This is a genomic window from Rhizobium sp. BK176 (genome assembly GCF_024808055.1).
In genome coordinates, this window is sequence record NZ_JANUBV010000017.1 from 57672 (window position 1) to 115342 (window position 57671).

53 protein-coding genes, 2 pseudogenes and 1 riboswitch (2 of these 56 cut by a window edge) are annotated in these 57671 nt (G+C 58.6%); of the genes and pseudogenes, 24 read left to right on the forward strand and 31 right to left on the reverse strand.

Going from position 1 to position 57671, the window contains the following annotated elements; translation table 11 throughout:
• On the forward strand, positions 1–596 hold the 3' portion of the coding sequence (locus tag FHT76_RS31925) for a sugar phosphate isomerase/epimerase (RefSeq protein WP_183757105.1). The gene continues 169 nt to the left of window position 1, outside the view; 596 of the gene's 765 nt are visible here — the last part of the coding sequence; its start codon lies beyond the left edge, outside the window; the stop codon is at positions 594–596.
• A 196-nt stretch (positions 597–792) separates the two neighbouring features.
• Here the strand turns inward: FHT76_RS31925 and tehA are convergent, their stop codons facing one another.
• Together tehA and FHT76_RS31935 are read right to left on the reverse strand one after the other, a co-directional pair.
• Positions 793–1821, reverse strand: coding sequence for a dicarboxylate transporter/tellurite-resistance protein TehA (gene tehA, locus FHT76_RS31930; protein ID WP_183757104.1), 1029 nt, complete (start codon positions 1819–1821; stop codon positions 793–795).
• Between the two features lie 35 nt (positions 1822–1856).
• Positions 1857–2198 (reverse strand): carboxymuconolactone decarboxylase family protein, encoded by a 342-nt coding sequence (locus FHT76_RS31935; RefSeq protein ID WP_183757103.1) that lies wholly within the window; start codon positions 2196–2198, stop codon positions 1857–1859.
• 191 nt (positions 2199–2389) lie between these two features.
• Here FHT76_RS31935 and FHT76_RS41490 point away from each other — a divergent pair, with 191 nt between their 5' ends.
• Positions 2390–2806: a cupin domain-containing protein gene (locus tag FHT76_RS41490; RefSeq protein WP_405049524.1), complete on the forward strand. Its 417-nt coding sequence runs from the start codon at positions 2390–2392 to the stop codon at positions 2804–2806.
• Here the strand turns inward: FHT76_RS41490 and FHT76_RS31940 are convergent.
• From FHT76_RS31940 to FHT76_RS31965, 6 genes are all read right to left on the reverse strand, one after another.
• On the reverse strand, positions 2777–3976 hold the full coding sequence (locus tag FHT76_RS31940) for an MFS transporter (RefSeq protein WP_183757101.1): 1200 nt from the start codon (positions 3974–3976) through the stop codon (positions 2777–2779). The two genes, FHT76_RS41490 and FHT76_RS31940, sit on opposite strands and share 30 nt — an antisense overlap.
• A gap of 95 nt (positions 3977–4071) precedes the next feature.
• Entirely contained in the window at positions 4072–5508 is a 1437-nt protein-coding gene (locus FHT76_RS31945) for a M81 family metallopeptidase (RefSeq protein ID WP_183757100.1), read from the reverse strand.
• A gap of 8 nt (positions 5509–5516) precedes the next feature.
• Positions 5517–7436: a beta-N-acetylhexosaminidase gene (locus FHT76_RS31950; protein WP_183757099.1), complete on the reverse strand. Its 1920-nt coding sequence runs from the start codon at positions 7434–7436 to the stop codon at positions 5517–5519.
• Between the two features lie 29 nt (positions 7437–7465).
• On the reverse strand, positions 7466–8242 hold the full coding sequence (locus FHT76_RS31955; RefSeq protein ID WP_183757098.1) for an SDR family oxidoreductase: 777 nt from the start codon (positions 8240–8242) through the stop codon (positions 7466–7468).
• Positions 8243–8263: 21 nt separating this feature from the next.
• A complete protein-coding gene (locus tag FHT76_RS31960) occupies positions 8264–9127 on the reverse strand; it encodes a MurR/RpiR family transcriptional regulator (protein WP_183757097.1) in 864 nt (287 codons plus the stop codon).
• A gap of 23 nt (positions 9128–9150) precedes the next feature.
• The gene (locus FHT76_RS31965; protein ID WP_183757096.1) at positions 9151–9540 is read right to left on the reverse strand and encodes a RidA family protein; all 390 of its coding nucleotides are present in this window, start codon (positions 9538–9540) and stop codon (positions 9151–9153) included.
• A gap of 112 nt (positions 9541–9652) precedes the next feature.
• Between FHT76_RS31965 and FHT76_RS31970 the strand changes: the two genes are divergently transcribed.
• The 4 genes from FHT76_RS31970 to FHT76_RS31985 all read left to right on the forward strand — a co-directional run bounded on the left by FHT76_RS31970 (position 9653) and on the right by FHT76_RS31985 (position 13127).
• A complete protein-coding gene (locus FHT76_RS31970) occupies positions 9653–10138 on the forward strand; it encodes a hypothetical protein (protein ID WP_183757095.1) in 486 nt (161 codons plus the stop codon).
• Positions 10139–10158: 20 nt separating this feature from the next.
• The gene (locus FHT76_RS31975; protein ID WP_183757094.1) at positions 10159–11619 is read left to right on the forward strand and encodes a M81 family metallopeptidase; all 1461 of its coding nucleotides are present in this window, start codon (positions 10159–10161) and stop codon (positions 11617–11619) included.
• A gap of 15 nt (positions 11620–11634) precedes the next feature.
• Positions 11635–12735: a D-TA family PLP-dependent enzyme gene (locus FHT76_RS31980; protein WP_183757093.1), complete on the forward strand. Its 1101-nt coding sequence runs from the start codon at positions 11635–11637 to the stop codon at positions 12733–12735.
• Positions 12736–12830: 95 nt separating this feature from the next.
• Entirely contained in the window at positions 12831–13127 is a 297-nt protein-coding gene (locus FHT76_RS31985; RefSeq protein WP_246712675.1) for a hypothetical protein, read from the forward strand.
• Positions 13128–13152: 25 nt separating this feature from the next.
• Here the strand turns inward: FHT76_RS31985 and FHT76_RS31990 are convergent, their stop codons facing one another.
• The 7 genes from FHT76_RS31990 to FHT76_RS32020 all read right to left on the reverse strand — a co-directional run bounded on the left by FHT76_RS31990 (position 13153) and on the right by FHT76_RS32020 (position 23071).
• A complete protein-coding gene (locus FHT76_RS31990) occupies positions 13153–14289 on the reverse strand; it encodes an ABC transporter ATP-binding protein (protein WP_183757092.1) in 1137 nt (378 codons plus the stop codon).
• Between the two features lie 82 nt (positions 14290–14371).
• Complete coding sequence (locus FHT76_RS31995) at positions 14372–15574, reverse strand: ABC transporter substrate-binding protein (protein WP_210281002.1); 1203 nt, start codon at positions 15572–15574, stop codon at positions 14372–14374.
• Positions 15575–15635: 61 nt separating this feature from the next.
• A complete protein-coding gene (locus FHT76_RS32000) occupies positions 15636–16496 on the reverse strand; it encodes a carbohydrate ABC transporter permease (protein ID WP_183757091.1) in 861 nt (286 codons plus the stop codon).
• Positions 16493–17377 carry a carbohydrate ABC transporter permease gene (locus FHT76_RS32005; protein WP_183757090.1) on the reverse strand — a complete coding sequence of 295 codons (885 nt, stop codon included), beginning with the start codon at positions 17375–17377 and terminating at the stop codon, positions 16493–16495. The genes FHT76_RS32000 and FHT76_RS32005 overlap by 4 nt, the downstream gene beginning before the upstream one ends.
• A gap of 12 nt (positions 17378–17389) precedes the next feature.
• Positions 17390–18547, reverse strand: a complete 1158-nt coding sequence (locus FHT76_RS32010; protein ID WP_183757089.1) for a Gfo/Idh/MocA family protein — start codon at positions 18545–18547, stop codon at positions 17390–17392.
• Positions 18548–18772: 225 nt separating this feature from the next.
• The gene (scpA, locus tag FHT76_RS32015; protein ID WP_183757088.1) at positions 18773–20911 is read right to left on the reverse strand and encodes a methylmalonyl-CoA mutase; all 2139 of its coding nucleotides are present in this window, start codon (positions 20909–20911) and stop codon (positions 18773–18775) included.
• Between the two features lie 249 nt (positions 20912–21160).
• Positions 21161–23071: a caspase family protein gene (locus FHT76_RS32020; protein WP_259130202.1), complete on the reverse strand. Its 1911-nt coding sequence runs from the start codon at positions 23069–23071 to the stop codon at positions 21161–21163.
• Between the two features lie 882 nt (positions 23072–23953).
• Here FHT76_RS32020 and FHT76_RS32025 point away from each other — a divergent pair.
• The 3 genes from FHT76_RS32025 (at position 23954) to FHT76_RS32035 (ending at position 28208) form a co-directional block, all read left to right on the forward strand.
• The gene (locus FHT76_RS32025; protein ID WP_259130200.1) at positions 23954–24079 is read left to right on the forward strand and encodes a hypothetical protein; all 126 of its coding nucleotides are present in this window, start codon (positions 23954–23956) and stop codon (positions 24077–24079) included.
• Between the two features lie 92 nt (positions 24080–24171).
• Entirely contained in the window at positions 24172–26961 is a 2790-nt protein-coding gene (locus FHT76_RS32030; RefSeq protein WP_183757086.1) for a hypothetical protein, read from the forward strand.
• 221 nt (positions 26962–27182) lie between these two features.
• The gene (locus tag FHT76_RS32035) at positions 27183–28208 is read left to right on the forward strand and encodes a hydroxyacid dehydrogenase (RefSeq protein ID WP_183757085.1); all 1026 of its coding nucleotides are present in this window, start codon (positions 27183–27185) and stop codon (positions 28206–28208) included.
• 157 nt (positions 28209–28365) lie between these two features.
• On the opposite strand, the gene FHT76_RS32040 is transcribed toward FHT76_RS32035, so the two are convergent.
• From FHT76_RS32040 to FHT76_RS32060, 5 genes are all read right to left on the reverse strand, one after another.
• Positions 28366–28503, reverse strand: coding sequence for a hypothetical protein (locus FHT76_RS32040; protein WP_183757084.1), 138 nt, complete (start codon positions 28501–28503; stop codon positions 28366–28368).
• 24 nt (positions 28504–28527) lie between these two features.
• The gene (locus FHT76_RS32045) at positions 28528–29529 is read right to left on the reverse strand and encodes an ABC transporter permease (RefSeq protein ID WP_183757083.1); all 1002 of its coding nucleotides are present in this window, start codon (positions 29527–29529) and stop codon (positions 28528–28530) included.
• Between the two features lie 12 nt (positions 29530–29541).
• Positions 29542–30483 carry an ABC transporter permease gene (locus tag FHT76_RS32050; protein WP_246720105.1) on the reverse strand — a complete coding sequence of 314 codons (942 nt, stop codon included), beginning with the start codon at positions 30481–30483 and terminating at the stop codon, positions 29542–29544.
• 61 nt (positions 30484–30544) lie between these two features.
• Entirely contained in the window at positions 30545–32038 is a 1494-nt protein-coding gene (locus FHT76_RS32055; protein WP_183757081.1) for a sugar ABC transporter ATP-binding protein, read from the reverse strand.
• A 98-nt stretch (positions 32039–32136) separates the two neighbouring features.
• Positions 32137–33120: an ABC transporter substrate-binding protein gene (locus FHT76_RS32060; protein ID WP_183757080.1), complete on the reverse strand. Its 984-nt coding sequence runs from the start codon at positions 33118–33120 to the stop codon at positions 32137–32139.
• Positions 33121–33286: 166 nt separating this feature from the next.
• Here FHT76_RS32060 and FHT76_RS32065 point away from each other — a divergent pair, with 166 nt between their 5' ends.
• Positions 33287–34390 carry a LacI family DNA-binding transcriptional regulator gene (locus FHT76_RS32065; protein WP_183757079.1) on the forward strand — a complete coding sequence of 368 codons (1104 nt, stop codon included), beginning with the start codon at positions 33287–33289 and terminating at the stop codon, positions 34388–34390.
• Between the two features lie 185 nt (positions 34391–34575).
• On the opposite strand, the gene FHT76_RS32070 is transcribed toward FHT76_RS32065, so the two are convergent.
• Positions 34576–34818, reverse strand: a complete 243-nt coding sequence (locus FHT76_RS32070) for a hypothetical protein (RefSeq protein WP_183757078.1) — start codon at positions 34816–34818, stop codon at positions 34576–34578.
• A 224-nt stretch (positions 34819–35042) separates the two neighbouring features.
• Between FHT76_RS32070 and FHT76_RS32075 the strand changes: the two genes are divergently transcribed.
• Both FHT76_RS32075 and FHT76_RS32080 read left to right on the forward strand, forming a co-directional pair.
• Positions 35043–35336 carry a hypothetical protein gene (locus FHT76_RS32075; RefSeq protein ID WP_183757077.1) on the forward strand — a complete coding sequence of 98 codons (294 nt, stop codon included), beginning with the start codon at positions 35043–35045 and terminating at the stop codon, positions 35334–35336.
• 221 nt (positions 35337–35557) lie between these two features.
• Positions 35558–36283 (forward strand): SDR family oxidoreductase, encoded by a 726-nt coding sequence (locus FHT76_RS32080; RefSeq protein ID WP_183757076.1) that lies wholly within the window; start codon positions 35558–35560, stop codon positions 36281–36283.
• Between the two features lie 17 nt (positions 36284–36300).
• Here the strand turns inward: FHT76_RS32080 and lhgO are convergent, their stop codons facing one another.
• From lhgO to FHT76_RS32110, 6 genes and pseudogenes are all read right to left on the reverse strand, one after another.
• Complete coding sequence (gene lhgO, locus FHT76_RS32085; RefSeq protein WP_183757075.1) at positions 36301–37530, reverse strand: L-2-hydroxyglutarate oxidase; 1230 nt, start codon at positions 37528–37530, stop codon at positions 36301–36303.
• Between the two features lie 327 nt (positions 37531–37857).
• Positions 37858–38262 (reverse strand): hypothetical protein, encoded by a 405-nt coding sequence (locus FHT76_RS32090; RefSeq protein ID WP_259186228.1) that lies wholly within the window; start codon positions 38260–38262, stop codon positions 37858–37860.
• 158 nt (positions 38263–38420) lie between these two features.
• Positions 38421–38546 (reverse strand): annotated as a pseudogene (locus FHT76_RS32095) (hypothetical protein); the annotation flags it as partial.
• A gap of 422 nt (positions 38547–38968) precedes the next feature.
• A complete protein-coding gene (locus FHT76_RS32100; RefSeq protein ID WP_183757074.1) occupies positions 38969–39610 on the reverse strand; it encodes a ThuA domain-containing protein in 642 nt (213 codons plus the stop codon).
• Positions 39611–39626: 16 nt separating this feature from the next.
• Entirely contained in the window at positions 39627–40727 is a 1101-nt protein-coding gene (locus FHT76_RS32105; RefSeq protein ID WP_183757073.1) for a Gfo/Idh/MocA family protein, read from the reverse strand.
• Positions 40728–40760: 33 nt separating this feature from the next.
• The gene (locus FHT76_RS32110) at positions 40761–41960 is read right to left on the reverse strand and encodes an ROK family transcriptional regulator (protein ID WP_183757072.1); all 1200 of its coding nucleotides are present in this window, start codon (positions 41958–41960) and stop codon (positions 40761–40763) included.
• A gap of 215 nt (positions 41961–42175) precedes the next feature.
• Here FHT76_RS32110 and FHT76_RS32115 point away from each other — a divergent pair, with 215 nt between their 5' ends.
• The 3 genes from FHT76_RS32115 to FHT76_RS32125 all read left to right on the forward strand — a co-directional run bounded on the left by FHT76_RS32115 (position 42176) and on the right by FHT76_RS32125 (position 45333).
• A complete protein-coding gene (locus FHT76_RS32115) occupies positions 42176–43486 on the forward strand; it encodes an extracellular solute-binding protein (protein WP_183757071.1) in 1311 nt (436 codons plus the stop codon).
• A gap of 67 nt (positions 43487–43553) precedes the next feature.
• Entirely contained in the window at positions 43554–44492 is a 939-nt protein-coding gene (locus FHT76_RS32120; protein WP_183757070.1) for a carbohydrate ABC transporter permease, read from the forward strand.
• Positions 44485–45333: a carbohydrate ABC transporter permease gene (locus FHT76_RS32125; RefSeq protein WP_183757069.1), complete on the forward strand. Its 849-nt coding sequence runs from the start codon at positions 44485–44487 to the stop codon at positions 45331–45333. Before FHT76_RS32120 ends, FHT76_RS32125 begins: the two co-directional genes overlap by 8 nt.
• Before the next feature lie 29 nt (positions 45334–45362).
• Here FHT76_RS32125 and thiD read toward each other — a convergent pair whose 3' ends face one another.
• From thiD to thiM, 3 genes are read right to left on the reverse strand one after another with little or no spacing between them, the layout of a single operon-like run.
• Positions 45363–46178, reverse strand: a complete 816-nt coding sequence (gene thiD / locus FHT76_RS32130; RefSeq protein ID WP_183757068.1) for a bifunctional hydroxymethylpyrimidine kinase/phosphomethylpyrimidine kinase — start codon at positions 46176–46178, stop codon at positions 45363–45365.
• A gap of 4 nt (positions 46179–46182) precedes the next feature.
• Positions 46183–46815 carry a thiamine phosphate synthase gene (gene thiE, locus FHT76_RS32135; RefSeq protein ID WP_183757067.1) on the reverse strand — a complete coding sequence of 211 codons (633 nt, stop codon included), beginning with the start codon at positions 46813–46815 and terminating at the stop codon, positions 46183–46185.
• Positions 46812–47615 carry a hydroxyethylthiazole kinase gene (gene thiM, locus FHT76_RS32140; protein ID WP_183757066.1) on the reverse strand — a complete coding sequence of 268 codons (804 nt, stop codon included), beginning with the start codon at positions 47613–47615 and terminating at the stop codon, positions 46812–46814. The genes thiE and thiM overlap by 4 nt, the downstream gene beginning before the upstream one ends.
• Before the next feature lie 50 nt (positions 47616–47665).
• A riboswitch (TPP riboswitch) is annotated at positions 47666–47761 on the reverse strand.
• A gap of 346 nt (positions 47762–48107) precedes the next feature.
• Between thiM and FHT76_RS32145 the strand changes: the two genes are divergently transcribed.
• Positions 48108–48659, forward strand: a complete 552-nt coding sequence (locus tag FHT76_RS32145; protein ID WP_183757065.1) for a hypothetical protein — start codon at positions 48108–48110, stop codon at positions 48657–48659.
• 960 nt (positions 48660–49619) lie between these two features.
• Here FHT76_RS32145 and FHT76_RS32150 read toward each other — a convergent pair.
• Positions 49620–50504 carry an MBL fold metallo-hydrolase gene (locus FHT76_RS32150; RefSeq protein WP_183757064.1) on the reverse strand — a complete coding sequence of 295 codons (885 nt, stop codon included), beginning with the start codon at positions 50502–50504 and terminating at the stop codon, positions 49620–49622.
• A gap of 378 nt (positions 50505–50882) precedes the next feature.
• Here FHT76_RS32150 and pmtA point away from each other — a divergent pair.
• The 8 genes and pseudogenes from pmtA to panD form a co-directional block, all read left to right on the forward strand.
• A pseudogene (gene pmtA, locus FHT76_RS32155) lies at positions 50883–51501 on the forward strand (phospholipid N-methyltransferase PmtA).
• A gap of 115 nt (positions 51502–51616) precedes the next feature.
• Complete coding sequence (locus FHT76_RS32160; RefSeq protein WP_183757161.1) at positions 51617–52240, forward strand: GntR family transcriptional regulator; 624 nt, start codon at positions 51617–51619, stop codon at positions 52238–52240.
• A gap of 199 nt (positions 52241–52439) precedes the next feature.
• Positions 52440–53414: a biotin synthase BioB gene (gene bioB, locus FHT76_RS32165; protein ID WP_183757063.1), complete on the forward strand. Its 975-nt coding sequence runs from the start codon at positions 52440–52442 to the stop codon at positions 53412–53414.
• A complete protein-coding gene (locus FHT76_RS32170) occupies positions 53411–54556 on the forward strand; it encodes an 8-amino-7-oxononanoate synthase (RefSeq protein WP_183757062.1) in 1146 nt (381 codons plus the stop codon). Before bioB ends, FHT76_RS32170 begins: the two co-directional genes overlap by 4 nt.
• Positions 54553–55191, forward strand: coding sequence for a dethiobiotin synthase (bioD, locus tag FHT76_RS32175; RefSeq protein WP_183757061.1), 639 nt, complete (start codon positions 54553–54555; stop codon positions 55189–55191). The genes FHT76_RS32170 and bioD overlap by 4 nt, the downstream gene beginning before the upstream one ends.
• Positions 55188–56456, forward strand: a complete 1269-nt coding sequence (locus FHT76_RS32180) for an adenosylmethionine--8-amino-7-oxononanoate transaminase (protein WP_183757060.1) — start codon at positions 55188–55190, stop codon at positions 56454–56456. The genes bioD and FHT76_RS32180 overlap by 4 nt, the downstream gene beginning before the upstream one ends.
• Complete coding sequence (locus FHT76_RS32185) at positions 56453–57442, forward strand: beta-ketoacyl-ACP synthase III (protein WP_246712672.1); 990 nt, start codon at positions 56453–56455, stop codon at positions 57440–57442. Before FHT76_RS32180 ends, FHT76_RS32185 begins: the two co-directional genes overlap by 4 nt.
• 118 nt (positions 57443–57560) lie before the next feature.
• On the forward strand, positions 57561–57671 hold the 5' portion of the coding sequence (gene panD, locus FHT76_RS32190) for an aspartate 1-decarboxylase (RefSeq protein WP_183757059.1). 342 nt of this gene lie beyond the right edge of the window; only the first 111 of its 453 coding nucleotides appear in the window; the start codon lies at positions 57561–57563; its stop codon lies off the right edge, out of view.

Consider the following 57671-nt stretch of genomic DNA (forward strand, 5'->3'; position numbering starts at 1 on the left):
GCGCGCCGACCGCCCATGTCACCCTGGACACACTCCGACGTGAGGCTGGGCCAATCCTCACAGCCTGTGAAGTGTGCGGAATAGGGGAACTGTACGTTCCGCATCCTGCACCGCCGGCCTCACAGGAGACCGCGAGCGCCTGGCAGCGCTTGGGTCGCGAGTTGGGCGCCTTGGCCGAACGGTTCAAGCGGGACCACATCGCGCTGGGCTATCACAACAAGATGGCAGGGTTTACGCGACTTCTCGGTGGTCGGTACGGGTTTGAACTCATGTTCGATACTGCCAAGGGAAGTCCGTTGACGTGGCAGGCAGACATTGCCTGGCTATCACGTGCAGGTGTGGTTCCAGAGGAATGGTTGCACAGATATGCGCCGATCCTTGCGTCGGCCCACGTCAAGGACCAGGCACCTGAGGGTGCCAGGAAGGACGAGGACGGTTGGTCGGATGTCGGCTCAGGCATTCTGGTGTGGCCATTGTTGTGGCGCGCAGCCCTCCTGAATGGTGCTCGCACCCTGGTAGTCGAACACGACAATCCGCGGCAGCCCACAGAATTCGCAACAAGGAGTTTTGCCTATCTGAGCCGCTTCATGTCCTGACCCGGACCGAGGCGGAATAGTTGGACCCCTTCCAGCCCGCAATTCGGGACAACATCGGCCAAGTTCCATTTGCCGCGATTGCCGAGCAGATCACATCGATTCGATGCCTGCCATGGAGAATGCATCAGGCAACGACACGCGTTGAGGCTCACTCCTGAAGCGGATGCCGCTATCAGTTGCGCAGCGCGCAACTGCATTAAGGGGCAGACATCGTCGGTGCGGTTTGGGTTGGCAACAGTTTTCCCCGTGCCAACAGCAGAATGGTCCCGACTGCGACAAGGATCACGACGATATTTGCCAGAATGAAAAGAAGCGGGGCGAAGACATGCATCGGTCCGGTATCGCCACGCGCAACCATTCTCGATACGGCTGTCGACAGTGCTGTGATCCCGAAGGTGAACGCCCAGTAGGATGCTGCAAACCGCTGCCGGGCGATCCAGGGCAACATCCTCAGGAGCAGGAGCATCTGCAAGATGGCGTACCCGATCATCGCATGCGCCATCATGTCAGGCGTACCCGTTGTGACGCTGAGATAAGCGAGGCTGCCGACCGCCGGTGGCGCCAACTGAATGCCGAGCGTCGGACGAAACGGTTCAGCCAGGACAGGCGCCGTCAGCAACCGATTGAGGAGGACAGATTCGATTGCGAGCCACGAGAAAAAGCCCGCACCAAAGGCAAGCTGGCCCCAATCGCCATAGCCCATCGCCCCCGCGACCGTCGCCGTGACAAACGCTCCTGCGACGGTCGGCAGATAGAGAACCGGCGTCGTCGCTACCGGATCACGCCCGCCGCGCCACAGAATTCCGGTCCGCCATAATGCAAACACGACCGTGAACGTACCTCCTAGTCCGAAGATCAGTTCGGCGGCGGGACGAGAATAGGGAAGCAGGGCCAACGCAACCAGCATTGTCGCAACTCCAGCCAGGCCGATGAAGCAACATTGAACCGCATTCTCCGCCTCATCCCGTGCCGCCTGCGGATCCACGATCCACTTGGCGGTGTAGAGGACTACCAGCACCAGCCAGATTGCGACGGCGACAAGGTTCAGTGCGGCAGCGATTTCGGGGGGGAGCGGCCAAATCGCCGCCGCTGCCCGCCAGCTGTTGGCAAGACCCGCGACACCGAGAACGATGCCAAAGAATGCCGCAGGAACGCGCGGAAGGCGAAACCGCGTCGGGAGCGAGACCCTATCACCTGCCTGCGAGAGTTTGGAATTCACAGTCATGGAAAGCTCCATTCGCGTCGATCGACCTCGCACCGTCACTCTGTGACAGCGTGAGTAGCATCCACGACACGTGCAGAATAGACAAGCGCTGCGCCGGTATTTACAGAGATCGCAACACCGAGCGCCTCGGCAATTTCGGCTTCCGTTGCACCGAACTTCTTTGCCTCTGTCGTGTGAACCACGATACAACCGTCGCACCTCAGGGTGACTGCAACGACCAAGGCGATCAATTCTCGCTGTTTGGCATCGAGATGGTTGGTCTTCCGACCCGCCCCCGGCCAGCGTCTGATAGCCGTTTTTATCGTATCCGGTGCGAGCTTGGGGAGCTCCCCGATCCGGCCGAGAAGCTGGGTTCGATATTCCTTCCATTTCATCATTTGTCTCTCCATGATCATTGTTGCGCCGATGCTCCGGGGGGACCATGAACGCTTTTCATGCGCGTTTGCATGCCCAGCAAGCTCATGTTTACAACCGATCGTCTCAATGGACACTCTTAGCCGCCAGCTTGATCTGGCCGATCTGCAACTGCTGCTCGATTTGCGGTGCAGGCTCGAGGGGCGCATTCGTCATCGATCATGACCATGCCACGCCTGGCGTCGTACACTTTCATCTCGTGCTCGGCCGCCAGTGTTCCATCCGCACGGCCGCAGGACGACTGGTGACGATGCGTTCCGGGGATTTTCGGATGCTTCCCCGTGGGGATGCGCACAGCATTGTCAGCGTGCAATCGGAACGATCCGATCAGCCGCCCCGAGTATTTCAGATTGCTGCCGATGGAATGTTGCCAATGCGGACAAACCGCGGCGGCCCGTGGGACGTCGACCTCCTTTGCGGCCATTTCACCTATACGCCGGACTCGCCGAGCCTTCTCCTCGCCAAGGCTTTCAAGGCAAGCAGACAGGCAACACCGGCACAATTCCGGCGCTCGCTTTCCGTTTGGAAAGCCCGGACATCGTCAGCCAATCCCGCGTCCGTCGAACCATAGGAGGAGCGCCAGGCCGGTCATGCCGGCAACGGCACCGATGATGGCCGTCCCTGAATAGCCCCCGATACCGGTTCCGACTGCGAAGAGAAGCGCGCTCAGACCAGCGCTTACAAAAATATTGACCGATATCAACGCACTGCCGAGGCCCGGTCGATCTGCGATAAGATCCTGCAAATAGGTGATCGGAATGCTGATCAGGGCCGCTGCGCCGATGCCGCTGACGATGGTCAGCGCATAGACATGCCAAGGCGCCGAGGCAAAACCAAGCAAGAGCAGATAGACCACATAGATGACAGTGCCGAGCGCGAGCGCCGTGATGCTGCTCAAAATGCGTTGGGCACGGCCCCACACGACGATAAAGACGACTTCAAGGAACGCGACGATGCCAACGAGAATACCGACGTCGCCAACGGTCGCATGGGCAGGTCCCGTGACGATCAGGGGCAGGATGGCGGCATTGACGTGCAGGGTGCTGCTGATGAGTGAGACGGCCAGCACCCGCACGAGGACACGTGGCGATATGACCGCTGCGAGCGCTGCAATGTATGACAGGTGGTGCGTGGCCGCGTTGTCCGTTCCGCTCTGGCGGGGCAGGAAGGCGGCAATCAGGCAGAGGCAGACCATGCAGGCGAGGCTCGCAAACAGATAGGCCGGCAGCATGCTTGCCGATCGTGACAGGACGATCCCGACGAGGCCTGGCACAAGCACCCAGGAGAGCGAGATCATCGCCCTAACACCTGAATTCACCGATGCAATTTCATTGCGGGGCATTCCCCTGGTGCTGGCACGCACGTTGGCAAAGAGGAGTGAGTTAAGCGCGTTGTAGACCGGCAGCAAAAGAAGCGCGCAGATGATGAAGGTGCCCTGCGCTGGAAAGAGGTATATCGCCCCGTAGCCGAAGATCCCGAACACTGCGACAGTCACCATCAGCGACCGGTACTCGCCCAATTTGTCCGCCAGGTTGCCAAGCAGGATGCTGACAGTGACGTTGACCGCTGCGGCCGAAAAAATCAGCACCGAGTAGAGAGCATTGCTCATGCCCAATTCACGAATACCGATAACCGATTGATAGGGCGAGGTCGATGCACCGGCAAATCCAAATGCAAAGATCGCAAGCATGCTGACCCGGATCGTCGGGTCGCGAAAAACATCGGGAAGGAAACGGTTCATGACATATATCGTGCGGCAGTAACGCCGAGCATGCAGTGTGGATGGACGCGTCTAACAGGTTCGGCACGGGACCGGAACCTGCCAGACCGAAAAGATCATGCTCTCCAGCGCGCCGACAAGCGCGCCTGCGGTGCGTAATCAAAGTCTCGATCGAACGGGAAGGTCGGTCTGATGCGTCGCCTGCTGTCTAGCCCTTCGATGTCCTGGTTTACAACGCCTTGCGTCAGCGCCATCAGGTTCGGATTGGCAATCGGCGCCAGCTCAGGTGACAGATAGCCTGATTTGACGACAAGCAAACGCAGGGATTGGGGATCGAGATCCAGTCGGGTAAAATCGGCTATGTTGTGATACGGACGACGGCGGGCAGATAGCACGACGGTAATGCCGCCTGTTCGCACCACCGCCTGGCGTTCGCCGACCGGGCCGGGGTCATCGAGGAAGACCACCTCTGCTTCGACATGAGCCGGCAGGCTGGAAGGATCAAGCGTGCCGCCAATGGCGAGTTCGATTTTCGAGCCTTTCCCGGCTCCGAAGCAGGCCTCGACTGCGGGTCGGTCGGTTATGCCCGCAAGCAGGGCTCCGTCGAACCCCCTGGCAATGAGCGCATTGAGAACATCGGCCCGATCGCCGACGCCGCCGCCCGTTGGATTGTCGGCGGAATCGGCAAGGATCACCGGCACCGTCGCAGCAGTTTCCGCGATATCGATCATGGCGTCGAGCGGACCGGTCACCGGCCCGAAGACGAAGTGTTCGCGTGCATTCCAGTAGGACAGCGCAATCTCTTCCGCGGCGCGTTCGGCGGCCGCACGATCCGTGGCAGTGACCACCGCGCAGGCGGTCGCGCGTGGTTCGTCTGCCCAAACGTAACCGATCATCAGGTTGGCATCGAGGATGCCGGCGCGCTTATTAATGTCAGGCAGGGATTTGTAAAGGCTTCTTGCAGGCTCGTCCTCGGTCGATGTTCGCTCGCCTGGCCAGAGGACGGGTACCGGTGCCCAGGCCACGCCGGGCCGTCGGCCAGACCTCAGGGCGTCTACGAGGAGGGACCATGCGCGTATCATCGTTTCACGCACGTCGATATGCGGGGCCGTGCGATAAGCCGCAAAGATATCGAGCTGGTCGATGATCCGTTGACTGACATTGCCGTGCAAGTCGTAGCTCGCTGCGACGACGCACTCCTCGCCGACCACCGAGCGGGCGGCGGCAATCCAGTCGCCCTCCGCGTCATCCATTCCCTCGACGTTCATGGCGCCATGCATGGCAAGGTAGAGGCCGTCAACCGGCAAGGCAGTTTTTAGCCGATCTAGAAATTCCGCCTTGAACAACTCATATGCCGCCCTCGATACCGGGCCGCCAGGCACTGCGCGTGCATGCAGGAGCGGCAGGTGTTCAATGCCATCCGCGTCGAGGAAGGCGAAGTAGTCGGAGACCATAAGTTCCCCGCCGCGCAGCACGCGGAAATCTTGAGCCGTCATCATGACCGGCGAATAGGTACTGCATTCCGTATGGATTCCGCCCACAGCTAACCGCATCACTTGCCTCATAATTCCGGGCTGAGCCGCACGATCGCAGCGAAGCGTTCCCAGTCCTTCATGGCCCTCGGTGTCCACGCGGCTTCGGCAATCGCCGGCAACCTCGGAAAGACGAGCCGGTTGAAGTAGCCGCGGGACAGGAAGTGTTCCGACCAGATGCACGCCTGTACACCCTTCATTCGGTCCTTCAGCGCTTCGGGGAAGTCACCCTCCGCCTCATAGGCATAGGTATGGGACGGTGGCACGGTTCCGGCCCAGCTTGCGCCCGGCTCCTGAAATGCCTCCGCCTGTACCATGTCGAGGTAATAGGCCTGCCCCGGCGTCATGACGACCTCATAGCCCTCGGTCGCAAGATCGATGCCGACCTGCGGATTTTCCCAGGCCATCAGCAATGTGTCCTCTGGGGCGACACCACCCCCATGTGCAACTTCATTCCAGCCCGCGAGCTTGCGACCGCGAGCCGTCAACATCTCTTTTACGCGGTTGAGAAAATAGGACTGCAATGCGAAAGTGCCCGAAATCCCTTCCTGCTTCATCAGCTTCCTGGCAAGCGGAGAGGCCAGCCAGGACCCGTTCGCCACCTCGTCACCGCCAATGTGGAGGTACAGTGACGGAAAAAGGTCCACCATCTCGTCGAGCACAGTTTCGAGGAATTCATAGGTCAGAGGCACCGCGGGATTGAGAGCATTGTTTGGGTAGCCCTGCACCGAATGGTAGCTCTCGGGCGCCTCCTGGCCGTCAGTCAGATCGGGTATCGCGGTCAGTGTCGCCGTGCTGTGGCCGGGAATATCGATCTCCGGGATGATCTCGACGCTCAATCTCGCCGCATGGGCGACGATATCGCGGACATCGTCCTGGGAATAGAAGCCACCGACAGGCTCTGCGCTGTTGCCGAGTTGAGGCAGGAGAGGTTCATCCGGGCCACGAAGGGCGCCGGTCGTCGTGAGTTGGGGATAGGCCTTGATTTCAAGGCGCCATGCCTCATCGTCCGTCAGATGCCAGTGGAAGATGTTGAGCTTCAACCAGGCAAGGATGTCGATCAACCGCTTGACGTCGGCGGTCGGGTAGAATTGGCGCGACACGTCGAGATGGCAGCCCCGCCAACCGTATCGCGGCCTGTCTGAAATCGTACCGGAGACAGGAAAGCGGAAGTTTCTCCGGTCGGTGCGGGCGCCATGGAGGAGTTGCGCAAGCGAAGTCAACCCATATTGGCGTCCTGCCTTCGCGGAAAAGGACAACGCAATCTGTGTCGCGGAGAATTCGAGCTTGTAGCCTTCCGGAGCAATGGTTGCATCGACCAGGAACTGCACAGAACGCCCCTGCGGCGAGGCAGCAAGACTGAATGGCGCGTGACTACTCTCGAACAATCGGCGGTGAAGCGACAGAACTGTCGAGATAGCCAGCACATCATCGCGCGTCGATCCTTCGCCCGGATAGAGAACAACGGGGAAATCTTCTCCCGGCTTCGCGTCTATGTCCGCCGGCCAGGGTTGCAATGCAAATGGCAGCGCGACCTTGCCCTCCGGCAGAAGGATTGGCGGAGGCTCATTGACGCAGCCCTCCAGAAGTAGGTCGGATACGGCGACTGTGATATGTTTCCCGTCCTGGAGCGTGACATAAGCCGACTTGGCACCATCGGTGCAATGACGCGCCGGCCGGTGAAGACCGCTGACTGTGAAATTCCAGCTCTTACCCGGATCGACCCGAAGGCCCTCCGGTGGGGCGAATTCATGGAAATTCGCGTTACGACGTAAAAAGGTTGCATTCTCACAGGCCTTAGGATCGATGACGCGCGTCAGCGACGTATAGGCCAGCGTGAAGCCAAAGAGCGTTTCCTCGGAGAGATTGAAGAGCGAAAACGTAAAGCGACCGTTCGGACCGCCGTCAGGCTGCCACGAACTCTCCAGGCGATAGGGCGCCAACGACATCAAGGTTCCTCTCATGACGTGTATCGGGATCAATAGTGTTCGGACTGCGAGAACGTCCGCGCCAGCTCCGCCTGACCGGCAGTCAGCCCGCAGTCGACGGGCAGGCAGACGCCCGTGATTGCACCAGCCTGTGGTCCCGCAAGAAACGCCACGGCATTGGCCACGTCACCTGGATCGACAACCCGCTGGAGCGGATACCAGCGTCGCGCCTCTTCGAAGACATTGGGGTTGGCCGCAGCACGCGCTTCCCAGGCCTTCGTGCGGACAGTGCCAGGTGCAACCGCGTTTGAACGAATGCCGAGCTTTCCGTATTCGACGGCAACCAACTTGGTGAAATGCAGCAGGCCGGCTTTCGCGGCACTATAAGCGGGGTGGCCAAACACGTTCATGCCATTTACGGAAGCAATGTTGATAACGGATCCCTTCGAGGCCTCCAGCTGGCGTTCGACAGCCCGGAAACACAAGAACGCAGCCTCGAGATTGAGGGCATTGTCCATCCGCCAGATCTCGGGTGTGGTGTCATGCAGGCTGACGGCACGCGCCGCGCCGGCATTGTTGACGAGTGTCCGCACCGAACCCAGCAAGGCTGCCTGGCTTGCCATTTCGGCGACGCTTGTTTCGCTGGTTACATCGCAGGCGTGCGCGACAAAGCGTTCGACAGGACCGAGATCGAGCGCGGCCTTGGCGGCGGCTGCGGGATCTATATCGACGATCACAATGACATCGTGATCGTCTGCAAGGCGCTCGGCGATGGCTCGTCCAATATCACCTGCAGCACCCGTTACGATCGCTACCGTCCTTGTCATTCTGCATCCCTTTTTGGCATGTTAATCCCCGAGGAGTTGCCGGTCGTCACCATCGCGATGGGCAACGAGTTGTTGCTTTATGCGGCGTAGCGCAACGGCAGCCTTCGGCTGAATTGCATAGGCGACCAGGCTGGCAAGAATGTCGACGATCGCCAGATAGGCAATGCGCGTCGACGTCGGCCGGAAGATGTTGCTACCTTCCTGCAGGTCGACAGGCACAACAATTTCCGCCACCTTTGCCACCGGGCTGTCGCTTTGGGTGAGCGCTATAGTGGTTACTCTTGACTCGCGGGCAAGCGCGAAAGCGCGCACGAGCTCGGCATTGCGTCCCGTAAAGGAAGAACCTATCAACACGTCTGTCGACTTCGCGGCGGCTGCCATCATCAACTGCATGCCATGATCCGAGCTCGCCGTGACATGCAGGCCGAAGCGAAAAAGCCGGTTCTGAAGTTCGCTTGCAATCATCGACGAGTTGCCGCCGGAGCCAAAGGCATAGATCATGTCGGCGCGTGAGAGCCGCTCGGCGGCAAGCTCGATCGCAGCCAGGTCGAGCGAACGATGAAGCAGGAACAGTGCGTTCTGTGCCTTCGTGATGATGTCCTGCGCGACATCACCCGGGTTGGTGCTCTTGGGTTCCGGCTTCAAGTAGCGCATGCCAACATAAGCTGTCCTGGCAAGCTGAACCTTGAAATCGGAAAAGCTCTCGCAGCCCAATCGGCGGCAGAAACGCGTGACGGTGGGCGGAGAAACGTCCGCCCTTTCGGCGAGCTCGATGATCGAGGCATTTACCGCAAACTCAAAGTCCTTGAGAAGGATATCGGCGATACGGCTTTCGGAGGGTGAAAGCCGGGGCTTCTCTTCCTGCAGTGTTGAGAAAATATCCATCCCGTCCCCCGCTAGTGTGCAGTTTACAGATCCTTCGACCTATACGCCACGCAATCGATTTCGACCTTGCAGTCAACCATCATCGACGATTGAACGCAGGCTCTAGCAGGGGGATGGTCACCGAAGTACTGCTGGTAGATTGCATTGAAGGTCCAGAAGTCGCGGGGATCGTCGAGCCACACGCCACAACGCACGACATGCTCCAGGCCGTATCCCGCCTCCTTGAGGATCGCCAGGACGTTCTCGATCGTCTTGTGGGTTTGCGCTACGATATTGCCATCGATGATCTCGCCATTTTCCATGGCGACCTGGCCAGATACATAGAGCCAGCCATCGGCTTCAACGGCCCGCGCGAAGGGCAGGGGCTTGCCACCGGCACCCTTTTGAACCGCGCCATAGCGCTTAATGGACATCGATCGATCCTTGCAAATTATTTTCGTATTAAGTTGACAAGTGACCATAGAAAGCCGAATTTGACCAGCGAAAAACGCCATTGATGAAAAGAATTTCAATCCGGGGGAGATAATGCGCGATCCTTTCAAAAACCCGTTTCCCGTTTCAGACGTCGCGCGGCATTCGATCTGGGAGATGCTGGTCCCTCGCGACATCGATGCATTCCTTGCTGGCGACTGGTCGATGGTCGAGCACGATTTTGTCGAGGAAGGCTTCATCGGCATCGATGGACGGAAAGAAGTCAGCCCCGATAAATGGCGGCTTGCGTTTCCGACGCTGTCTACCTACCGCGACGAGTGGGTGCGTCAGGCAGAGGAATTTGCCACGCAAGCGTTTGCCGAAGACACCCGCACGGCCATCTTCACGACCACCACGCTCGAAGACATAGAGATCGAGGGTGACATGGCGCTGGTGCGCAAGAAGTTCGATGGCGGCCTCAGCAAGGCTGATGGCACGCGTGATATCATGCAGTGGCAGACACTTTATTACTGCCGCCTGCATGAAGGCCGCTGGAAGATCTGCGGCTTTACCGGCTACCTGCCGAACCCGATGGGCTGATCAACACAAAGGCCGAACCCTTGCGCATTTTCACGGCGGCGCTCGCAACCGAGACCAACACGTTTTCACCGATCTGCGTCGATCGACGCGCCTTCGAAGCGTCGCTTTATGCGCCTCCCGGCCAACATCCGGAAACGCCAACGCTCTGCTCGGCACCGATCACGGTGGGGCGTCGTGTTTGCGCGGAGAAGGGATGGGAACTGATCGAGGGCACCGCCGCCTGGGCGGACCCGGCCGGGCTGGTGAACCGCTCCGCCTATGAGGGATTACGCGACGAGGTGCTCGCGCAGCTAGAAGCCGCCATGCCTGTCGACGCCGTTATCCTTGGCCTGCACGGCGCCATGGTCGCCGCCGGTTACGAGGACACCGAGGGCGATATTTTGGCGCGTGTCCGCGAGATCGTCGGGCCAGAGCTCCTCGTCTGCGCCGAGCTCGATCCGCACAGCCACCTCACCGCCAAGCGCCTAAAGGCGGCAGACTTCTTGGTCTACTTCAAAGAGTTCCCGCACATTGATTTCGTCGACCGCGCCGAGGATCTCTGGCGGATTGCCGTGGAGACGTTGGAAGGGCGCCTGAACCCCGTCATGTCCGCGTTCGATTGCCGGATGATCGACGTCTATCCCACCTCGCGCGACCCGATGCGTTCCTTCGTCGACAAGATCATGCACATCGAGCAGGACCACGCTGATATCCTGTCGATCTCCGTGGTTCACGGCTTCATGGCCGGAGATGTGCCCGAGATGGGTACGAAGATACTTGTCGTCACCAACAACAAGCCGGAGGAAGGTGCGGCCCTTGCACGTGAGCTTGGCCTAGAGCTGTTTTCCAAACGTGGCACTTTCATGATGCCGCAGATCGACGAGGTCGAGGCTGTCACGCAGGCTATGGCAGCAACCTCGTGGCCTGTCGTCGTCGCTGACGTATGGGACAACCCCGGCGGCGGCACTGCAGGCGATGCCACCGTCCTCCTCCAGGAGCTCATCGAAAGAGGCGCCAAGGGTGTCGCGATAGGCACGATCTGGGACCCGATGGCAGTGCAGATTTGTATGGCAGCAGGCGAGGGCGCCGAAATTCCGCTCCGGTTCGGCGCCAAGTCTGGCCCCGGCACCGGCAATCCTGTGGACGGGATCGTCAAGGTCGTAAAGCTCGTTGCGAATGCCGAGATGCGTTTTGGCGAGAGCTTTGCGCCGTTCGGCGATGCGGCGCATATCGTACTCGACGGCATCGATATCATCCTGAACTCGACGCGCGCCCAGAGCTTCGATCCGAGCCTCTTTTCGGTTATGGGTATCGATCCGACATCCAAGAAAATCCTGGTGATCAAATCGACCAATCATTTCTACGCGTCCTTCTCCAAGATCGCAGCGGAAATCATTTACTGTTCGGCCGGAACGCCTTATCCCAACAATCCGGCCAAGACGCCCTATCGTCGCGCGCCGAAGAACATCTGGCCGATGGTCGCCGATCCCCACGGCCGCTAACACGGAGCGCGTCATATGCAGGAAAATCCGTTCGCCATCATCGCCAGGCCAGGCGACAGGGTCGCCGATCTCTCGACGCCACGGCCAATCATCGACGAGGATCGCCTGGCGGCGAACATCGCCCGTACGCAGGCCTACATGGACGAGCACGGGCTGAACTTCCGGCCGCATATCAAGACCCACAAGATCCCGGCGCTCGCAGCCGAGCAGATCGCAGCAGGCGCAAAGGGCATCAACTGTCAAAAGATCAGTGAAGCTGAAGTCTTCGCAGCGGCTGGTTTCCAGGATATCCTGATCACCTTCAACATCCTCGGCCCGCAAAAGCTTAAGCAGCTGGCAGCCCTCAACGACCGCATCTCCGACCTGAAGGTAGTCGCCGACAGCACGGCCACGGTCGATGGCCTGTCTGCCTATTTCGCATCCCGTAAACCGCTGACTGTGCTGGTCGAATGCGATACCGGTGGTGGCCGCTGCGGCGTCCAGACGCCCGATGAAGCAAGAGACTTGGCGAAGCGCATTCACAGCATCCCCGGCCTCTCTTTCGGTGGGCTTCTCAACTATCCGAAGCCCGGGGCTGCCGAGGCGGTACAGGCATTTCTCGGCGAAGCACTATCGCTTCTCGAGGAGCAGGGAATTGATTGCCCGATCGTCAGCAATGGCGGCACGCCGAGTCTGTTTGAGGCACATCTCGTCAGCGCCGCGACCGAGCATCGTGCCGGAACCTATATCTACAACGATCGGGCCATGGTTCGCGCCGGTCACTGCAGCTGGGATGACTGCGCCATGCACGTGCTCGCGACGGTCGTGTCTCGCCCGACCGGGGATCGTGCCGTCATCGACGCCGGTTCAAAGGCACTAACCTCCGACCTGCTTGGCTTCTCCGACTTCGGAACTGTGGTCGGTTACCCCGAGGCGGTGATCACTGGATTGTCTGAGGAACACGGCGTTATCGACTTATCGAAATGCGGCGACAGGCGTCCGGAGATCGGCGACAAGATCCGCATCATCCCCAACCACACATGCGTTGTATCCAATCTTTTCGACACGATGGTCTTTCACCGCGACGGCGTCGTCACCCGTGTCGAGGACGTGGCTGCGCGCGGACTCGTCTGGTAACGAATCTCGCCTTCCTTTGACATATGCCTCTTGACGTTACGCGATTGAAAAGCATCTTCTTTTCAGCGGCGTTAGGCGCGCGGGAGGTCAGGTCGATGAGAGTCTCCGTTGCATTGGGCATAGTGGCTAGTCTGTTGGCGATTTCGGCGGCGGAAGCACCGGCGGAATGGCAAAGCTTTCATGGCGTTCGGATGGATTCGGATCCCGTGCTTCTGGCGCGGTTTGAGCGGGCTTATCGCTATTGCGAGCCAGAGGCCAACTACCGGGGCTCTCCCTATCCAGCCAATCCCTGGCACGTCACGGCGCTCAGAAACTGCATGTCTAGATTGGGAATCCTCGACCGTGGCGCCTATTCCTACCCAGCTAACAGGCTCTTCTATCCCCTGTACTGAGGGCGGCGCTCCCCGGGTCGGCTGATCAGGCAGCCGCGGTGGGGTTGAGCAAATTCACGTCGATATCTGTCAGTTCGACATGGCGCTCGAATGATATCCCCTTGTCGTCGAACAGATGGCAGTCGACAACGTTAATCCCGGCCAACAGAGGCTGATCCGGCCGAACGGCAGCACCGCCCGGCAGCGTCGCGCAGAAATTCTCGCCTTCACCGTCAAGCGATGCATAGGCAACTGTCTGTGCGCCAAGTCGTTCGATGACCGTAGGTGCAACTCTGATCTGGATGTCACCTGATCCAATCTGGATGTGCTCGGGGCGCACGCCCAGCGTCAGCGTCTTGCCAACAGCGCCCTGCCGCGGCGTCACTGGGATGGTAGCTTTCTGCCCCTGATAATCGATCTCCACGCCGGCTTCACTGACTGCGCTACAGGTAACCGGCAGGAAGTTCATCTTTGGATTGCCGATGAAGCTCGCGACGAAGATATTCGCCGGTTTGTGGTAGAGTTCCAGCGGCGCGCCGGTCTGGGCAATCTCCCCGGCGTTGAGCACTACGATCCGGTCTGCCATGGTCATCGCCTCGATCTGGTCATGGGTGACGTAGATCATCGTCGCCTTCAGCTGGCGATGCAGCTTGGCAAGCTCGATGCGCATGTCGGCGCGTAGCGCCGCGTCGAGGTTAGAAAGCGGCTCGTCGAACAGGAAGATCTTCGGTTCGCGCACGATCGCTCGGCCGATCGCCACGCGCTGGCGCTGGCCGCCGGAAAGCATCCCCGGCTTCTGCTGCAGCCTCTGGTCAAGATGGAGAATGCGTGCGGCGTGCTCGACTTTGGCCTTGAGCTTTTCCTCTTCCATCTTTTCCACGCGCAGTGGGAATGCGATGTTCTCGAAAACCGACATGTGCGGATAAAGGGCGTAGGACTGGAACACCATTGCAATGCCGCGCTTGACCGGCGGCAGGTCGTTCACTCGGAGCCCGCCGATGACGATGTCGCCGCCGGAGGTCGCGTCCAGACCGGCGATCATGCGCAGCAACGTCGACTTGCCGCAGCCAGACGGCCCGACGAAGACCACGAACTCGCCGTTCTTCACCTCGAGCTGAATGCCCTTGAGAACCTCGAAGTCGCCATAGAACTTCTGAACATTGTTGAGAAGAAGCTGTCCCAAAACCTGTCTCCGGTTGCCGCGCCTGCAGCATGCATACTGTAAGGGGGATCGCGGTTGTTGCGCCCGCGATCCCGACAAAGGCTTACTTGAACGCTTCGATCTCGCCAGCAGCCTTCTTGAGGGCATCGGCCGGCTGGGCCTTGCCCGTCACGACGGACTGGACCATTTCGATCATCGAGTTCTGGAAGCCCTTGTAATCCGTAAAGAGCGGCTCGGGACCACCGAAGGCGATGCCGTCGATAAACGGCTTCCAGGACGGATCTGCCTTGACGAATTCATCGACCTTCGGCGACGGACGCAAAGGCGTGAGGCCGGCGCCGCCCTGAAGCTCATATTCTCCCTGGGGGCCCGGCGAGGTAATGAACTTGGCGAATTCGATCGCCTTGTCTTCCACGCCCGTCCCCTTGAAGACGGCCAAGCTGTCGGTGATGAGCAGTGTACCTTCGCCCTTGGCGGAAGGGCCAAGCGGCAGCGGTGCCACGCCCCAGTTGATCTTGGTGTCCTTCAGGCGGGCAGCAGCACCCGAGCCTGCCTGGATCATGCCGACCTTGCCGTCGAGGAAGATGGCACGGATCTCGTTCTGCTCGTAGGCGGTCGCGCCTTCGACGGAGTAGGGCGTGATGTCCTTGTAGGCCTGGAGCGCTGCCAGCACTTCCGGGCTGTCGATGACGATCTTGTCGCCGTCGATTACCTTGCCGTTGTTGGTGTAAACCCAATGCATGAACTGATGCATCGTGTTGTCGAAGGTCTTAGCCGGAAGGCCGTAGCCTGCGATGCCGGTCTTTTCCTTGATCTGCTTGGCGTCGGCGATTTCTTCAGCCCAGGTCTTCGGCGGGGTTTCAGGGTCGAGACCAGCCTGCTTGAAAATGTCCTTGTTCCAGTAGAGTGCCTTGGTCGAGAAGGCGACCGGCACGCCCCACTGATTGTTGTCGAAGGTGACCGTGTCGACGATATTCGGGTAGTAGCTCTTCTTTTCCTCGTCGGTCATCGGGACCGGAACGATCAGGTCGTTCTGTGCGAATTCCTTGAGTGTGCGCGAGCCGACATAGGCCATTCCGACCGGCGTGCCTGCAGCGGCAAGCGTCGTGGCCTTGTCCTGGCACTGTTCCCATCCGACGACCTCGGGCGTGACCTTCCAACCCGGGTTCTTGCCTTCCCATTCCTTGATGTATTTTTCGTGGATCGGATCGATCTTGTCGCCGCAGTAGATCCAGCTGATCTCCTTGTCAGCGGCCTGCGCGGTCATGGCGCCGAGCGCGGTAGAACCGAGCAGGGCAAGGGCCATCAGCCCGGTCTTGAAATGAATTGTCACTTTGTTAGCTCCCGTTTTTTCTCTGGTGGTTGACTTACTGTTTCACCGCGCCCGCGGTCAGCCCGCTGACGAGATACCGTTGAAGAAAGAAAATCACGATCATGGCCGGCGCGATGCCGACGAAACTTGCAGCCATCAGTTCATTCCAGACCACTTCCTGGCGACCGAAATAGGCGAAGAGGCCGACCGGTAACGGCGCAAATTCGGTCTTGGAATTGAAGGTGAGCGCGAAGATGAACTGCTGGGCATAAGAGCCGATGAAGGTGGTGATTGCAACCACCATGATGCCGGGCATGGCGATCGGCAGGATGACGCGGCGGAGCGTATAGAAGTGGCTGGCACCGTCAACGAAGGCGGCTTCGTCCAACTCCCGCGGGATGCGCATCATGTAGGTTCTCAACAGCCAGATCGCCGACGGGATCAGGAAGGCAACACCCGGAACCATGATTGCGAAATAGGTGTTGAGCAGGCCGAGCGTGCGCATCAGCCGGAACAGCGGGATGAGCAGTACTGCGCCCGAAAACATGTTGACGGCCAGAAACGCACCGAGCAGCAGCCCGGCGCCCTTGAATTCAAACCGCGCGAACGCGTAGGAGGCAGGGATCACCAGCACTAGGACGACAGCGGTGACGATGGTCGAGATGAAGAAGGAATTGAAGATGTAGCGCGCAAAGCCCGGCACGCTAATCCACATAGTCCGATAGGCCTCGAAGGAACCGTTTTCCGGGATGAAGCGATAGGGTGATGAAAAGAGCTGACTGAGCGGCTTAAGCGATACCAGGAAGCCCTCGACAAAGGGCGCGAGCACGAAGGTAAGGAAAATGAGGATGCCGGCATAGATGCCGATGATTTCATACCATTTGTACCGATGGATCAGCAGATGTGGCTGTTTCATCGCTTGTCTCCGGACGTAAGGCGACTGGTCACGCGGAAATAGCAGACGCAGAAGATCGACAGGAAGATGCAGATCAGCACGGCGCGCGCGGCGCCTTCGCCGTATTTGTTCGAGCCGATTGCGGTTTTATAAGTGTCGATGATCATCGTCGTCGTTTCGCCGCTCGGTCCGCCACGCGTCAGGATCCAGATGATGTCGAAGGAATTGAAGGTCGCGATCAGTGACAGCATCGACATGGTGATCATCGAAGGGACGATCAGCGGGAGGGTAATGCGCCGAAAGCGATAGAAGCGGCCGGCCCCGTCGGTCCAGGCAGCCTCGTAGAGGTCCTGCGGAATCGCCTGCATGGCCGCGAGCATATAAAGCGTGACCAGCGGAACGCCGATCCAGACGTCGGTGATGATCGTCGCCCAGAACGCCGTGGACCCCTGTGCGAGAAACGCGACCGGCGCGTCCACAAGGCCAAAACGCTGCAGCATGCCGGAAATCATTCCGAACTGGCCGTTGTACATCCAGCCCCACATGAAGATGCCGATCGCCATTGGGACAATCCATGGCGGCATCGTCAGCACGCGGAAGAGCGCCCTGCCGGGGACCGCGGAATTCAGCATCGTCGCCCCGAAGACACCGATAATCATCTTGATGGAGACAGAAAAGAACGTCCAGATGAAGGTGCGAACGATGACTTCGGCGAAGGTAGCGTTGAAGATCTTACTGTAGTTCACCCAGCCGACCCAATTCGTCGTCTTCTTCAGCGACGCATCGGTGAAGGAGAGGATGAACGTGTCGACCAGGGGATACGCGACGATCACAGCGACATAGAGGACTGCCGGAAGGAGAAGGATCCAGGCAAAGATGACTGCGTTGCGTTGGACGCTCATCTTGCCGCCCTCTCAAGCCGCTCTTGCGTGCAGGGCTTCGTCGAACCTGTCCCAAATCGGGCGCAGATCGATAACCGCCTTCTTCATCCTTGCCTCGTCCATCGATAGGGCCAGGATGCCGGCCTCGAGGGCATTGAGCGTCGAAACTGGAAGTTCGGTACCGGTACGCACGCTGTCGAGCAAATCTGCCGCCATCTGCTCGTCGGCACCGTAGTGCTGCGAAAGCTCTGTCGCGACGTATTTGTTCTCGACAACCTTCTTGCCTGTCAGCTGCTCATGAACATCGAGATAGCCTCGGACGAAATCGCCCTCGGCCATGCCGCGTGATCCCATAATGGCAAAGCGACGGAACTGGTCTGGAACGTTGAGATTGGTGTGGAAGTTCATTCCAACGCCGTTGGCGTATTCGACGATTGCCACCTGATAGTCGATGATGTCGGCGTCACTGTCGAACACCTTGTCGGACCCCATCCAGCCACTCGGCTTGCGATGAAACAGTTCGACGTCGTTGATACCTTCGCGCACGGGGTCATTTGCGGGGATGAAGCTCTTACGACCGCCAAAGCTTGCAACACGCTCGGGACGCGCGCCGACGACACCGTTATAAAGATCGAGGTCGTGGCAGCATTTCTCCAGCATGAAACTACCCGAATAGCGCTCATAGCGGCGCCAGTCGCGCATGAAAAACGCACCGTGGTAAGGCTCGATATGTTCCGCAGCCTCGATCGAGACAATTTGCCCAAGCTTGCCTGACGCCTGGATCGCGCGGAGATCCTTGTACAGCGGAGAGTAACGCAGAACGAGACCGACCATCAGCCGCTCATGACCAAACTTCGCCATCAGTCGTGCCAGTTCAATGCTTTCGGCAATCGTCGTTACGATTGGCTTTTCGCAGAAAACCTTCAGACCTTTCTCCAGGCCCAGCCTGATGTGGTCGAGATGCATGTGATTGGGCGAGCCAATCATCAGAAGGTCAAGCGTCTCGTTGGCGATGAGCTCTTCCGCAGACGCGTAGGCCGTTCCTGCGGAAATGCCCTGTTCGGCGAGACCAGGCAGGCCTGCTGGATCGGGGTCGACGTAACCGACGATCTCGAAGCTTTCATCCACTGCGGTGAAGACATGGCCAAGGTAGCCGAGCCGGAATCCTAGCCCGATAATTCCAACTTTCATGCTGTTATCTCGTTCCCAACGCGTAATTTATTTTCGTCAGGTTGGGACAAAAATTCGAACCCGTCAACTCGAATCCCATAAAAAGTTGGCTATATGAAATTAATTTTCATGAGCGCTCATTTTCCCAGTCCGATTTTCGTGTCTCCGCGAATAGGGGGCGCCGATGACGATCGAATGATCGTATGAACGGCCACGGTGTCGAACCCGGCAGGCAGGGACGGTCGACTAGCGGTTGCGCCGCTTGCCCTCCAGAAGATCCAGAACCTCATTTGCAGCATCGAGGACATTGGTCCCCGGTCCAAAGACAGCGGCAACACCGTTCTCCATTAGATATGCGTAGTCCTGCCGCGGGATGACGCCCCCGACGACGACAATAATGTCGCCACCGCCCCGCGCCTTGAGCGCCTCGACAAGCTGCGGCGCAAGTGTCTTGTGGCCAGCCGCCAGCGATGACATGCCAATGATATCAACCTTGCTTGCAACAGCAAGATCGGCTGCTTCTTCGGGTGTTTGAAAAAGTGGACCTGCCAGGACGTCGAACCCGATGTCACCAAATGCCGAGGCGATGACCTTGGCCCCACGGTCGTGCCCATCCTGCCCGAGCTTTGCGACCATGATCCTGGGCTCTCGGCCGAGAACCCTGGCGGCAGCAGCCATGCGATCCTTCAGCACCTCGAGCTCGGGCTCGTCCCGGTATGCCTGCCCGTAGACATCCTTGATGACCTCGGGCTCGGCAGCGTGATCGCCGAATACATGCCGCATGGTATCAGAAATCTCGCCAACTGTGGCGCGCGCGCGGGCTGCCTCAACGGCTGCCTCAAGCAGGTTACCCTGACCGCTCATCGCAACCAGTCCCAGCTGATCCAGAGCCGCCGTGACCCTTGCCTGGTCGCGGCGGCGTTTCGTTTCACCGATCCGCTTTACCTGGGCCGTTCGAACAGCCGCATTGTCAATGGCGAGGATCTCGATGTCTTCCTCCGTATCGAGCCTGTATTTATTGACACCTACGATCACCTCGTCGCCCCTGTCGACCGCTGCCTGCCGGCGCGTCGCCGCCTCCTCGATGAGACGTTTGGGAAGGCCCTCATTAACAGCCTTCGTCATGCCGCCGAGTGCCTCGACCTCACCGATCAGCGTCCACGCCTTGTCGGCGAGCTCATTCGTCAGGGTCTCGACGTAGTAGGATCCAGCCAGAGGGTCGACGACCTTGGTCACACCAGTTTCGTGCTGGAGGATCAGTTGCGTATTGCGGGCGATACGGGCCGAAAAATCGGTTGGCAAGGCGATCGCCTCGTCGAAGGAATTGGTATGGAGCGACTGGGTCCCACCGAGGACAGCCGACATCGCCTCGAATGCGGTTCTGACGATATTATTGTAGGGATCCTGTTCCTGTAGCGACACGCCCGACGTCTGGCAATGCGTACGCAACATCAGCGAGGAGGCTTTCTGGGGTTTGAATTCCTCCATGATCCGCGTCCAGAGCAGCCGTGCGGCGCGCAGCTTTGCCGCCTCCATGAAGAAATTCATTCCAATGGCAAAGAAGAAGGAGAGCCGACCGGCGAAATCGTCAACATCCAGGCCTTTGGCGATCGCTGCCCGGACATATTCCCGACCGTCGGCCAAAGTGAATGCAAGTTCCTGGACCAGGGTCGCCCCAGCTTCCTGCATGTGGTAGCCCGAGATAGAGATGGAGTTGAACTTCGGCATCTGCTTCGCGGTGTATTCAATGATGTCCGCAACGATCCGCATCGATGGTTCCGGTGGATAGATGTAGGTATTGCGGACCATGAACTCCTTGAGGATGTCGTTCTGGATGGTGCCCGACAGCTCGGCCTTCGAGACACCCTGTTCCTCTCCGGCCACGATGAAATTCGCCAGGATAGGTATGACCGCGCCGTTCATCGTCATCGACACCGAGACCTTGTCAAGCGGTATGCCATCAAACAGGACCTTCATGTCCTCGACGCTGTCGATTGCCACTCCGGCCTTGCCGACGTCGCCGACAACGCGCGGATGATCGCTGTCATAGCCCCGGTGGGTCGCAAGGTCGAAAGCAACCGAAACACCTTGCTGTCCGGATTGAAGTGCCTTGCGATAAAAGGCATTGGAGGCTTCCGCGGTTGAAAATCCCGCATATTGCCTGATTGTCCATGGCCGGCCGGCATACATTGTTGCCCGCGGGCCGCGCGTGAACGGCGCAAATCCGGGAAGGGACCCGAGGTGCTTGGCATTTTCGATATCGCCCTCGGTATAAAGCGGTTTGACATCGATCCCTTCTGGTGTCTTCCAGACGAGCGACTCCGGCGGCGCCTTGAGCTCTTTCTCCGCAAGAGCCATCCAGTCACCAAACGTTTTCTTCGCCATCCTATCCTCCGGCATTCTTCTTTTGCCGGAAGCTAGCATTTTATTTGCCGGTTGCGCGATAGAGCCATTCGATAATTTGCCGCAAAGCGCAGCGTCAGACGGCAAGCGCGGTCCGTCGATACGACGACTGGATCTCCTTCCGTGGTGAGCAGTTCCTGTCCCGCCGCGTCACGACAGGCGACGCTCCCATTCGATCACACTGCTGCTTTCTCCTCCTGGCCTCTCATGCCGAAGAGTGGGGTCAAGGCGTCAGATCGCAAAAGGCGACTGGGCATCGAACACGGGGTTCTTCGGACCAATCATCCAGTGATTGGGAGATTGCGTTTCCGGCAGCTTCCTCAAGATCGCAGCATGGAAGGCCGCATAGTCGCGGCTGAAGCGGCCATGGTCCCACACGCTGATCAAAGCCGCGGTAAACGCACCATTCCCGGGGCCGTCGAGCGACACCTGATTATCTTGGCATCCGGACATCAGCCGGACACTGCACGAGATCGGTGTATCGGTGGCGCGCTTGACACTTTGCGCTTCCACGCTGGAGAGCGAACTTCCGAGCTTGCTGTAGAAGTCGCGGTTCTGCCGGAACGTCCGACTGGCGATGTTGATGGGCATCGCCCGTGCCAGCGGACTGCTGACAACAGCGACATCGGTAGTGGCGTCGGGAACGACTGCCCTGATGACGGTACCGCTGTGGCAGCTGTCCGAAACCACCAGAACCCGGACACCGGGCCTGAATTTTGACCAGAACTGATAAAGCTCATCGTCAATAAGCTGGCCATCAAACAGGCACCAGGTTTCGTCGACGCCATCCTCTTCGTCGCCATTGAAATCGGGAACCTGGCCACCGTGGCCCGAATAGCTGACGAAGAAGATATCACCCTCCTTCAGCTCCTGCGCCGCCTTCTTGAATACTTTGGTAACGTTTTCGCGTGTCGCATTTTCCGTGAGCAGGAGGGTCGCGTCGTATCCCAGGCCCGTGGCAATCTCATGCATGTCCTGTGCATCGAATTCGCAGGCATTCAATGGGCCGGCCCATCCCGCATAATGAGCAGGATCGATGGCATTCAGACCGATGTGAAGCGCGATGCCGCGAGGACCGTCACTGGGCCTGGCACTCTGTGGAACCGCCCTTGACGGTCGCACTGCAGGACGGGCACTGCTGGTTTCAGTTGCCCTCGCAGCCCGCGCCTTATTAGCCCTGTAATCGACATCTCTGGTCCTCGGCTTTAGTTGCTCGATGACGGTCGCGAACTTTTTGGCAACTTTCCTATAGCCATCGTTTGTCGGATGGAGCTCGTCAAACCATTCATCTGCCGGCACCGTGTTGCGGCAATCGATATAGTGGAGCCTTGCTGACGTGGACTGCAGGAGACCAAGTCTCTCGTTGAAGCGATCGATCATCACCCGAGCGATTGCCCGCTGAAGCTCAGGATCGGTGATGCCCCTGGATGCCATGGGCTTGCCGATCCAGGGCCCATTCGCAGGCCTTGCGTAGTCATATCCATGACAGACAATATGAACGTTCGGAAACTTCTGGGCGACCTGCCTGACCAGTTTCGAGTATATCCCTATCGCTTCATCGAGGATGAGATTGAAGGAAGGACGCAGATGCGCGGCCGGCGATTTTGCCGGGTCGAAGTCGAATAGGTGTGCGGCCAGGTTTCCGCCAGCAACGACATCATTGCCGCCGCCACTGAACAGGAAGATCGAGGCTCCGGTATTGGCAATCGCGTCCAAATATTCGGCTTCGCGAAACATGTTTGACAGTGTGTCACCAGCGGCATCCAGACTGAAGACTGCGTAGTCCTGCATCAGGTCGTCTATGACGTCTTCCAGCTTGAAGGGATATTGGAACCAGCTGTCTCCTTCCGAGACAAGGATCGGCCCCCGGTAGCTTCCGCTTCCCACGCGGGCATTGAACGCGAAATGCCTGCGCAGGCGCGCGATGAAATTGGCACTGTTGAGCAGTGCCGCACTCCGCTCCGTGCCTTCTGCCGTTTGCGGCACGCTGACCGTGTCCGGGTTCACGGTCAGAACCGGGTTGAAGGGACCAGATCGGTCTTCATCAACCAGAAAATACCGGGCGAGTTCCTCGTCCGAAAGAGATGCGTCGGCAAGCCGGCGATTGAGTTCTTCAAGAGATATTTTTCCGTTGGAAGGCATGGACTTTCTCCTCTGGCAATGTCGCGGGCCTGGTCGCTCGGATCCGGCTTAGGATTCGCGAAGCAGGTTCGCTTCTCAGATCGGGTCGGGTTGGGAACCGGCCGCATGATGCATCCATCAAAAACTCGTCGAACCTGACTGGCCCCGCCATCGCCTCTGGATCGAGCCACGTGCTGGTCTCCGTTCAGGCCTTTGCAACGGACGTTCCGACGCCTCCTGCGAGCGGAAGAACGAAAAGGGCTATCGTTGCGGTCGGGCATCGACCGTGAACGGATGCCGACGCTGAGGCGGACGGCCCAGTCGTAAAAACACCTTTGCCGTTCCGATGTCGTCGCTCCCACCCAACCGGTGCGGGCATTTTACGCGAGCAGATGACACGTTGGCAGGCAGCGTGTCCGGCGGGGAGGGGCCGAACGATTGGCAAATGGACATAATTGCAAAGGTGCGCGCCATCTATCAGGACTCTCGGCTCTGTAGAAACGCGATCAAGGATGCTCACTATCACGCCCCCCAGGCAACGCGAGCGGACAAAAGTATGCGGCGCATCAACGCCATGACCACCACGACAGGTTAGCCAAGAAAAGCAACCTGAGACAGCCGATCCGGCTCAAGCGAAGATTATCAGAGAATTGGACTGCCAACCTGTCGAGCTATTGGCAATGATGAAATGCAGCCAAGCTCGCGTTGCATTCCCGCAATGATACACCGCAATGTAGAGGTGGCAAGCAGTATATTCAGCGTCCGCTAACATTCGGAAGGCACGACTGTTGAAGTAAATGATTCCAACGATTAGCCTACCATAGATGGTTGAATTTAGACAATATTGGGCCTAAGATACTACTATCGCGCACATTCCCGTAAAACGAATGTGGAGGGACGCAAATGACAAAGAAGACTTTGTTTATTGTGGCTGCCTTTGCGCTGGCTCTGGCCATGACAGGCTCGATGGGCCTGCACCCGTCCATTGCGCTGGCCGGTCCATGCAATCCACAGCAACAACAATGCTAGGCTGAACCAACGTTTGCGAGGAAGTCGCAAGGGTGTACTCAAAATCCGCGTACTGGCCATCGACGGTTCCCGATTCATTATGGCAATTTGGTTTGCTTGTACCAGGGAGCCGTAGGGATTTTCCGTTCGTTGGCATCGCGGTAACCGGCCAGTTCGTCCTAGCCTTCGCAGCTGGGTGCGCTCTGATTTGTGCGTTTGCCTGGAAGCGATTTTCAGAACCCACCTACGACGTCAATGCAAGCGCGTTTCGCGACTTCAGGGATTTGACGATCTGGAACCTGAAGGACAGTTTCTCGCTGAGGCGGGCCTACGCGATATACTGCATATCCCTGATCTTCATTTATGCGACGCTTGCGTTCTTTGGGCGGGTGATCGTCCAGCTCTTTGACGCACTCAATGTTTCCGGTCTGCAGATTGGTATGGGGACCATCGAATTCGACTCCTGGAAGTGGCCCCTCTTTCTGGCGCTTGGTATCTCGGGTTTTGCTCCTCTGATCAATCCACTGGTTCCCGCCGAAAACTGGCTACGCCGGTTCTCCCATGAGGTGGTAGGCATTCCGACTCGTCTCAAGGAAAAGACAATCCGCATAAAGACGCTGATCGATGGTGCTCCATCCGATGACAGTCGTCGTAAGGCGTCAGCGCTTGCGCAGCGCGTTCTCGGTCCGAAACTCAACAGCTTTTTTGCGTTGGAGCGAAACCTCAAATACGTCGTCCATTGGTCATATGAAGAACACGTGGAATGGTCCGACCCCGAAATCCGAAGAAAGCTGAACGAGTATGAACGAAACGTCCGCGACGAGGCCGAGAATGCCCTGACGGATTTCCAGTATCTGACCGATCCGGCGAGGACGCCAGACCGGTCAACGGCAGACGAGGACCGGATCAAGGATCTCGAAAAGCGGTTATTGAACAACACCCGCCTGCTCGAAGATCTTCGGGATCGGTTCTCCTTGATCATGGCCATTTACTGCGAGTATGGCTCTCGCTTCGACAAGATGAAGCCCGGCCGCCTAAGAGACAGCATCATCGAGAAAGTGGTCGACAAACGCGAGATGGCGGCGACCGGATTGCCGCTCTACGGGTTCGTGATCGTCTTCGTCGGATACTTCCTCGTAATACGGGCGCAATGGCACCCGCTCATTTCCTCGGTTCCGCTCACTGATCAGGCGGTGGCCATGAGTGCGGCGCTCGAAACAGCAAAGGTCTTCCTGCTGGTGTGGCTGCCGTCGACTGTCGTCGCATCTTTTGTCAGCGTTGTTTACGGCACCGGCCTATCGGAATCTCCGCTCAACAAGAGCGTCGCGTGGGCGACGATCTCCGGTGCAATTGGCGCTTTCGCTGTGGCGGCCAGCGGAATGACTCTCGTTGCAATGCTCTATTCGGCGCTGCCGGCCAGCAACGTTTCCCAGATGTGGCAAAGCCTCTTCGGATCAGGGAGCTGGACGGGTGCACTTCTCTACTATCTTTTGCTTACGCCGGTTGCCATCATTGCCTTCTGCTTCATCAACTCGGTAAGGGCACCGGACAGACCGCCGCGCTTCTCCGTCATTCTTGGCCTTGCCTCGTGTGGCGCGCTCGTGACCCTCGTCTATCTGATCGTGTTCGCCAGTATCACTGTTTCGCAACCGTGCATGGTGGGGAGTCCGGCGCAACCCGCTTCAATATTGAAGGTCGTGTCTTTGTCGGGTCACGACCTGGAGACGTGCTTTGCCTATTACAGCACACTTGACCTCATCGTGATGCCACTTACAGTCTTCTTCTCTGTCCTTGGATTGGCGCCGCGCCGTCTGCGCAGGTCCAAGATCCTCGGCAAGGCGCAGGAAATCGCCGCGACAGGTGTCGCAGTGCTGCTTGCCTGCGCGATCTTGCTTGTTTCAAGCGCCTCATCGGCGCACACGCGGGAAATTGTCATCGGGTTCAGGACAGATATCCCCCCGTTCTCCTACCTTCCTCCGCCGGACGGTAATAACGAAAAAAGGCCATATCTCGGTTATCTTGCCGAGCTTTGCTACGAGATCTTTGACAACAGTGACTATCAGCTGATCCAGGTCCCCATCAATGGAAGGAACCGGTTCTCCGCCATGAGGCAACCACTGCCCGAGCTGGGAGACAGGAAAGTGGATGTCCTCTGCGACGCGGTCACGGTTCGTCTCGACGACCCCGAGCGGACGGGTGCAGGCGTCTTTTCACCCATCGTCTTCGTGTCGGGGGTGTCCTATCTCTGGCGCTCCGTTCGAAGGTTCCGCGACGTCGAGGTCGGCTATCTCGGCAACTCGACCGCCGAACGGGTTGCGAAGGAAGCGTGCACAGTGGACGCGTTGAGGCTGGGGTCCTCAGGCAAGACCCCGGATTGCTTCACGGGACAGCCGACGGAGTGCCGCGCTGAAATGACAGCTGTCAGAAGCCGGGACCCTGAGCCGACGAAATCGCTCAAGGAGATCGGTGCGGCCATCCCCGCCTATGTCCTTTGTCCCATGCAGGATCACGATCAGCTCATCGAGTGGTTCTGCAGCAATACAGACCGGGACAAGGTATATTTTGGCGACCGTGAAATCATCCTGGGAAAGCTGGCCGCCTGGAGAGCGGCAGGGCGAAGCTGCACGGATGTGCGAGACCCGTTCCAGTCCTTTACATACGAGCCGTATGCCTTGTTGATCGCCACGCAGGACATGGCTCTCTTCGCTTTCGTTCAGCATCGGATCTACGAGCTGTTTTCACATCGCGCCGGGGCGGAAGCCCTGTTTTACAAATGGTTTCCTCAACAGACCATGTCCGAGCCTCTGGCGTGGCTTTTCAATCTCAACAGCGTCATGGACCAGGAGCAGGTCATTAGTGGCAAAAAGGAGTTCCCGAACGTCAAACAACGCCACACTCCATGACCCGGAAAAAGCAGCCGCAGAAGTAGCGTCAGTAATTCCCTACCGCTGGTCTACCGTCGATGACATCAGCTGATTGCGTTCGCGTTCGTCGCGCGTCTAGCCATACCTGATCGCCTGGCGCTCATCGTATCATGTCGCCTGGCGCCGGTAAGGAACCAGGCGATCTTGGGTGTTTGTCAACTCGATGCGTGGTAACTACCTTGGAGGAAGAGGAGAACATCATGCCCCGCGACGTGATCTTGGTAGACCCATTGCCGCGAACACTCGACCTGATCATGGATCCAGGCGTGCGACACCGCCTGGAACAGCTCGGCGAACTTGTCATCTCGGAGGACAAACCGATGTCCGCCGAACAGATCGACGATCTGCTTCCCGAGACCGTCCTTATCTTCGGACAGACGGATATGCACACGGCGCGCCTCAACCGTGCTCAAAGGCTCAAGGCAATTATAAATGTCGAGAGCAATTTCCTTCCAAACATCGACTACAAGACCTGCGTCGAGCGTGGCATCTGGGTTATCACACCTGCAGCTGCCTTCGCTTCGCCGGTTGCCGAGGCAGCATTGGGGTTGGGGCTTGACCTCGCCCGTGGGTTTACCGAGGCGGACAGGGACTTCCGTGCTGGACGCGAACAGTATGGCCTTGCCGGCAACGAAGGCACCTTCCGCTTTGCAGGGGCCCCCGTCGGCATCATCGGCTTCGGCGATCTCGGACGCCAGTTCAGAGAACTGATCCGCCCGTTCAAGAACCCTGTTCGCGTCTTTGACCCATGGCTTCCCGCAGAGGTTATTACGACCGCGGATTGCATGCCGAGCAGTCTCGAAGACCTGCTCTCCGCAAGCCAACTGGTTTTCGTATTTGCAAGCGTTACCAGCGAAAACCAGTCCTTTCTCGGCGAGCCTGAATTCGCCATGATGAAGAAGGGAGCAGCCTTCCTCCTCATGAGCCGGGCAGCGGTTGTCGATTTCCCGGCAATGATTGCGGCGGCTGGATCCGGCCATATCCGGGTCGCCACCGATGTCTTCCCGCAAGAGCCGGTGGCATTGGACGATCCAGTGCGAAAGACACCCGGAATCCTGCTCTCCGCCCACAGGACCGGTGGAACGCGTGACGCACTCTATGCGCTGGGCTCGATGGCGGTCGCCGATGCCGAGTTGATCATGCGCGGCCTGCCGCCCCAGCTTTGCAGACGTGCCGACCTGGCAACGGTCAACCGGCTGCGGTCCAAGCCGGTTGATATCTCGTGACGTCGTTCGTCGCCCATTCTCAGGGCAGAAATTCGGCCTGATGAACGACGTCGGTCCCTCAACGGAGAGCGCTTCTGACGGAGCTGAACATTTCGAACGCCGAGGCACGCAGTGACCGAGGAAACATCGGCGCTACATCTGCGGAATCGTTCGGCCCTCAGGCTGGATAACGAACGATTTTGGGCGCAATCGGCACTGTCATTTCCGAAGACATCGGCATCAAGCTCGAATTTGTATCGTTCGACATGCTCGGCCGCTCGTAGAAGGTTTCGATCTCCAGGGAAAAGAACGACATACGCCACTCTCCATCTGTTCCAGGTCAGGTTTCGCTGACGAGTGCCTTTTCGCCGCGCCCCGTCAGCCTTGCCTGCAGCACCACGACCACGAGCAGAAACAGCCCACGGATCACCGATTGCCAGTAGGCAGACAAGGAGATCCAGCCCAGCCCATTTTCGAAATTGAGCACGTTGAATACCATGCCAAGCAACAGCGCACCTGCCAGTGTTGCACCCACGGAACCCGCCCCGCCAGTCAGGAGGGTGCCGCCGACAACGACCGAGGCGATTGCAAACAGTTCCCAGCCCACACCTTCTGTTGGCTGCCCCGCGCCAAATTGTGCCGCGAGGATCACACCGGCAAGACCGGCAAGCAAGCCTGAGCTGGCGTAGACAGCCAGAAGCGTCCGCTCCACCTTCAGCCCCATGAGTGCTGCGGTCACTTCTCCGTCGCCGATCGCCAGAACATGCCGTCCGGATGGCCGACGCTCGAGAAACAACCAGCCGACAACATAGGCGGCGACGGCAATCCAGGCGGGGATCGGAAAGCCAAGCAAGTCGTCCTGTCCGATCGTGGTGAAGCCAGTATCATAGGAAACCGATACTGACTGGTTGTCGGCAAGAAGCAGCGCCGTTCCATAGGCGGCCAGCATCGCCGCAAGCGTCGCGATGAAGGGTTGAATCCGCATGCGGGTGATGACAAGCCCGTTCAGCAGTCCGACGGCAAGACCAGCGGCGACGCCGCCGGCAAGTCCAGCTATCCAATGATAAGGAGACAGGAGCGCCGAAACGACACTTGCCAGCGCTGCCACTCCCCCAACAGACAGATCGATGCCGCCGGTCATGATCACAAATGCCATCCCAAGGGCGATCAGCGCGAACATCGAATTGTATCTGAGGAATGTCAGTATGTTGAACGGTGAAAGGAAGTTTTCATAACGCAGCGCCCCGAAAACAATAAGGGTAAAAAGCGCAACGACAACCCCAAACCGCGCAAGGTCTCCGGATGACTTCGGCACCAATGGTCTGAAAATCGCAGATAGCATCAATTCATCTCCTCAGGACTTGTCGGCGCGCTGCTGAATGAACACGGCAATAATGATCAGCGCCGCCTTGACGATCAGGGCGGCCGCGTCAGGAACACCATTGGCGAGCAGCGTGTAGCGCACCAGCTGAATCACGAGGGCGCCAAGCAGTGTGCCAATGATATTGGCTCTTCCGCCCGTCAACAGCGAGCCACCGACTGCCACCGCGGCGATGGCATCGAGCTCCATACCCATGCCAACAAGGTTCGCGTCGCTCGCTGAATTGCGAGCCACGACGATCAACCCGGCGAGACCAGCCAGGCCTCCGCTTATGATGTATACGACAGTCTTGACGTGGCGGACGGGAATACCGGTCAGGCGCGCCGCCTTCTCGTTGCCTCCAACGGCGATGATCTGGCGACCAATGACCGTGAAACGGATCAGGCAGAAGGCAAGCGCAGCAACGACAAGCATCAGGGCGACCTGGGTCGGGATTCCGGCGACACGGCCCATCGCAATGAACTGAAAAGCTTCGTTCTTGAAGACCTGCAGATTTCCGTTGGTGATGACCTGCGCAATACCGCGGCCAGCAATGAAGAGCACAAGAGTCGCCACGATTGGCTGGATCGCGAACCGCGTGACCAGAAAGCCATTAAACCACCCAAGCGCCATCGCGATCAGGAGGGGGATGATGAAGGCAAGCGCGACAGCCAATTCCGAGCTTTCGATCCTAAACAACGTACCCATGAAGATCATGGGAGCCACGGCTCCCGATATCGCCATCAGTGACCCAACCGAAAGATCGATCCCTCCTGTGGCAATGACAAGCGTCATGCCTGTCGCAACGATCACAATGGTCGCTACCTGCGTCAGATTCACGTTCAGGGTCTGCCAGGACAGGAAATTCGGGGTAACAACGATGTTGAATAGTATGAGGGCGAGGAAGGCAACGAATGTCCCATAGCGGCTAAGCATCACGAGGAGTGAGCCACGTGACTGCGACTGGGTTTTGACGGTCGTATCTGAAATCGTCATGTCAATTCACCTGGTGGGCCATAGCCGTCAAAAGGCTGGCCTCTGAAAGCTCTTGACGCGGGAGCTCTGCGACTGACATTCCGTCGCTAAGGACAGTGACGCGGTCTGCCGCTGCAAGCAGTTCCTCGAGTTCCGAGGAAATCATCAGGACACTCAACCCTTCATCCGCGAGGCCCCTAAGCAGCTTCAGTATCTCGGACTTGGCGCCGATATCGATGCCGCGCGTCGGTTCGTCGACGATCAGCACTTTAGAATCGGTGCAGAGCCATCGCGCCAGGAGGACCTTCTGTTGATTCCCACCGGAAAGCTCCTTGATCGGCTGGTCAGGAGACGCGCACTTCACGCCCAACGATTTGATGAAACGTTCGACGATAGCGTCCTGCCTCGCACGATCAACGATCCCTGACTTCTTCAACTTTGGAAGCAATGCGAGCGTCATGTTCTCACGGATGCTCATATCGGGAACAATGCCATCCACCTTGCGATCCTCGGAGACCAGTCCGATTCCATCGGCAATCGCGTCAGCAGGTTCGTCATAGTGTCGTTCGGAACCCTCAAAGCGGATTGAACCACGTTCCAGCCGGTCGACACCGAAAATAATCCGCGCCGTCTCGGTGCGACCGGAACCCAAAAGCCCTGCCAGCCCGGAAATCTCTCCTTTGCGCACCGAAAGGCTCACGTCGCGTACCCTCACACCCGAGCCGACGGCCGATAGGTCAAGCCGGACGGGCTTCTCCGGTCCTTCGGGGCCATCGCGACTGATCGCCGCGAAGGCTGCAAGCTCGCGTCCAAGCATGTGCCGGACCAGTTCCACCTTCGGCATCGCTTTCATGGTGCTGACGGCGACGGTCTGTCCGTCCCGCATGATCGTCACGCGATCACAAATCGCGTAGAGCTCATCCAGTCGATGGCCGATGAAGCAGACTGCGACGCCGTTACCCTGAAGTGTGCGGATCGTATCGAAAAGAACAGCGACCTCTCTCTCGTCGAGGGAGGACGTCGGCTCGTCCATGATCAGGAGCCTGGCATTTTGCGTAACCGCCCGTGCGATTGATACCATCTGGCGCGTTGCGGCGCTGAAGCTCGCAACAGGCCGATCGACATCGATATCAAGCTTGAAGGTTTTCAGAACCCGCCGGGCGCCCTCGCGCATGGCGTGGCGATCCAGAAATCCAAATCGACGCGGCTCGCGCGAGAGGTAGATGTTCTCAGCCACCGAACGCTGCGGTGCAAGATTGATCTCCTGGTAGATCGTGGCGATGCCTGCCGCCTGGCTTTCGGCGGGAGACGAAAACACTATGTCCTGGCCATTCAACCGGATCGAGCCATCGTCACGATGATAGGCACCTGTCAAGATTTTTATCAGCGTCGACTTGCCGGCGCCGTTCTGGCCAACCAGCGCCATTATTTCCCCTTCGGCAATCTCGAGTGAAGCCGAGCGCAAGGCCGCTACACCGGAAAACGACTTTGATATTCCCTGCATGGATAGAAGCATCGCCATACGCTCCACGACATCCTGACGCACATGCTTTGACAGAAAAACCGGCCGGTGCGGCAAAAGCCGAACCGGCCGGAAGCGATCAGACTGGGAGATCAATAGGCGCCGGCAAGCTCCGCCTTGGCGTTCGAGCTGTCGTAGAACTTATCATCATTGATGAGCTTCGGCTCAATCTTTTCGCCCTTGGCATATCGAGCCATCGTTTCGAATGCCTTGGGGCCAAAGCGCGGGTTGCACTCGACCACGGCACCGATCTTTCCGTCGACCACGAGGCCTACGGCTTCCTTGCCACCGTCGATCGAGAGAACGAGAATGTCCTTGCCGGGAACCTTGCCGGCTGCCTCGATCGCCGAGATTGCGCCGATCGCCATTTCGTCATTGTGGGCGTAAACGATGTCTGCATCCGGATGGGCCTGAAGGAGTGCCTCCGCAACCTGGCGGCCCTTGTCGCGAGCAAAGTCTCCTGATTGCGATGCGACGATCTCGAAACCACCGGCAGCCTTGATCGCCTCATCGAAGCCCTTCTTTCGGTCGTTTGCAGGAGACGCGCCGGTTGTTCCTTCGAGTTCGATAATCTTCGTCTTGCCATTTGCATTCTTGATGAGCCACTCGGCAACGCGCTGGCCTTCCTTGATGAAGTCGGAACCAATGAAGGTCAGATAGTCTTCGCCGGCCTTGGCAAGCTTAGGATCGACACTGCGGTCCAGCAATATGACCGGAATACCGGCTTTTTTCGCAGCCATGACTGCGGGGATGAGTGGCTTCTCTTCGCGTGGCGCGAGGAAGATCAGATCGACACCCTGAGCAATCATGGAGTTGACGTCCGCGACCTGCTTGGCAGCGGAGCCGGCAGCATCTGTATAGACCAGCTGATAGCCGAGCTTCTCGGCCGTTTCCTTCATACTGTTTGTCTGCGCAATTCGCCATGGATTGTTGGACTCGGTCTGCGCAAAGCCAACCTTGTATTTCTCTTTCTGCTTTAGTTTCGGAACATCCGCCATTGCGGTGGCGCCGGCAACGGCAATCGCTCCGAGGGCCGTGGCAGTAAGCATGAATGTACGACGTGAGAATGTAGCCATCTCAGTTTCTCCTCCCAAAATATTCCGGTATTCCTCCGACCGGCCGTGAGCAATAGACGCTTCACATGGGCGGATACTGTCGCTAATATTATTAGCAGTCAAGCGCCATTTTATGAGCACTTGCGAAATGCTGATTTGCGACGCAGCAAATCGCGGGAGGAAAAGTATGGGCAATCAGAATGGCGGCGACGTTGGTCGGCGCGGTGGTAAAACCCGGCCAACCATGACTGATATCGCCAAAATTGCAGGCGTGTCGCAATCGAGCGTGTCACTGGTTCTAAACGAGATGTCGGGATCGCGCATCTCTCCCGAAACACAGGCGAAGGTGAGAGATGCTGCTCATAAAATTGGTTATAAATTACCTGGTGTCCGAAATGAGGCTCCCGCCGAGACGATCGAGAAGGACACAATCGCTTTCATCGTCGACGAAATCTCAACCAGCCCGCATCCCGTCGTCAGCCTCGATGGCGCACGCGACTACGCCTTTGAGCAAGGCTTCCTCGTTTCCGCGCACGCAACCCGTTCCAATCCCGAACTCGAGGAGGCTGTGCTCCGGTCGGTTCTGCGCGACCCAAGCATCATCGGCGTGATCTACGCGACGATTTTCACGCGAAAGGTTCACGTGCCGGAAGGCCTCAGGAACACACCGACCGTCCTTTTAAACTGCTATGCGGAGCCGCGTCAGCAAATGGCAATCGTTCCGGGCGAGGTCGCCGGCGGCTTTTCCGCCACTGCGCACCTGACCGCGCTGGGACATCGACGGATCGGCTTCATCAATGGCGAGCCCTGGATGGATGCGGCAATCGACCGGCTCAAAGGCTACAAGCAGGCGCTTGCGACCGTCGACGTAGCCTTCGACGAGGCTCTGGTCCGCAATGGCGACTGGCTGCCCCTCAGAGGCTACGAGGCCGGCCTTGAACTTCTTTCGCTACCCAGCGCTCCGACCGCGATCCTCTGTGGCAACGATCTGATGGCAATCGGCGTGATGGAGGCTGCAGCGGAAAGGGGCCTGCGTGTTCCGGAGGATCTGTCGGTCATGGGTTATGACGATCAGGAGCTCGCTCGTTACACGCATCCTCCATTGTCGACGCTTGTTCTTCCTAACTACGAGATGGGCCAAAAAGCTGCAGAGGCGCTGATCGACATGGCCGTCCACGGCAAGAAGCTTCGCCCGATGACCATCAAGGTCGACGGTCCGCTGGTGGTCCGAAATTCCACTGGCAAACCCTCCAGTCAGGCAAGAGCAGTCGCAGGAGCAGAGGTGCGCTAGGGCTCTCGCCACGTCCATGCACAGCGAAGACGAACCGACATTGAAGCCGGTGGATCGGCGCCTATGGAGCTGAGAACCAGGAGAAGCAGGCAGCAACACTGGCGTCCGGACCAAATGGCTGCCGGCGCGATAGGGACATTACGAGACCGTTGGCGCCACCCCAACAGCAATTGGGGCAAAGCTGCTCAGCGCCAATAGGTGTAGTCATCTCGAGCTGACGCACGGCCTGCGAAAAACCCTAGCGTGAAGGCGATGGCGCCAATCCCCAAAAGCAGGCTCGTCGCTGTTTGAGGATGTGCAGCCGCACCGGTTGCGAGCGCTGTCGTTTCCCGCCTTACAGCTTGGGTGGCCGTCTTCGCCGCCCTGCGAAGCCCTTCGGGAGGATCACTTGGAGATCCGGTAAAGCCTGCCTTGATGTCTTCTGCCATCTTGTCCTCCGTTCCATCAATCAACAAAGGAAACTGACGGGAAGGAAACGTGTTCCGAAAGAGGTAGCTTTCGCGCGGCAAGCAATGGCTTGAGTGGTACGCGCGCTTCCCTGGCGCAATTGGCTTGGAACAAATTGGGGGCTTACGCGCGTTCCTCCCGGACAGGTCGTGGCAGCCAACCGGTTGAATACGACGCATGGATAGCAATAGTTGGGATGAACCACATGAGAAAGTCCATTTTTCCTGTAGTTGCAGCCGCCATCACGGTCAGCAGTTTCCTTGCGGCAACCGATCCTTCGCTCGCCCGGTCCCATCATCACCACCACAATACCGGAGCGGCCATAGCGGGGGGCATTGCCGCTGGAGTGATCGGTGGGCTTGTCGGTGGGTCCATCGCCAGTAGCCAGGAACAGCGCTACGTCGATCCGCCGCCGCCTCGCTGTTGGCACGAAGATCGACGGGTGCAGAACCAGTACGACGGCGATTGGCATATCGAAAGCGTGCGTGTTTGCGAGTGATTTGCACTGGCAAGGTCTGGCGATGCGAAAGCTTCTTTTTACAAATGCGCTTCCCGAGAGCCAAGGTTCTTGCCAGGCTTCGTGCGCCCCGGCCAACTCCACGCAAACTGGTGATAGTGAATGGGATCGACCGTGAACATGCGTGTGCTCCAGATCGATTTTAGGAACGTTTCGAGCTAAGTCTTGTCACCGGCAATATCATCAGGGTCTCGAGGGCGATAATGGACTGGACTGGAAAGCGGGTTCTTGTCACAGGCGCAGGCAAGGGAATTGGGCGGGCTACAGCCGTCATGTTAGCGCAGCGAGGCGCCTCGGTCGTCGCACTGACGCGCAACCCGGACGATCTGCAGTCACTCCAGCAGGAAATGAAATGCGAACCGATCTGTATGGATCTCGCCAATCTCGATCGGATCGGTGAGGAGGTCGCATCGGCCCTTCCCGTCGATATGCTGGTCAATTGCGCCGGCACCACGATCCTTCAGTCCTTCATTTCCAGCACTGTTGAGGACTTCACCCATGTCCTGAACGTCAACACGGTCGCTCCAATGGTCCTGGCGCAGGTCATAGTACGCGATTGGCTTTCTCGCGGACTTAAGGGTGCAATCGTGAACGTTTCGAGCGATGCGGCTCGTCGAGGCTTGGCAAACCATACGGCCTATTGCTCGTCGAAGGCGGCCCTTGATGCCATTACCCGTGTTATGGCTGTGGAACTCGGCAGCGCCGGCATTCGCGTCAACAGTGTCAATCCGACCGTAACTTTGACCCCGATGGGGGAGCTGGCATGGAGTGACCCTCTTAAGGCGGACCCGGTCAAAGCGCGTATTCCACTAGAACGGTTCCTTTCCCCGAATGAAGTCGCCGAAGCGATCCTCTTCCTGCTGAGCGACGAAGCATCAATGGTTACGGGCATATCTCTGCCCGTCGATGGCGGCCTTGCTGTTTCGTGAAGGGGGCGGCGCAGCAGTCACGCTTCGGCCTGCGCAGGGATGGCGTCTGAAGTCCCGTCATCACGATCAAGCAAACGATCAACGATCATTCGACCGATGGGAATGGCCGATGTCGCCGCAGGGGATGGGGCATTGCAGACATGCAGCATCCTGTCTGTCTGTTTGAACAGAAAGTCGTGCACGAGAGTGCCATCGGCCATGACCGCCTGTGCGCGAATGCCGGCCTGTGGGTTTTGAAGATCGCTGATCGTCAGCGACGGGCAGTATTTCTGACACTCAGTCAGATAGCGTGTACGCGAGGCGGAATTGGCAAATTCCAACACCGCCGAACGCCAGTTCTTCCTCGCCATTTTCCAGAAACCGGAGAACGTGGCCATGCTGTAAACGTCTCGAGGTGAGAAGCTGCCTTTAGCGTAGCCTTCGCGTGAGAATCCAAGCACTGCGTTGGGTCCCACGGTCATTCCACCATCAATCGTTCGCGTCAGATGTATTCCGAGAAAGGGCAAGTCAGGATCCGGGATCGGATAGATCAGGCGCTGCGTCACCTTCGCCTTGGATGCAGGCAACGAATAATATTCTCCTCGGAAAGGCACAATCCGATGATCGATCTTCATCCCGGCCATCAACGCGATCCGGTCTGACTGAAGGCCGGCGCACGCAACCAGTCTCCGGGCTTCGACGACCACCGCCGATGTTTGGACCCGTACGCCTTTCTCATGCTCAAGGATGGCCAGGACCTCTTTCCCACGGATGATTTCGCCGCCCCGATCCACGATTCTCTTGGCCATGGCGCGGCACACAAGCGCGTAGTCGACAATCCCCGTGGAATGAACGAGAAGGGCGCCCATGCCCGCAATATTCGGTTCATCGGCTCTCAACTGGCCAATTGTCAGCCTGGTAAAGTCAATTCCATTGCACTGCGCCCTGTCCTCGAGCGCCTCCATCCGGCGCATCTCTGCTTTGCTCGTAGCGACAAGCAATTTCCCGCAGGTTTCGAAGGGGATGCGGTTCTCGCGACAGAACTGCTTTGTTGCTTCCGCCCCTTCACGACAGAGCTTTGCCTTCAGGGTACCGGGAGCGTAGTAAATCCCAGCATGGATGACACCGCTATTGTGGCCCGTCTGATGCCTCGCGAGCTCTTCCTCTTTCTCGAGGACAATAACTTTGGCACCAGGAACTCTTTCCTGCAACGCCATCGCAACGGCCAGACCGACGATGCCGCCCCCAATGATGCAATGATCATACATTCCGGTCCCCCAATGGTCCGCCCTACGCCAACAGGCTAGCATCCACGCACGCCATCGTCTTGCGATCCTTATGGCGTATGTCGCAAAACGTCGTTCACCCATCTCTGCCAGAAAGACTAACCGCAGCCGCCAGGAGAAGCATCCGCGCCTGTCGTGGCGGCCACTGGAGATGCGCGCAGCCCGCAGTTCTGTCAGTTGCTGCCGGACGTTTTGAGCAATCCTTGCTCCAAGCAACAGGATCAAGTGCCATGAGTCCGTTCGAGGCAAGCGCTTCCGAAAACAACGAACGCGCAGTCAAACGGCCAACCGACCTGGCGCATCTCACGTCTACCTCGAACCGGCATCGATAGCGTCGGCAATCCATCGCATCGGCTGCTCGCTGCGAACAGATGCGAACCGCTCCGTTTGACAACGGCATGAGAAGCCGGAAACCATGGCGTCCTTCTGTCCTTCGTGCTGCCCCGCCCAGGACAAATCGAAAACCCGCGTGCTCAGGTGCTGATGCCGCTTCTGGTGGCCAAACAATCCAGCCATGCCGCAACATCCCGTTGCGGCGAGTTCGACAGGCGCATCGAGTGCGGCGAAGACCTTCTTCCATGCGTTCGCGCCGGGACGCCTATTTTCGCTGCAATGAAGGAAGAGTTTACGCGCAAGCCAGTCATTCTTTCCGTCATCGCGTTCGTGATCCGAGGCGCAATTGCAAATACCTTGCGGTACCGCTCGATGATCCATGAATACTCTTCCAGTCGCGACACCCCGTCAGCGAGAGGGCGCCGACGTTTCTGATAAAGCGTGCCGAGGAAGTGGGATTTCATCCGGGGTATATCGGTCTGGACTGGACATCCAGTGGCACAGCCCTTGCAGCCAAGACATCCGTCGAGTGCCGAGAGCATATCGCTCTCCAACTGTTCGTCTGCGTAATGTTGCCGATAGGCCCGGTGCCAGTGTCCCAGTGCGTCAGCGCGGCCCTTCGGGGAGTGATGAAGGTCTCGCGTCACCTTGAACGATGGGCACATGACATTGCTGCGTTGATAGCTCAGACATTGAGCATTGCCGTTGCATTTGAACGAAGGCTGAGCGGATCATTATCCGCGGCATTCACGGCGCGAAACGGCGTTGTCTCAATGCGACGAGCTTCCCGGGATTGAATCCGTTGTCCCGATTGAACGCCTGCTTGATACGGCGAAACGCATCATGCCGCAGCTCCGACAAACGCCACCAGGTATGCTCTGCGCACACCTTGCCGTGCTCCCAGAAAATTCCCCCACTCGGCCAATCGCCGATCTCCGCCTCGTCCGCTCGCTGTCCCTGCTTACCCGCAGCCGCTCAACTCCGTCGCCGACCGCTGAACGCTTCATCTGACACCGTCGAGGAATTCGTACGGTATCCTTATTAAATACCGGAGCGGCGATGGACCGCACCGGCATATCATGTTGCCTCAGCGTGCTGCCCAGTTCGCGCCGCGTCGGAAGATCGTCTTCATCTCGGGCACCAAGAACTCCTTGGCCTGATGACCGAGGGAGGAATAGAAAACCCGCCCCTTTCCATATCTCCGCTTCCATGCAACCGGCATTACAACGCCGTCGATCCAATAGGCATAGTCGCCGGTGAAACGCGTTGTCGCCAGCACCTCGTTCGACGGGTCGACATGCATGTAATATTGCTCGGACGTGTAGGGGAAGTCGCCGATGCCTTCCATGACCGGATCGTCAGGGCGGGTAACGTTGACCGTGTAGTCGATGATATTTCCAGGGTGGGCGACCCACTGGCCGCCGATGATGAACTGGTATTCAACGCAGTCCCGAAAGCTGTCACCGGCGCCACCATGGTATCCGGCAATGCCAACCCCACCTTCAATCGCCGCCGCCAGGTTTTTGATCTCTTCCTTCTCGATCTTCGACATCGTCACGATGGGCACCACGAGGCTGAGGTCGTGGACCGATGGGTCTGCAAAGGCTTCGGTCGTATGCTCGACGTAGACCTTGAAGCCGTCCTCCTCCAGCATGTCCTTGATGATTGCCGCGCATTCCTGGGGCTCATGGCCACTCCATCCGCCCCAGACGATCAGTGCTTCACGCATATTTTCCTCCTGATAATTACTTCGCCAAGCGGCCGTCGACGAGCGACTGTGCCAGCGGCGCGGGCCGTTCTGTTTGAGTGCTTATGTTGACCGTACGGCCGCTCGCGGAAGCAGTGTGGAACGCTTCCATGACCTCAAGGACATGCAGGGCGAGGTCGCCATTTGCGCGATGCGTACGGTTCGAGCGGATCGCGTGCGCCATGTCGGCAACGCCGATCGAGCGATAGTTTCCGTCGCCATAAGGCGCTGTTGGTTGCTGCAGCTCGAAGGTCCCACCCTTCCTCAGCACCTCCACGTCGCCACCGAAGTGGTTCGGGTCGGGGACGATCAGGGTTCCCTCGGTTCCGTAAAGCTCCAGCGGAACGTGCCTATGACCGGCGACGTCGAAACTCATGCCGATCTGGACAACAGCACCGTTCACGAAGGCCATGAGGCCCGCGACATGGGTAGGGACGTGCACGGGAATATGCTCACCATTTCGCGGCTCACTGGTAATGACCCGTTCTTTGCGCGGCGTGACGGCGAAGCCCGCCACCTGCGCAACCGGTCCAAAAAGATTGACAAGATCGGTGATGTAATAGGGTCCCATATCAAGCATCGGTCCCCCGCCCACTTCATAGTAGAAGGCAGGGTTGGGATGCCAGCGCTCGTGGCCGGGGCACATGAAGGTCGCAGTTCCCCCGACGGCCTGGCCAATCACGCCCTGATCGATCAGCGTGCGCGCGGTCTGATGGCCGCCGCCGAGGAACGTGTCGGGTGCGGCGCCAATGCGCAGACCCCTGGCTTTTGCCGCGTCAGCAAGCCGCTTGCCTTCCGCAAAATTGATGCCGAGCGGCTTTTCCGAATAGGCGTGCTTGCCGGCCTCAAGCGCCTGCAGGCCAACCGCAACATGCGCCTTCGGTATCGTCAGATTGACGATGATCTCGACCTTGGGGTCGGCAAGCAGCTCATCGATGCGTCGTGCCGGCACGTTGAATTCGTTGGCCCTTGCCACAGCCAGATCATGGTTCAGGTCTGCCACACCACGAACATCCAAGATGGGGAAGGACGCCATCGCTTTGAGGTAGGCGCCTGAGATGTTCCCGCACCCAATAATGCCGATACCGACTGGTTCCATTATTTCCTCCCGTTGAATGTCGTGATTTGTTGATCAGAGCGCCGGACCGGTAGTGTTCCACGGCGACTCGTAGAGTTCATACAGCGCTACCGCAGCTGCCCCCTGCGCCCAGAAGTCGTCGGTCGAATCGTCAAAGACAAGTTCAGCAACTCCCTTCAACGAGGGGGGAACCGCGAGTGAATAGGCGTTTTGCAAGCTGTCGAGAAACGGCTCGCCGAGCGCCAGGCTCGAACCGACAAGAATGACGCGGGGGGGCGCAAACAAAGTGACGATGTTGGCGATCGCCACGCCAACGGCTTCTCCAGCGCGGATGGCGGCACTGATCAAGGTGTTATCTTCGGCCTTGATAAGGGCTTGAGCATGCGTCATTCCGCGCCCAAGCCGGATCGCCTCGGCAAAGCGGCCACTGGCAGGTTGGTCACCCAGAATTTCGCTCTCTCCAGCCTGGCTGGATAGTCTCACGACGCCGCGCGGTCCCATCCCAAGGACCAGATCGCCGAGGTTGTGGCTAAGCCCGCCGGCGCCCCGGAACAACTGATTGTCGTGGAGCACCCCGAGACCGAGCGTCTGTTCCAGAGAAATAAGGACCATATCCTCTAGATCGCGCGCCTTTCCAAACCAGTGATGGGCAAGCGTGATGGCGTGTGCATCGCTCTCCACGATTGTTGGCGTGTTTAGGCGGGCTGTCATCTCGCCGGCAAAATCAACATTCGTGTCGCGGAATATCTGGCTGCTGCGAATATGACCGGTGCGATGCTCAATCACGCCGGGAAGGCCAAGGCAGACCGTATCGATATCTTCGAGCGAAAGCCCGGCATCGACCACGCAGCGCCGCACGCCATCTTCCACAAGATCGGCAATCACACCGATCGGCTGTCGATCGATCCGAATGGGAAGGGTGAGTTGCGACAACACGTCGCCACGAAAGTCGGCCACCACGAAAACGAGGCGGTTCGCGGCAATCTTGGCGCCGACCACTCTTGCGGCATCCGGGTTGAGCTCGAGCATCACCCGTGGCCGGCCGCGTGCCGCTTCATTGCGAATGTCGCCCTCGTGGCGAGGCAGGATGAGCCCGTCATCGAGGAGAGAGCCGGTGATCGCCGACACCGTCGTCGTCGACAGTTGCGTTCGCTCACTGATCTCGACACGCGATATCGCCCCGTGACGGCGGATCGTGTCCAGCACATTCAAACGATTGATCGCGCGCATCAATTCGGGATCTGCGGTCTTCATGTGGGCGAGCCGGCTCTTCCATGTCCCGTAAAGCGCACGGGACTCATAATTTCAACGGTATGCGAATTAAATAACGCGTCGCCGCCCCCCGATGTCAAGGAAAAACTGTCATTTTTCTGCAGGGTAGTTGACATTCGCCAAAACCTCCCGATGATTTAATCCGCATAAGGGAAAAATTGAAGAGGACGATTTTTGCCCTTACTGGAGGAGAAATCATGTTTGACCATATGAAGGCGAAAGCCATGCTTCGCAGCCGTTTCATCTCTCGCTCTGCAGCGACCGGACTTACGCTCCTGATTGCTGCGGGAAGCGCGGCAGCAGACACGACAGTCAGGTGGCTGCATCTTGAACTCGATCCGAATTACGTCGCGATTTGGCGCAAGATCGCGGACAAATACCAGGCCGAACACCCCGGCGTGAAGATCGAAATGCAGTTCCTGGAAAACGAGGCCTTCAAGGCGAAGCTTCCGACGTTGTTGCAGTCGAGCGACGCGCCGGATTTCTTCTACAGCTGGGGCGGTGGCGTGCTGAAGCAGCAGCTGGCCACAGTGACGCTGATGGATCTCACAGAGGCGATGAACGCGAAAGACGGTGCCTGGGTAAAAACGTATAACCCGGCGGCAGTCAAGGGCCTGTCTTATGACGGAAAAATCGGTGCCGTGCCATTCAAGATGGGAACCGTCTCTTTCTTCTATAACAAGGCGCTCTTTGCCGAGGCCGGGGTCGATGCCGCCGGCATCAAGTCGTGGGACGACTATCTGGTTGCCGTAAAGAAGCTCAAGGATGCCGGCATCGTGCCGATTGCTGGCGGTGGTGGCGAGAAATGGCCGATCCATTTCTACTGGAGCTATCTGGTCATGCGTAATGGCGGCCAGAAGGCATTCGAGGCGGCGAAGGCTGGTGATGGCGAAGGTTTCAACGACCCGGCGATCGTCAGGGCCGGCGAACAGCTAGCCGAGCTCGGCAAGCTGGAGCCGTTCCAGCCGGGGTATCTCGGCGCCACCTGGCCGCAAACCCTCGGCGTCTTCGGCGACGGCAAGGCGGCGATGATCTTGGGCTTCGAAAATACGGCGGCGAACCAGCGCACCAATGCCGGTGACGGAAAGGGGCTCGATCCCGACAACATCGGTCGCTTCGCATTCCCAGCGGTTGCCGGCGGCGCTGGCGCCGTCACAGACACTCTCGGCGGCTTGAACGGCTGGGCGGTAACGAAAAAGGCGCCCCCTGAAACGCTCGATTTCCTCGCCTACCTGACGAATGCCGAAAATGAGCGCGAAATGGCAAAGGCCGGCATGCTCATCCCTGTCACCGTCGGTGCCGAGGATGGTGTCACGAACCCCTTGTTGCACCAGTCTGCAGAACAGCTGGCGCACTCGACCTGGCACCAGAACTTCTTCGATCAGGATCTTGGCCCCTCCGTTGGCCGTGTCGTGAACGACGTCTCCGTGGCCATCGTGTCAGGTCAGATGAGCCCTGCCGACGGATCACAGCAGATCCAGGAAGCCTTTGAGCAGGATCAGCTCTGATCACGACTGTCGCGGCGCGGAGAGATATCCGCGCCGCAATCAATCTGCATCAGAAGGATCTGCCGACATGACCACTATAAGCGCAACTGGCGTCATCCGTCAGCGCTCGGCTGTAAAATCATCGGCGCGCAGCAAGGATCCCAGCCTAGCGCGACGGCTGCCGGTCCTGCTCCTGTTTCTGCCTCCAGCCCTGTTGCTCTTTACGATATTCGTCATTCTCCCAATGGGCGAGGCAGCGTGGTACAGTCTCTACAAATGGGACGGCTACGGTTTGCCGACGCAGTTCGTTGGAATGCGGAACTTCGAGGTTCTGTTCAAAAACACTGCCTTCCTTACGGCTCTGAAAAACAATGCCCTGATCATCGTCGTTTCGATCCTGATCCAGATTCCGCTTGCCATCTGGCTGGCGATGATGCTGGCACACCGGATCGCCGGGGTGGTTCTTTTCCGTTTGATCTTCTTCCTGCCCTACGTCCTCGCCGAGGTTGCGGCCGGTCTCATCTGGCGCTTCGTCTATGACGGCGACTACGGATTGTTTGCCTCGGCGGCCCACCTCATCGGTGTCGAGACACCCTATGTCCTTGCGGACAAGGACCTGGCAATTTACGCAGTACTGGCCGTGGTCGTCTGGAAGTACTTCGGCTTCCACATGATGCTGTTCATCGCCGGACTGCAGTCGCTTGACAAGAGCGTGCTTGAGGCCGCCGAAATCGACGGCGCCAGCGGTTGGCAGCGGTTCCGCTATATCACGCTGCCACTGCTCGGCTCGACGGTCCGACTGTCCGTCTTCTTTGCCGTCGTTGGTTCACTACAGCTCTTCGACCTCATCATGCCGCTGACCGGCGGTGGGCCTTTCAACGCGACACAGACGATGGTCACCTTCCTGTTCAACTTTGGCGTCACGCGCATGCAGGTTGGCCTCGGGAGCGCCGTCGGTGTCGTCCTGTTCGTCATCTGCGTGACGCTCGCTTTCGGTTACAAACGGATATTTATGCGCAATGACTGACACGGCCTCAACCGCCCGGATTGCTACCGGCACGAAGATCTACCTCTACGTCTCGCTGACGCTCATTGCCGCGATCGTGCTGGTGCCGCTGTTGACGACAGCGCTTGGCGGCTTCAAGGATCTCGGCGATCTTCGCACCAACCCTTTCGGGTTGCCTGCCACATGGCATCCGGAGAACTACACCGACATTCTCTTCGGAGACCGCTACTGGCGGCAGATGATGAATTCTCTGATCATCGCGACGTTGACAGTTTGCCTGACCGTTTCAGTCTCTGCGATGGCCGCTTTCACCTTCGCACATGTGAAGTTTTTCGGTGCCGGCTTCTTGCTCAACTACTTCCTGATCGGCTTGATGTTTCCGGCAGCGACCGCAATCCTCCCTTTGTTTATACGAATCCGTGACCTGGGGCTGTTGAATTCCTACTGGGGCGTGGTCTTACCGCAGGTCTCTTTTGGGCTCGGCATGAGCATTCTCTTGTTCCGGAACTATTTTCGTAACCTTCCGGAAGAATTATTTCAGGCGGCTATCGTCGATGGCTGCGGATACATCCGCTTCTTCTGGCACATCTCTCTGCCCCTATCGCGGCCGATCATCGCGACCGTTAGTATCATCTCCTTCGTCGGTAGCTGGAACAGCTACATTCTGCCATTGATCATGCTGAATTCCGAGACGATGTATCCATGGCCCCTGGGGATCATGGTCTATCGCGGCGAGTTTGGCACTGCGTGGCAGCTTGTACTCGCCTTCATCACGCTGACGATCATGCCGACCATCGTCGTATTCTTCCTGGCCCAGAAGCATATCATTGCAGGGCTGACAGCGGGAGCGGTCAAATCCTGACGCCCCGCCACATGTCAATCGCCAGCGTCTCAACGGCTCTCAAGCAGAGGCCAGAACTGATGGAAATGCAGGACCGGACCATGCCCCGAGCCTACGCTTAACGATCCGGAATGCTCGATAGCACGCGCAAGGTAACCCTTTGCATTGGCAACCGCGTTGGGAAGCGTCGCACCCTTTGCGAGCTCTGCAGCCAGCGCGCTCGAGAGCGTGCAACCGGTGCCATGGGTATTCGCGGTCGCAATCCGGCTTGCTTCGAACCAATCCAGTCCCGCGTCCGACGCCAGGACATCCGGGCTTTCACCGCCAGAAAGATGACCGCCCTTGACGAGGACTGCTTGCGGGCCCATTGCCCTGAGGCGTCTTGCGTGATCCGCCATTTCCTCCCGTGACTGAGCCACGTCTTCACCAAGCAGTGCGGCAGCCTCTGGCAGGTTGGGCGTCAGCAGTGAGGCGAGCGGCAACAGGCGTCGCGTTATGACGTCAACAGCAGACAGGTCGAGGAGGGCGGCTCCACCCTTCGCCACCATGACCGGATCAAGAACGATCGGCACCTCCTCATGCTCCACAATCACATCGACTATGGCGGTGGCAATTTCCGCGTTGGCAATCATGCCAATCTTGATAGCGTCGACACGCACATCCGCGAACACAGCTCTGATCTGATCCGCAACGAATGCAGCGGGGACGAGATGTACGCCGGAGACACCCTGGGTGTTCTGCGCTGTCAGCGCGGTCAACACCGCCATCCCATAGACACCGCATGCAGAGAATGTCTTGAGATCGGCTTGGATTCCCGCGCCTCCCGAGGGATCTGAGCCGGCGATGGTGAGTATGTTGCGGATCATTGATTTACCTTATGCTTCTGATGTTCGAGGATATCCGACGGCTGGCGGCCTCAGGATCCGCAGATCCGCAGATTGCGGAGACGACAGCAATACCCTTGGCTCCCGCCGCAAACACCTCACGCACATGGCCAGCCTTCAGTCCCCCAATCGCGACGGATGGAACGGGACAACACGTTATCAGGCAGGCAAGGCCATGAAAGCCAATTGGCTGCTTGTGGTCCGCCTTTGTCGGGGTCGCAAACACCGGGCCGATCCCGGCATAGTCGACAATTGTTGGATCTACCGCCTCTGCCAATGCCTGCGTTTCCACGGATAGTCCGAGGACCATGTCGGGCCCAATGCGGGCGCGTGCCAGGCGGACATCCATGTCGTCCTGACCGACATGGACGCCGTCTGCACCGACCGCGAGCGCAGCCTCGACGTCATCATTGACGATCAATCGCGCACCTGTGCCCGACAAGGCCATCTTCAGCGCGCGGCCCGTTTCGATGATTTGATCGGTGGCAGCTCGCTTGTCGCGCAACTGAACCACGGTCGCCCCGCCGGCAACTGCAGCAAGCGCTGTCGCCACGAGCCCGAAGGAAGCGCAAAGGTCTGGATCAAGGACAAGATAGAAAGAAAGATCGAGGTTCTTCATGCGCCCGCAACCTTTGCGCTGTGATCAAGACAAGGCCCATCAACCGTTGCCAGCGCGTCCAGGAACCGCCAGGAAAAAGAGCCCGGGCCCTGAGACCTGCTGGCCGCCAGTTCACCGGCAACAGCGAAAGTGGCAAGGGCCGCAACCGTCGCATCGAACGGCACGTCGGGTCGCGCAGCCGCAAATGCCCCGACAAGGCAGGTCAATGAGCAACCCAGTGCTGTCACCTGCGGCATCAATTCCGAGCCACCTTCGATGCGAACCGCGCGCTTCCCGTCAGTGATGAAGTCTACGGCGCCCGTTACCGCGACGATCGCACCGTGCCTGTCGGCAAGCAGCCGGGCAGAATACTCAGCGTGTTCGACGCCGTCCCCGCTGTCGACGCCCTTGCCTCGGTAAGCACCCCCGGCAAGAGCGATGATTTCGGAGGCATTGCCGCGGACGATGGTGGGACCGAGCTCGATGAGTCGGTCGGCAGCAGCACGGCGGAACGACGTTGCGTAATGGGCGACGGGGTCGAGAACCCATGGCTTGCCAGATTGCCTCGCGGCAATCGCAGCTGCCTCCATGCCACGCAGCCACCCGGATGATAGCGTACCTATGTTGATCGTTAGTGCCCCGGCAATCTTGGCAAACTCGGCGGTCTCCTCCTCTGCATGCACCATGGCAGGAGAGGCCCCGACTGCCAGAAGGACGTTGGCAGCAATGTTCATGGCAACGTAATTGGTGATGCAATGGACAAGTGGAACATGCTCTCGCAGCTCGTTCAGCAATGTCCCAGGTGGGATTTGAAACAGCATGGTTCGCCTTTCGATCGGGGAAGGAAGGCGCTGAGACCAATGCATTAAGCGAAGGATCCCGAGCGACTCCCTCCGCCGGCATTATCCGGTTCAGGTTCAAAGGGTACGTCTCAGCCAACCAGACGGTGGCGCCCCTGTCTCTCACGCCAAGCTTCTCGCAGAGAAGAGAGCGCCTGTCATCCCCTAAATGCACATGGCGAAACGAACACGAGAGACTGCCCGTAAACGGATGCGTCGGGCACTCCACCGCGGACTGTCTCAAAGTCTCACCGAAGCAGACATGCCAGCACCAAGCTCGCAGATATCGACCTGTCGGAGCTGCCACCGCGTGTTCGGCAACTGCGGGAAGGAAGAGTTGGTGTATATCGAGATCGCCCCTATGCAGTCTGCGCAACTGAATGCATTGACTTCTAACAGAACTGCATAGATTCAACGATTATTGAAAGACAGTCTTCTCATTCTGATGCCTCAACATGAGTGGAGATGCAATCAATGGCTAATTTCCTTGAAAAGTGGTCTACCAAGAAGGCAACCAAGCCGACTCCAGGTGCCAAAAACATCGTTGACGTATTTCGCGGACGAGTGGCTGAGCAGAAGGCCTATCTAGAGGAATACGAGCGCGACACATCTGGCTTTAGCAAGTGGCGTTCAACGTGGTTTCAGAAGGTACCGGGCGGGTTCGGCGTTACGGTCGGTCGAGACTCCGTCGATGCAGGCCACGGCCTGAGCTATGTCGTCGTCTCATCGACATCGGATGTAGCCGAGTTTCTCGATGACCTTGCCTATCACGCAGAGAACGACGTTGGCTTCCAGCAGGCGCTCGAACAGAACCGGCTTCGGCGGGTCGGGTTCCTGAATGCAGCCAAGTCGGCGGGTGCCAAGTCAATGGACAAACCGTCCAAGCCCGCTGCGACAGCAAGCTCTGCTACAACGAAGACAATCGTTTCCCGTGCGAAACCAGCCTCGAAGACGAAAGCAACAACCGCCCCGCAACCGGGCGCGGCAAGACGTGGACGCAAACCCAAATCTGACGCATCGGCCTAGACCACGAGCGTTGCAGGCCATACAAGTTGGCGGCGAATATCACCGCAAGGAAGCGGTTGCACGGGCTCGCACAGTGTGAGTTTCGTCAGTCGCCCTCATGATGCCTCCAGGGGCGAGCATGATACCATGGCATCGCGCACGCGCTGGATTCAATACTCCTCCAGGGAAGCGCGCTGTCCGGACGTGAAGGCGAAAGACACCAAGGCGTTAACGTCGAGTGGATCAATAGTTCCTTCCAGGAAGTGGCTTTGGGCTACTGTCGCAAAACGCCATGTTTCGGCGACCTCTCACCGTGCAAAAGACTCTCTGTTGTTCGAAGCTTTTCAAATCGAAAGACTGGCGACAAGAGGTGCGACTCGTGCACCTTTGCGCAGGGACACGGCCTGAAGCGATATACTCTTCTCGCCGAACGCGAGATCGACGCGCAGGACGCATTCCGTGAAGGTGGCCGTCCTAGTTGGGGATCACTAAATACGCCGAGTAACGCTATATAGCTCCATCTTCCGCCGGACCAGTCCGCACGATTCGACTTCAATGAGGTCCCGGCACATCTGACGCCCATGCTTCGGAATGGCATGCCTTTGTCTGGCGCCGGTTGTGACGATCCCTGAGTATCACTGCGCTCCGCACCCACAACTTTCGTTAGGAATATGGCGCATCCAAGGCTGCCCTTCGGCCCTGCCGTCAGATCGTCGAAGTGGGCGCAACCCACGTCCACGAGATCCAAATCACTGCAAAGGGTGCGTTTCTCCCAAGCGGCATCACTGTCACGTCCACGAATTTCGCAGCGTATTTTTTCGCCGAGGCGGGGTGTCCGCGACGTCCTCGACGGCTCTGTCTCAACTGTGAATGCCACCGCGCAACGGCGATCCGCCCTCAGTCTCGTTGAAGGGAACCATGCGTACCGCACGCGTCCATCAGCACGGCAGTCCGGAAGACATGCTGCCGCGTCTTTTGTTGCTATTTCATTTCCGGGACACCCGGCACCCACTTGAAGTGGTCGCCGTCGGCCTGGATGTGGCCGACACCTGGAAATGGTAAGTGTGGTGCAAAGACAAGCTGATCTGACTTCGCCAGCTTTTTCAAGGTCTCGATGCGGTTCTTCTCGGCGGCTTTTTGATCGTTGTCAAAGCCAACCGGCCATTCAGGCTTCACGAGCGAAATGATCGAGCTGTGCACCGTGTCACCGATGTCGAGCAGCGTTTCTTTGCCTGACGCGATTTCATAGCCCACATGCCCGGGCGTGTGACCCTTCAGTCCAACCGAGACGACTGCCGGCACGACCTTTGCACCTGGTTTGAACGTCTGCACGTGGCTATTGATGACCTTGATGATATCGGCGAGTTGTGTGTCCTTTTTGGCGAACGTCCATTCAGCCGAGGACATGCGGATCGTCGCCTTGGGGAAGGCAAGCTTCCCGTCTCTGACGAGACCGCCTATGTGATCAGGGTGCGAGTGCGTGATCAGGACGTCGGTGACGTCTTCCGACTTGATACCAGCCTGAGTGAGAGACTTCTCCAGTGCGCCACCCACCCCGGTGTCGACCAATATTACGCGCCCCGGCTCCTTAATGAGCAGCGCGTCGACGCTGAGGGTTACGGTGTCAGTTGGGACGCCTGCGGCCTTGAGGACGTCGCCAACTTCCCCAACTGTGTGGGAGACACCAAATATCTTGCCATCATTCGGCCGCACAAATTCAGCGTCGTGCAACGCCACGACCTCAAGAGCACCTATCCTGAAGGCTTTGAAGTCGGGTTGCTGAGGAGGCATCTGGGCGGAGGCGCCAGCAGCGACGGTAAGGGCTGCGAACGACGTCAAAGCGAATGAAGCTCTTGTCGAAGACATACCGAAGGTCCTTGTACTTGTGGCGGCAGATGTCTTGTACGTCTCATCACAGCTTTGGTCATCTCTCATTGTCGTGAACACAACATATCGGGACCGAGCAGCTTTGGTCGGCCGCAAGAAGAGTGTGGGACGACGGACGGCCTCGACCTGGCCGGCCGCCTCTAGTGGACGGCAATATTTCCTCCCATACGGGCGACGGTGGTCGCGCGGTCTCACTATCCTCGTGCGCTGGTCGAAGGCGAGGCGATTTTTTTGCCTTCTGCAGATTGGGTTGACGCGAGCATGACAAATTCGAACTGAAAACGCCGGTAAGAGACTTGCATTTGTCGATTTTGGAATATCTGTTCGCGATCACTAAAACACGAGCGGAGTCGAACAGTGAGCATACGGCAGCGGGTGAGTTTGAAGTTCAGGGATGAGATCGAGTTTTTGAGGGGATGGAAGCGCGACCGTACAGCGGTGGGCGCAACTACCCCAACCTCGGTTGCGACGGCCACGAAAATGGCGAGCATCATTTAGCCGGGCTCCGGACTTCCCGTACTGGAACTCGGACCGGGGACGGGGGTCACCACCAAGGCAATCCTGGAACGTGGTGTTCTCCCAAGGAATCTTATTTCGATCGAGTATTCGCAGGAATTCTGTCGCCATCTCCGCGAGCAGTTCCCTGCAGTCGACGTGCGATGTGGCGACGCCTTCGCCCTCGATCTTACGCTGGGAGCGCAGCGCAAAACCAAATTTGACTCTGTCATCTCAGCTATACCGCTTCTGCACTTGCCACCGGAGAAGCGGCGGGAACTCGTCCTCGACCTCCTCGAGCGCGTCCCGGCGGGCAGGCCGGTCGTCCAGATAACCTATGGCTTGCTGTCCCCCGTCGTCGCGCTGCCCGCGGGATACGAGGTCCGCCACCTCGCGTTCATGATGAGGAAACATTCCACCCGCGCAGCTTTGGATGTATGCGAAGAAGCAGGGGCAGAATAAATCGGGACCACCTCGCTAACGACGAACGACCTTCGGACCTTCACCGCTCGAGGCCGCACCACCAACTTCTCTTTTCAGTGGGTCAATAGTCAGGCACGCTCGACAGCGCGCCTGGCAGCTTTTATCTATAAATGATGACCGCTGCCACTGAGGACACAATTGCCAATCGCATTAGCCGCGTTCTCGCGGACCGCATCATTACAGGTGCACTTGAGCCTGGGAGCAAGCTGAGGCAGGACCACATCGCCGACGAGTTCGACACCAGTCACGTACCGGTGCGAGAAGCATTCCGCCGGCTCGAGGCCCAAGGGCTTGCCATTAGCGAGAGCCGCCGGGGCGTTCGCGTTGCAAGCTTTTCCCGGGCCGCCGTAGAGGAAGCCGCGCTGATGCGTTCGGTCCTCGAGGGACTGGCGTTGCGGCAAGCCGCGCCGAACTTGACGACATCCATCATGGACGAAGCAATGGCGGCGATGATTGCTGGTGATACCGCACGCGACGCGCGAACCTGGGACGAGGCAAATCGGCGCTTCCACCACCTGTTGCTGGCTCCAAGCAAAATGCCGCGATTGTTGGCAACAATCGATGATCTCCAGATGGTGGGTTCGCGCTACGCGTTTGCGACCTATGGCGCGGTATGGATCCCGCGGATCGACCTCGATCACCACTTGATCCTCGACCACCTTCGAAAAGGTGAAGTCAGTCAAGCCGTCGTCGTTCTTGAACGGCATGTGCAGCGGATAGGTCCCATTCAGCGCTGACTTGCGACGTGCGGGTTGTTAACCCCACCCTGGAACCATTGCTCTGGGCCTGGCCGGCTCAAGAACGCGCGCCTCAAATCCCGCTCAGGTTGATTTCGCACTGCCGAAATTCTTCGGCTGGTTTGTTGCACATAGTCGTCTCGTTTCATTTTATAGATAATTATGGATTCTATCTATCAATATCGAAGGGAGGCATCGCATGGAGCAGGCGGACGCGACGATCAGGGTAAAAATCGGTTACGACGAGGCTGGTGTTATCTATAATTTACCTTTCAACGATCTCGTTTTCCGCGCCCAGCAGATCCATCGCGAGACCTTTGATCCAAACGCAATTCAGATGAGCCGGCTTTTGTCCATCAAGACCGGTGGATGCGCCGAGGACTGCGGTTACTGCAGCCAATCAGCTCACTATCCGACGGGCCTCAAGGCCTCCAAGCTGATGGAGGTCGAGCGGGTCCTTGCTGCGGCACGTCAGGCTCGCGCCGGCGGAGCGACCCGTTATTGCATGGGTGCGGCGTGGCGCAGCCCGAAGGACCGAGACATGGACACGCTTGTGGCGATGGTCGAGGGCGTCAAGGCTCTTGGCATGGAGACCTGCATGACGCTCGGCATGCTCACTCCTGAGCAATCTGAGCGCCTAGCAGATGCCGGCCTGGACTATTACAACCATAACATCGACACCTCCGAACGTTTTTATCCCGAGGTCATCACCACCCGTACCTTTGAGGATCGGCTGGAGACCCTCGCCACCGTGCGAGATGCTGGTATCAAGGTCTGCGCAGGCGGTATTCTCGGAATGGGTGAAACCACTGCTGACCGGATTTCCATGCTTGTCACATTGGCCAACCTTCCGGAGCACCCGGAGAGTGTGCCAATCAACATGCTGATCCCAATCCCCGGCTCGAAGCTTGCCAATGCCGTAGCTGTCGATCCGATCGACTTCGTCCGCACCATCGCCCTTGCCCGCATCCTGATGCCGAAGTCCCATGTCCGCTTATCGGCAGGACGCACCGACATGAGCGATGAGATGCAGGCGCTCTGCTTCTTTGCCGGAGCCAATTCCATATTCGTCGGCGAGACACTTCTGACGGCAGACAATCCCGGTGAAGACAAGGACGCCATGCTGTTTCGGCGCCTAGGCCTGGAACCAATGCCACTGGAACATCGCCCTTGAGCGGGGTCGCGCTTGCCCGTTATGCGAAGACCATGGCCGGGTTGGAGCGCAAGTCGCGCATCCGTTCCGTAACCGTGGCATCGGGCATCGACTTTGCGTCGAACGACTATCTAGGGTTCGCCAATTCAGCTCGCCTGAAAGCGGCAATTAGGGCAGCGGTTGACCGGGGTGTTCCCGTGGGCGCCGGTGCCTCGCGGCTGCTCCGCGGTAATCACATCGAGCACGAGATGCTGGAAGCGGAAGCGGCACGGCTCTTCGGCGTGGAGAAGTCGCTATATTTCGCCAGCGGATATGCCGCGAATGCGGCGATCTTCTCCACCCTGCCTCTGCGCGACGACCTTGTCGTCTATGACGAACTGATCCACGCAAGTGCAATGGAGGGGATCTCAGCCAGCAAGGCAATCACCCGCGCCGTGCCCCACAACGATGCCTGTGCAGTCGAGCAGGCAATTCGGGAATGGCGGGACAAGGGAGGAAAGGGGGTTCCTTGGATCGGCGTTGAGAGTCTCTACTCGATGGATGGTGACAGGGCGCCGCTGCGTGAGTTGGCCGAACTTGCCCGGCGCCATGACGGTTTCCTTGTCGTCGATGAAGCGCATGCAACCGGTGTCTTCGGCCAAGAAGGTCGAGGCCTTGCCGCCAATCTCGGGGCGGGTAGTCATGTCCTGACGGTCCATACCTGCGGCAAGGCGCTGGGCGCTAGCGGGGCGCTCCTGGGGGGGCCGAAGATCCTCGTGGACTACCTTATCAATCGCGCCCGCAACTTCATCTACTCCACCGCGCCATCGCCGCTAATGGCAGCGGCGGTCCGTGAGGCGCTTCGTTTCCTGGCCGATGAGCCGGAGAGGCTGACCCGCCTGGAGAAACTCGTCGCCTTTGCCAGCGCACAACTGCAATCCCGACTAGCCAAGACGCCGAGCGGCTCGCAGATCATCCCGGTCTTGATTGGTGACAACGGACGCGCGGTCTCGATTGCCCGCCAGATGCAGGCCGAAGGATTTGATATTCGCGCAATCCGGCCACCGACGGTTCCCGAGGGTACGGCGCGGTTGCGGATCTCCATTACTCTGAATGTGGAGGAACAGCAGATTTCAGCAATGTTCGAACGGCTCTTCACGATCCTGAAGGAGAATGGGCAATGACGGCACACTTTGTCGTCTCCGGCACGGATACCGGCCTTGGCAAGACCGTATTTGCTGCTGCGCTCACAAATGCGTTGGGCGGTCATTACTGGAAGCCGGTGCAGTCAGGTCTCGATGGGGAAACGGATTCACAAACCGTGTCCCGATTGGGCGGCGTGCCTTCTGAACGCATCCTCCCTGAGGCCTACAAACTCTCGACACCTGCCTCGCCGCATCTTTCAGCCCGAATCGACGGAACTTCAATCGATCCGCGCAGGCTTGTCCCACCCGATGTCGATGGACCACTTGTGATCGAAGGGGCAGGGGGCCTCATGGTCCCGCTCTCTGAAAGTCTTGTGTTTGCCGATGTGTTTGCCGCTTGGCAGATTCCCGTCATCCTGTGCACGCGGACGACGCTTGGCACCATCAATCACACGCTGTTGTCCGTCGAAGCGATGCGCCATCGCGCGGTTCCGATCCTCGGCATCGCCTTTATCGGTAATGAAAACCTGGAAACCGAATCCATCATCAGCAAATTGAGCGGCACTCGGTCCCTCGGTCGATTGCCAATCCTGACGAGCTTGACAGCAACGGGTTTGAGGAGGGCGTTCCACGACAATTTTGATCTTTCCGCATTTGGAGAGGTCAGCCCATGACCCGATCGATTATCTGGCATCCGTTCACCCAGCATGCGCTGGAACCTCCGATGAAGCGCATCGTCTCCACGGAAGGAGCCTACCTCGTTGATGAGGATGGCAATCGAATTCTAGATGCCATCTCCTCATGGTGGGTGATCACCCACGGCCATCGACATCCGGCCATCATGCAGGCAATCCGCGCCGCGACCGAAGCGTATGATCAGATCATTTTTGCCGAGTATTCACATGAGCCAGCGCAACGTTTGGCGGAAGGATTGGTTGCTGTTGCGCCCCCCGGATTACGGCATGTCTTCTACTCCGACAGTGGTTCGACGTCTGTCGAAGTCGCCTTGAAGATGGCGCTCGGCTTTTACCACAACACGGGCGAAGCGCGCGATCGAATTGTCGTGATGGAACACGGCTACCACGGGGACACAATCGGCACCATGTCCGCCGGTGAACGCGGTGTCTTCAACGCTTCATACGCGCCGCTGCTCTTTGGAGTCGACCGAATACCGTTTCCGGAACCGGATCTCGAGCAGCGGGCGCTAGACGCCTTCGAGGCATTCTGCCGCACTGGCCGCATCGCGGCCATCTTGCTCGAGCCGCTGGTGCTGGGTGCGGGGGGCATGAAGACCTACACCCCCGAGGTCCTCAAGGCCCTCAGGGAAATCGCTCACCGCCACGGGTGTCTGGTCATCGCCGACGAAGTGATGACAGGTTGGGGCCGAACCGGAACAATGTTTGCGTGTCAGCAAGCGGATGTGTCACCCGATATTTTGTGCACCTCGAAAGGATTGACCGGAGGCGCCCTGCCACTGGCGGCAACGCTCTGCACATCCGATATATATGAGGCGCATCTGTCGACCGATCGGCGCAAGACATTCTTCCACTCGAGTTCCTATACCGCCAACCCCGTTGCCTGCGCCGCCGGTGTCGCAAATCTCGAGGTGTGGAAACACGAGGATGTAGGCTCCCGTATACAGAGATTGGGAAGTCTCCACCGTCAGCACTTGCCAAAGTTTGAGGATGACGACCGGTTCTCTGGGGTGAGACAGGCAGGTACCATCGTTGCGCTTGACCTGGATGTAACCGCCGCTGGCTATCTTGCAGAAGTCGGTCCGCGCATGCGGCGGCTCTTTCGCGAGCGTGGCTTTCTCATTCGTCCGCTTGGCAATGTCATCTACCTCATGCCGCCTTATTGCGTCAGCGCCCCAGAGCTCAGCCTCGTTTACGACGCGATCGACGAGGTTGCCACAATCATTCAGGGAGGATCGCGATGAGACCAGCAGCTTCCTCGCGTATGGCGGGTTTCGGGCATGCGGTACCCGGCCGGCGCGTCGACAGCACCGAAATCGAGGCAACGCTTGGGCTCGAACCGGGTTGGATCGAGCGCCGGACCGGTATTCGCAGCCGATATTGGGCAAGCGCTGGCGAGACGCTCAGTGCACTCGCAGCAGAAGCAGGCCGGATGGCACTCGAAAATTCAGGTGTCTCACCGGACGATGTCGCCTTGACCTTGCTAGCAACCTCGACGCCAGATCATCTGCTTCCGCCATCCGCGCCACTGCTCGCGTATCAGCTGGGGCTCACGAGATCCGGCGCGATCGATCTCGCCGGTGCCTGCTCGGGCTTTCTTTACGCGCTAACCCTGGCCGACGGATTCGTGCGCCTGCATGGTCGTTCGGTTCTGGTTGTGGCCGCCAATATTTTGTCCCGCCGCATCAATCCCAACGAGCGCGCCAGCGCCGTCCTGTTCGCCGATGCGGCCGGCGCGGTCGTCCTTTCACCTTCCGCCGAACCCGAAGCTGGACTGAGGGGGGTCGAACTCGCCTCCGATGGCAGTGGCTATGACCTGATCACCATTCCAGCGGGCGGGAGCAACCGCCCCTTTACGGGCAAAATAGCCGGAGAGGAGTTCCTGATGTCTATGAAGGACGGGAGAGAGGTTTTCTCGCGCGCCGTCGCAGTCATGACGCAATGCTCACGCGAGGCACTCGCGAGGGCCGGCCTGACGGCATCTGAGGTTGACCGGTTCGTTCCGCACCAGGCCAATGCCCGGATTTTCGATGCCGTTTGTAACGATCTTGGCATCGATCCATCGAAGACGGCGCGAACAATCGAGGCCTTCGGGAATTCGTCCGCCGCGACAATTCCCCTGTCACTGTCAATCGCCAATGCGACGAAACCATTTGTTCCCGGTGAATGCCTGCTTCTCGCCGCGGCCGGCGCGGGAATGATTGGCGGTGCCTGCGTATTGGTCACGTAGTCGATCAGGACAGGGCAAGGCCGCCCCATGCTGACCAGGTGATCATCATGACGCGCGTCGATCGACGTCATGCGCGACAGCAAGGCTGGCGCGGCGAGAGATAAAGAAAGGTTGGAATATGAGAAAAGTGGTCGCCGGCAAGCTGCACGGCATCTATGTGACAGAAGCGAACTTGAACTATCGTGGGTCGATCGCCCTCGATCCAGACCACTGCGAGGAGGCAGGTATC

Excerpts from the sequence above, each read along its gene's own strand:
- FHT76_RS32110 (WP_183757072.1), bottom strand. The coding sequence starts at position 41,960 with ATGAAGACCGCAGATCCCGAATTGATGCGCGCGATCAATCGTTTGAAT.
- FHT76_RS32145 (WP_183757065.1), top strand. The coding sequence starts at position 48,108 with ATGGCTAATTTCCTTGAAAAGTGGTCTACCAAGAAGGCAACCAAGCCG.
- FHT76_RS32070 (WP_183757078.1), bottom strand. The coding sequence starts at position 34,818 with ATGGCAGAAGACATCAAGGCAGGCTTTACCGGATCTCCAAGTGATCCT.
- FHT76_RS32010 (WP_183757089.1), bottom strand. The coding sequence starts at position 18,547 with ATGAAAGTTGGAATTATCGGGCTAGGATTCCGGCTCGGCTACCTTGGC.
- FHT76_RS31945 (WP_183757100.1), bottom strand. The coding sequence starts at position 5,508 with ATGCGGTTAGCTGTGGGCGGAATCCATACGGAATGCAGTACCTATTCG.
- thiE (WP_183757067.1), bottom strand. The coding sequence starts at position 46,815 with ATGAAGAACCTCGATCTTTCTTTCTATCTTGTCCTTGATCCAGACCTT.
- thiD (WP_183757068.1), bottom strand. The coding sequence starts at position 46,178 with ATGATCCGCAACATACTCACCATCGCCGGCTCAGATCCCTCGGGAGGC.
- FHT76_RS32160 (WP_183757161.1), top strand. The coding sequence starts at position 51,617 with ATGACCGCTGCCACTGAGGACACAATTGCCAATCGCATTAGCCGCGTT.
- scpA (WP_183757088.1), bottom strand. The coding sequence starts at position 20,911 with ATGGCGAAGAAAACGTTTGGTGACTGGATGGCTCTTGCGGAGAAAGAG.
- FHT76_RS32150 (WP_183757064.1), bottom strand. The coding sequence starts at position 50,504 with ATGTCTTCGACAAGAGCTTCATTCGCTTTGACGTCGTTCGCAGCCCTT.
- FHT76_RS31950 (WP_183757099.1), bottom strand. The coding sequence starts at position 7,436 with ATGTCGTTGGCGCCCTATCGCCTGGAGAGTTCGTGGCAGCCTGACGGC.
- FHT76_RS32055 (WP_183757081.1), bottom strand. The coding sequence starts at position 32,038 with ATGCTTCTATCCATGCAGGGAATATCAAAGTCGTTTTCCGGTGTAGCG.
- FHT76_RS32040 (WP_183757084.1), bottom strand. The coding sequence starts at position 28,503 with ATGTCGTTCTTTTCCCTGGAGATCGAAACCTTCTACGAGCGGCCGAGC.
- FHT76_RS31955 (WP_183757098.1), bottom strand. The coding sequence starts at position 8,242 with ATGACAAGGACGGTAGCGATCGTAACGGGTGCTGCAGGTGATATTGGA.
- bioD (WP_183757061.1), top strand. The coding sequence starts at position 54,553 with ATGACGGCACACTTTGTCGTCTCCGGCACGGATACCGGCCTTGGCAAG.
- bioB (WP_183757063.1), top strand. The coding sequence starts at position 52,440 with ATGGAGCAGGCGGACGCGACGATCAGGGTAAAAATCGGTTACGACGAG.
- FHT76_RS32185 (WP_246712672.1), top strand. The coding sequence starts at position 56,453 with ATGAGACCAGCAGCTTCCTCGCGTATGGCGGGTTTCGGGCATGCGGTA.
- thiM (WP_183757066.1), bottom strand. The coding sequence starts at position 47,615 with ATGCTGTTTCAAATCCCACCTGGGACATTGCTGAACGAGCTGCGAGAG.
- FHT76_RS32075 (WP_183757077.1), top strand. The coding sequence starts at position 35,043 with ATGAGAAAGTCCATTTTTCCTGTAGTTGCAGCCGCCATCACGGTCAGC.
- lhgO (WP_183757075.1), bottom strand. The coding sequence starts at position 37,530 with ATGTATGATCATTGCATCATTGGGGGCGGCATCGTCGGTCTGGCCGTT.
- FHT76_RS31960 (WP_183757097.1), bottom strand. The coding sequence starts at position 9,127 with ATGGATATTTTCTCAACACTGCAGGAAGAGAAGCCCCGGCTTTCACCC.
- FHT76_RS32020 (WP_259130202.1), bottom strand. The coding sequence starts at position 23,071 with ATGCCTTCCAACGGAAAAATATCTCTTGAAGAACTCAATCGCCGGCTT.
- FHT76_RS31965 (WP_183757096.1), bottom strand. The coding sequence starts at position 9,540 with ATGTCCATTAAGCGCTATGGCGCGGTTCAAAAGGGTGCCGGTGGCAAG.
- FHT76_RS32180 (WP_183757060.1), top strand. The coding sequence starts at position 55,188 with ATGACCCGATCGATTATCTGGCATCCGTTCACCCAGCATGCGCTGGAA.
- FHT76_RS32125 (WP_183757069.1), top strand. The coding sequence starts at position 44,485 with ATGACTGACACGGCCTCAACCGCCCGGATTGCTACCGGCACGAAGATC.
- FHT76_RS31940 (WP_183757101.1), bottom strand. The coding sequence starts at position 3,976 with ATGAACCGTTTCCTTCCCGATGTTTTTCGCGACCCGACGATCCGGGTC.
- FHT76_RS32050 (WP_246720105.1), bottom strand. The coding sequence starts at position 30,483 with ATGCTTAGCCGCTATGGGACATTCGTTGCCTTCCTCGCCCTCATACTA.
- FHT76_RS32120 (WP_183757070.1), top strand. The coding sequence starts at position 43,554 with ATGACCACTATAAGCGCAACTGGCGTCATCCGTCAGCGCTCGGCTGTA.
- FHT76_RS31985 (WP_246712675.1), top strand. The coding sequence starts at position 12,831 with ATGAGAGTCTCCGTTGCATTGGGCATAGTGGCTAGTCTGTTGGCGATT.
- FHT76_RS32035 (WP_183757085.1), top strand. The coding sequence starts at position 27,183 with ATGCCCCGCGACGTGATCTTGGTAGACCCATTGCCGCGAACACTCGAC.
- FHT76_RS32080 (WP_183757076.1), top strand. The coding sequence starts at position 35,558 with ATGGACTGGACTGGAAAGCGGGTTCTTGTCACAGGCGCAGGCAAGGGA.
- FHT76_RS31980 (WP_183757093.1), top strand. The coding sequence starts at position 11,635 with ATGCAGGAAAATCCGTTCGCCATCATCGCCAGGCCAGGCGACAGGGTC.
- FHT76_RS31935 (WP_183757103.1), bottom strand. The coding sequence starts at position 2,198 with ATGATGAAATGGAAGGAATATCGAACCCAGCTTCTCGGCCGGATCGGG.
- FHT76_RS32025 (WP_259130200.1), top strand. The coding sequence starts at position 23,954 with ATGACAAAGAAGACTTTGTTTATTGTGGCTGCCTTTGCGCTGGCTCTG.
- FHT76_RS32115 (WP_183757071.1), top strand. The coding sequence starts at position 42,176 with ATGTTTGACCATATGAAGGCGAAAGCCATGCTTCGCAGCCGTTTCATC.
- FHT76_RS32005 (WP_183757090.1), bottom strand. The coding sequence starts at position 17,377 with ATGAGCGTCCAACGCAACGCAGTCATCTTTGCCTGGATCCTTCTCCTT.
- FHT76_RS32060 (WP_183757080.1), bottom strand. The coding sequence starts at position 33,120 with ATGGCTACATTCTCACGTCGTACATTCATGCTTACTGCCACGGCCCTC.
- FHT76_RS32100 (WP_183757074.1), bottom strand. The coding sequence starts at position 39,610 with ATGCGTGAAGCACTGATCGTCTGGGGCGGATGGAGTGGCCATGAGCCC.
- FHT76_RS31970 (WP_183757095.1), top strand. The coding sequence starts at position 9,653 with ATGCGCGATCCTTTCAAAAACCCGTTTCCCGTTTCAGACGTCGCGCGG.
- FHT76_RS32065 (WP_183757079.1), top strand. The coding sequence starts at position 33,287 with ATGGGCAATCAGAATGGCGGCGACGTTGGTCGGCGCGGTGGTAAAACC.
- FHT76_RS32000 (WP_183757091.1), bottom strand. The coding sequence starts at position 16,496 with ATGAAACAGCCACATCTGCTGATCCATCGGTACAAATGGTATGAAATC.
- FHT76_RS31995 (WP_210281002.1), bottom strand. The coding sequence starts at position 15,574 with ATGGCCCTTGCCCTGCTCGGTTCTACCGCGCTCGGCGCCATGACCGCG.
- tehA (WP_183757104.1), bottom strand. The coding sequence starts at position 1,821 with ATGACTGTGAATTCCAAACTCTCGCAGGCAGGTGATAGGGTCTCGCTC.
- FHT76_RS32045 (WP_183757083.1), bottom strand. The coding sequence starts at position 29,529 with ATGCTATCTGCGATTTTCAGACCATTGGTGCCGAAGTCATCCGGAGAC.
- FHT76_RS32090 (WP_259186228.1), bottom strand. The coding sequence starts at position 38,262 with ATGGATCATCGAGCGGTACCGCAAGGTATTTGCAATTGCGCCTCGGAT.
- FHT76_RS32105 (WP_183757073.1), bottom strand. The coding sequence starts at position 40,727 with ATGGAACCAGTCGGTATCGGCATTATTGGGTGCGGGAACATCTCAGGC.